Origin of the sequence: Arthrobacter sp. YC-RL1 (assembly GCF_001454985.1) — a bacterium.
Classification (GTDB): domain Bacteria; phylum Actinomycetota; class Actinomycetes; order Actinomycetales; family Micrococcaceae; genus Glutamicibacter; species Glutamicibacter soli.
In genome coordinates, this window is sequence record NZ_CP013297.1 from 1 (window position 1) to 56973 (window position 56973).

Consider the following 56973-nt stretch of genomic DNA (forward strand, 5'->3'; position numbering starts at 1 on the left):
GTGAAGTACGGCGTTCCTGGTGCCGGTCTGAGGTCTTTGTCCCAGTACTCACCAGCCTTTCTCTTTGAATTGCAGGACTTGCAGGAGACCACGAGCCGTTCGATCGGCGTCGGGTCGGAATTGTCCAAGTCCTTCGGGTCGAGGTGGTCAATCTCCCGGCCCGGATGACTTACGGTCATTGTTGAATGTGACCAGGCGGCCACACCAGCGGCATTCGGCGCCATCGCGCTTGATGATGGCGCCCTTCTTGGCCATGTCGTAGGTATCCGCGCGACGGTTCTTCTCGCGGTCCTTGTCCGACTTGAGGATCATGTGGAAGAGATCTTCATCCTCCACGAGCTTGAGTACCCGGCGCATACTGCCGTTCTCCTCAATCTCCTTCTCTTCCAGAATCCCGCAGTAGAGCGCCGCCCCGAGCAGGTCCTTGTACCTGCTCAGGCCGGCGAGCTGCTTGGCCGTGCCGATCTCCACGATGTAGTCCCGGTCAAACGCCGCCGATTGCGTGGCGCAGCGGTTGGCCCAGCCGTACATCTCAATTCAGGAGACGATCATCAACCTCATCCAGCTCCAAACACGCAGCACCAACGGGTGATTCGCCGATACGTCCGACTGCTTCAACCACGACATGCAATGTGTTCCTGTTCGTATCTCTCGCACGCGGCAGCTTGCGGGCCTGAGCCCTGGCCACGGCGAGCGCTGGTGGGTGGTGTTTGGTGTCGGCGATGGTCTGCCCATGCTGGATGGTGTGCCATCGTCCGGTGTACTGGTTCTTGCAGACGCGGATCTTGTCGTCCGTGGCGGTGAGTGCCCGCGTGAGCAGGCTGTCCGCGCGGTCATGGTGTGGCCTCGATGCGGATGATCTGCTCGGGGTGGGCTTTGGTTTCCATCTGCTCGCCGCCCAGCGGAGTGCTATCTTGCTGGACAGCTCGCTGTGCAGAGCGAAGACGATCTGCCCGTAGATCATCTTGTTTCCTGGCAGCGGGATGCGGGCGTGGAGCCCGCGGTGGAAATAGTTGATCTCGCCGATGCGGATCTCTTCCATGTCCCGAACCGGGTTGAGCATCTGCGGCGGGCCCTGGTGCTCCTGGGTCTCGGTCATCTGGTTTCGGTCTCCTGTCTGAGCTGTGCGGCGCGGATTCGTATCCAATCGGATTTCAGTCGCAGCGGATCGTGCACGCTTGCGTCGGCGTCCATTGCGTCTGCCGCTTCTTCGAGTGCTTCGGCGCGTACGTTGGCCAGTACCCTGTCGAACTCCGCTGGGTCTAGGCGCACCTGCCCGCCCACTCGAAGTGTGTACGGAGCGTTGAAACTGTCCACCGACCGCTGGGGGACCCCGGCAGAGAGCAGCAGCGAAGTACCCGCCGACGAGCTCTGCAACCTTGTCGATGTACTCGGCGCGAATTCGAGGGTGCAGGTGCTCCCACTCAGCACCCCAGTTACCCTTCCCGTACTGGTCGTAGAGATTCTTCGCCGTGACTTCGACCGCGACCGGGTCGAGCTGGGACTGGCTGATCATCTCGTGCTCCTGTCGTGCGTGATGTTGTTCTTTAGCCACTTGGCCAAGAGTGCTGCAGTGAACGGTGCCTGGAATACCCAGAGCCCAACGCCCAGCACCAGCCACGACCAGGCGCTCACTGCCCGGCCTCCGGCGAGCGCTTGCCGGTGATGGTGATTTTTTGGCTGGGTCGGAGCGTGTAGCTGTGTGCTCCAACGGTGGCGGTGACGATTTTTTGCTCGTAGACGTTGTACTTGTCGCAGAGTTTCGTTTCGTCGGTGACTACGGTGGTGTGTCCCACCTGGTTCAGCACGCCGGTGATGCCGCTGAATTCGACGGTTTTGCCGATGTCGGTGCCGTTGAGGCGGCGAGCTTCGATGATGGTGCTCATGCTGACACCAGGTATCCGTGGAATCCTGCGTGGTCGTCGCAGACGTCGGCGGCTGCGTACAGGAGCGAGCGTTCCCATGGGTTGCCGTTTTCGTCGAGGTTGCCCCATGCCCACCAGTGGTTCTCGTGGAAGGTGAATTCCACGAGGTCGTCGGCGTCGAGCAGGGCTTCGATGGTTTCGCCGGTGACGTTTTCGACGTGCTGGCGGATTGCCTCGTCTGCGCTGTGTGCGTCGGTGGTGCCGGTGACCAGCCACTGGTCGCCGTCTTCGCCGATGTCTCTTACGGTGATGGTCTCGTTCATGGCTGTACCTTCGCTTTCAGTGCTTCGATCTTGTCGGGACGGAAGCCGAACCATACGTCGCCGTCTTCGGTGGTCGGGTCGTAGATGTCCACGCAGGGGAAGCCGCCGGCAACGCCGAGCAGCTCGGCTCTGTCCTTCAGCTCGTCGCGGAGGGTCTCGTGAGCCTCGGGCACCACGATCTGGTAGGTGATGCCTTCCTTCGAGCTTCCGGAAGGTGTTCGTGCACGCGGTGCAGGAGATGTCCGGGGTGTAGACGGTGACGCGGACCTGCTCGGTGGCTTGGCTGGCTTCGGTCGGGTCCTGGTGGCAGTCGCACAGGCAGGCGCCGAGCTCGTCGAGTGCGTCGTCCCATGCCTTGCCGTAGCAGATGGTGTGCTTGCCGGCCCGGCAGTCCGGGTCGATCTGGGTGATGGCCATGCGTTCCTTTCACAAAGGTTTTTGGTTGTTTTTTGTGAAACAAGGTTTCACGGTGGCTGGTCAGCTGACGATGGCCAGGTGCATGGGCACGTGGGCAATCCATGACCGCTTGGTGGCCTTGAAGTCCTTGCTCGCGGAATCGTCGAGCTCCAGCTTCACGACGTGCATCAGGCCGATGAACAGCGATCCGACCATGACCAAGATTTGGCCGCCGCCAGCCGACGCGAGCGTGCAGCCGTCCCCGTAGACGGTCTCGGCTGCTTTGAACGCCGCCAGGCGCTTGGAATCGAATTCGACCGGCGGTAGCTTCGACGAGCTCGACTGCACGTAATGCGCCAGCGTGTTCCACGTTCTCTGCAGATCCTTGCGTTCCTGCACCGGCGTGGAGACGCGGTATGAGTCGCCGCCGAAAAGCTGGCCCAGGCGACGAATGTTGATCGTTGCCACGCGGATGTCTTTCCTCGGGCTGGCGCTCCACCGTGAAAGTCACGATGACTTCCAGCTGTACGTCCCAGTCCGTTTTCGACGGCGTAAACGCTGCAATGATCGTTGAAGCTATGTCCGGTGTCAGGCTGAACTCTCCGAGCTCTCCATCCCACTCGTCCTGATCCACCGAGACCCGGGCCATGCCCATGGTCAGACCGTTCTCTGCGAACAAGCAAGTCGCCGTTGTCGCGGAGCGATAAGGTCAGCGAATGGCCAAGTGTGTCTTTCTTGTCCTTGGACGCGTGCGTCTTGACGGATGCCAACGCGGCCCGGAAATAGTGCATATCAACTACGAACTGCATGGCTTCTTCCCCTTCGGTTTGGTTTGGCGTGGTCTTCTCTGGCGCCGGACCTGGTTGATGCGTTCCTTGGCGGTCATGCCGCCCAGGTGCCGTGCTGGATATTCGCCGTGAATGCGTAGTCCCTGCAGGTGAGCAATACCGGGCAGGTTCCGCAGATGCGCTGGCCGTCCACCGCAGCGGTCGGGGGCCTCGCTGGTCGGGAACCACGGGTCAGGCTCGCCCTTCTCGAACTTGTAGTCCTTGCAAGCAGCCATGTCGCGCCAGTCGATCACCTCCGAGTGCGTGGCTGGCTGGTGGCGGACGGTGCTCGCGCTACTCCTGGTCAGCACATCGGCTCCTGCTCCGGCGGGGTTCCCGCCAGGCGGAGCCGACCGCGTTTTGACCAACGCAACTCCTTCACCCGCTGCTCGGCGACCTTGATCACCTGGTCTCGGTCATGCCCGCTGAATGCGAGTAGCTTCCCAGCGTGGTCGCGTGCCGGCAGGCCGGGCGCGTCCCAGATCTTGGCGCCCCATACCTGCTCGCCCGCGGCCAAGCCCGGGCTAGAGCGGACCACGGCGCGCGGCCACTCCACCGTCTCGGGGTCCTCGTGCTCGAACGGGTCGTACATGCGGCCGCGGTCGATCACGCGCGGTGCAGGTGCGGCCGCGGCAGGGTGCACCGAGCTGCTCTTGTTGCGGTCCACGTCGGCCAGGGTGATCGAGCGGTTGCGACGCAGGGACGCGGCGCCACCGGCCGGCGGAACCGCCAGCTCGTCAGAAACCTGATTCCACGGCATTAGTCGTCCTCGCCTTCAGCCGCGGCGCAGCCGGTGCAGATCGTCGCACCGGTCGGCTCGAACGGCTCCGTACCGCAGGACTGGCACGCATCATCTGGCACCTCGACCAAATCCAGTTCTCGGTTGCGCTGAGGCTCCTTGGCGGCGGAGTACTGCATTGCTTCGACCTCGTCCAGGTCCAGCTCGTACCCAAGCTGCTCCATCAAGAACAGGTAGTACTCGCTGGTGCGAATCCACGCACCCCGGAAGTTCTTGCCTTCGTACTGCGATCGTTCGAAGCCCTTGAGCTTGCCGAGGGCTTCTTCGGCTCTGATCAGGCTGCTGAACGCGAGCATGCGGCCAAGGTTGGCCAGAGTGAAGCGGCTCAGATGGTTCGTGACACGCCCCGACCACTGCTCACGCGCTTCCACCGATCCGGGGTTCTCGGCATCAACCTCTGGAACCGGCAAGCCGATGATTTCGCCGAGTACCTCACGGCCATCCTCGTCGTAGCGGATGTTTTCAAAGATCTGCTCGGCAATGGCTTGCTTGGCAAATGCCTCGTCCGCCTTGGTGCTTTGGAATGCTTCGGTAATGAACGCGCGGCGGGTGCGGGACACGATGGACAGCATGCTGTTGAGCTTCGCCTGGGTCTGCTTTTCCAGCTTCTCGGCTTCGGACAGCTCAGGCTTGACCTTCTTCTCCTTGGCGTACCAGGTCGGCTCCGCGTCTCGGTAGGCGAAGTAGTAACGGTGTCCAGCTTTCACATGCTCCTGGTCGGACATCTCGTCCTCGACCTTGGCCCACGCGTTGCCGTAAGTCATCTCGTAGTTGCCCTCGATGGCCTCGGCCGCTTCAAGCTCCGCCTTGCGCTCGTCTCGACGGATCGAGGCTTCGGTTTCAGCGATGACACGCTCGACGGTTTCGACGCTGGCGCCGTTCGGCATATCTTCGATGCGTTCCAGCGAACGCTCGTAGAGGCCAGCGACACCGGACTGGTCTTCGAGGTCCTGCAGGCGCTGCACGGCGTCCAGGCCCAACCGACCGGAGGTGTAGGCCTTGGACAGCCCGTCATTGCGTTGGGCCACCTTGGCACGGGTCAGAACTTCCTTGCGTGACATCTTGGCCTTCTTGCCGATGGTCGTCACGTCCTGCCCAAGGTCGAAGTACCGCTGGATGCCGTGCGAGACTTCGGCATCGCTGGTGCGCTTGTGAGTCCGCCCAGTGGTCATGGCCATGTCCACGTCCGCGACCTGATCGCGGTCGGTGGCCGGCTTCACGATGCACGGGACTTCCGTGATCTGGGCCTTGAGCGAAGCAAGGTAGCGGCGGTTGCCGTCACGCACGATGTAGTCGTCCTCGATCTGCGGATGCGGGTAAACCGTCAGCGGCTGCTGCACGCCGAACTGCTTGATCTGCTCGGCCAAGAACTCAAGGTCACCCATGTCCTCGCGGATGTTGTCCTCGTTCTCGTGCAACGAGCTGATAGGCAAGACTTCGAGTCTGCCGACGAATTTAGGCAAAGAAATACACCCCTAGGTGAGAAGAAAGAATGATTGGTTGGCCGGAGCCTCCGGCCGGGGCTGGCTAGTGGCCAGCGGCGGCGCGCAATGCCTGGTGTGCCCGCAGCTCGGTACTGGCCCAGTCCACAACGGCACCGAAACAGGTGGCCGTGAATAACAACATGGTCAGCAATCCAAGCCCGTTCGGCAGCGGAAGGACGAAGTACAGTGCAAGAACCAGGACGGCGATGGCCGGGAGCCATGCGCCCCACATGCGACGCGAGTTGGCGCGGTAGATCTGCTCGGCGCTCATTAGAGTCCACCCCCAAATAGGGACTCTGCCGGCACCGGCGCAGGGATGGCCACGGCCGAGAAGTCGGCGACCTCCATGCCGTTCACGTGGATGTGCCCGGCGCCCGGCTCTCCCGCATCCGTCAGCGATCCAGCCTCCACGAACACGTTGCATCCGCGGTACTTGTTCTTCGCCCAGACCGTCACCGCGGCCACGGCCTGCTTGGTGCGGTCCGACTTCGGGTAGTCCAGCCAGGACACGTGCAGCGTCGCAGACGGCCTGCCGGAACCCTTCGGATTGATGACCACACGGCCCTCGATTCTCGGCACTGGAATCCCCTTAGCTAGTTGGACGGATCGGGCAGTTCGGGTTCGTGCAGTTAGCCGCATGATCTTCGGCTGCCTGGGCGAACACCGTCTGGAAAGGATCGCCGGAAGCGAGCTTGCGGCCGATCTCGTTGGCCGAACGCGCCATGGCCTCCATGGCCTCGACCTGAGCCTCGGCAGCCTTCGCCGTGGCGAGGTTCCGGCGGCGCAGGCCGCGGACCAAGGTGATGCCCTCGATGGCCAGCCAGTTCGCGGTGAATGCCAGCGGCACTGCTGCACCGTCGAGCACGGCGGTGATGATGTCGCTCATGCTGCTACCGCCTGGGTGGCTTCGCGCTGGAGTGCGTATTCGGCGATGGTTCGGCCGGCTGCTGCGAGGCAGGACTCCATGGTGTGGCGGGTGGTTGGCTGGGTGGTCGTGAAGTTATTTTGTGGGTTCGATACACTAGGCATTGAAATCACACCTTTCTTACTGGTTTGTTTTGGTTTCGTCGCCCTCAGCAGTCGCACCTGCTGGGGGCTTTTCGTTTTCTGCAGCTTCCTCCGTGCGGATGATTTCTCCGCCGAGGCTCACGCTTTCCTCCCATTCCTGGAATGCCAAGCCGTACGCTGCCGAGGCCTGGGCGAACGCGATCTGCGCTTCGTCCGCCTTCTCTTTCGCCGCTTTGTAGACAGCTAGGTCAAGCGGGTCATACCGGTTATCGCGGACCAGTCGGTCGGCGACGTCTCGTGCAGCCAGATCAGCAACTCCCCTAGCCTCGATCGCGTTATGACGTGCCGTCGCCACGGCTACTCGCGCCTGGTCGCACTTCAGCCCAAGGTCGTTGCTCATTACCGGCCACCAACCTTCGCCTCGAAGTCGGCGAACCACACTTCGATGTCGTCTACGTACTTCAGCACCCGCTCCACGTACTCGCGGGAGACGGTTACCTGATCGGCGAGCGCCTGGGAGTTGAGCTGGGCTTGCAGGTCTGCCTTGGCTTCGCTGACACTCATGCCACCCTCAGCTTTCCGGCCCGCCTCGCGGGTGCACTTTTAGTTGGTTCATTTTGCACTACTTCAATGGAAACTCCGGGCATAAAAATAGTTCCCCTCGGCGCTCCCAGGACATCCTCGATCGCCTCCGCCAATTTGGGAGTGCACCCCTTTCTCCGGTCATTCGGGTTCAAAAGTGCGCTGATGAACTGCCGCTCACAGCCAACGTACGTTGCGAGCTTCGACTGGTTCATATCTGGCTTGGCGCTGATGAAGGCTTTGAGAATCGCCGGATCACGCAGTTTCATCCACTTCCCCTTTGCTAGCGCTCGACGCTTATGCGTTGCCATCATCATTCATCACTCACCTTTTAGTTGTCAACCTTGATAGGAATTACTGTACATAGTTGGTAGACACAATGTCAACCAAACGATTCGCTAACTTCCCTTAGATTGCTCGCTATATCTCACTTGCGCGATTCCATTTGGTTGACATTGGCAAGGGTGAACTATCTTTAACGTGGTAGACACTGCCCGTCTACCCTCGATGGACACAATGCTTGCTCGCGACCGAAGGTGGAGACATGCACGAGTTAGGGCGCTACCTACAGCGCAAGTTAGACGACCACGGATGGACGGTTTCCGAACTGATCCGCCGCACAGGACTCTCACGCCAGACCGTGTACAACCTCATCAATGACACCCGCGAACACATGGACCAAACGCCTCAACGAAAGACCGTGAACGGACTTGCCAAGGCGCTTGGAGTCAGCCCCATCGAAATCCTGACCGTCAGCGCCCAGGCTTTGGGTGTTCCCGTGGAGGCCCTACCTCCCGAGAACAGCCTCAGCACGGCATCGGATCAGCAGATTCTCATGGAGCTCGCAGCGCGGTTGTCTCGGTCGAAAGGTCAAGGCAGTGACGAAGCAAGTAACTATCCAGACACAGGCGCTCCATCCAGCAGCGGTGCAGCGCGCCACCTCCGAGCGGTGGCGCCCGCGAGTGACGCTGGCCCTGGACAGAAGACCGGGCCGGACGACAGTATCATCGAATTCCACGGCGCCGAAGCCGAGAAATACCCAGCCCCGCCGATAGAGCAGCTGGCAGCGCATCCGAAGGTGAAGACCAGGCGCGAACAGCTCGACGAGCAAACCGGCGAGCGTGACAACACCGAATAGCACCGATCGCTAGTAGCTGTTTCAAATCGTCAAAAGACACTAAACCGCCACTAACCGTGCCACACTAGTCGTGAGTACGGGAGGAGGTGAAAGAAGAGACATGAGTTTCCCGGAAGACATCACTAGCGCCCTAACTGGCGTTACGCCGTACCAGCTTGCTGCTTGGCGGACGCGCGGAATCCTCCTGCCGGAGATTAGTCGGAATCCGATTCGATATTCGTTCCGTGACGTTATTGCGCTTCGGGCTTTCGCATTCCTGCGGTCTAAGGTTTCACTTCAGAAGCTACGTCGCGCACTGGATAGCCTCGACGAGTTCAAGTTATTCGACCATCCGTCTGCTTACCACTTTGGGTCAGATGGTAAAACCATCGTTGTTGACGACGGTAACGAAGTCATCGACTTGGTTAGGCGCAAGGGGCAGCGTGAAGCATTTACGATGGCTCAGATTTTCGAACCATTCAGGAATTTCAACGGAACTGACGTAGTAGATTTCAGGCGGCCTCGTCCCAATCTTGAGATCAATCCTCGGCGCATGGGTGGCTGGCCAACTGTTGTTGGAACTAGAGTGCCATTCGATGCGATCTCAGACCTCCTTGATGGAGGTTTTTACAGCCCTGAACATATCGTGCATTTCTACCCCTCCGTCACGGTCGACGGAGCTCGTGATGCCCTCGATTTCTCGGCCTACGTCGCACAGCAGAAGCGGGGTGCCTAATGCGTTTTCTGCTCGATGAGAACGAAACACCTATGCTTCTCCCGCCCCTGCGAGCGCTTTATCCCATGCATACCTTTGACTGGTCAGGCCAGGTATTCAGTGAAGGCATGGAAGATATCCCTTTGATCCATGCAATGGCTCGCCACTCCTACGACTGCCTTATTACCAAGGATGGCGCGCAGCTCACCAACGACAAAGAGCGGCAAGCGTTGTACGAGAATAGGATCCACTGGTTGGGCCACAAAAACGCCAAGATCAAAGGCCCAGCGATGCTCGGCCAGCTGGTATCCACATATTCTCTCGCCCTGCCTCACGTTTTCAAGATTCTGGATTCGACCAATGACACTATGGCTATCCATCTTTATCACCACAACAGACAGCCCAAGGATTGGATCAAGCCCCATAGGATCGATCCACTGAAAAGGCATTTCGCATAGCAGCAGGTCCCGACAGTTTGAGTTCTGCGGAGTCACATTAACTTCACACATTAGTTCGAACATATGTTCTATTCATGCAGAATGTTTGGAACATGCTGTGCACGCTCGCGCAGGTAGTAATTATTTGGAATCGACCTCACCCAGATTTGGTGGCCGCGACGGACGGTCGACGCATCTGGTTGGACCCAGCACTCACCACAGCGGAGCGGCGCTGCTTCCTCGCCCATGAGGCCTTCCACATCAAGCACGGCCACCAGGGATGCCAGCCGCCGGCTATTGAACGGCAAATCTGTCTGGAGGCTGCGCGGTTCCTGATCAGCTTCGAAGACCTTCAGCGCGTGGCCGGCTGGGCTCGCTGCCCGGAGGACATGGCTGAGGAGCTGGACGTGTTGCCCGAGGTCGTGATCGACCGCCTGCAGACGCTGGACGGCGACCAGATCCAGCAACTCTGGCCCGTGTCTGAGCACGTCGCTTAGCGGCTTATCCACATCTCGCAAGTACTTCTTTCCCAGCATTGTCGCGCCCGGAGACTAGAAGATATGAGCGATATACACAGGAGTTTCCACAATGAACCCGAAGATAAAACCGAGGGCGATCCTTTACCTTCGCCAGTCTGTGGCCCGCGAGGACTCCATCAGTCTGGAGCTGCAGGAGGACGCGGGGCGCCGGTACGCCGCCCAGCAGGGCTACGAGGTGATCGGCGTCGAGGCAGACCCGGGCATCTCCGGACGAACCTGGAACCGGCCAGCCGTGCAGCGTGTCCTGGCGATGATCGAGAACCGGGACGCTGATGTCATCGTGCTGTGGAAGTGGTCTCGCCTGTCCCGCTCGCGCAAGGACTGGGCCATCGCCGTGGACAAGGTCGAGGTGGCCGGCGGCCGCATCGAGTCCGCAACCGAGCAGGTGGACGTCACGACCTCCACCGGACGCTTCGCGCGCGGCATGCTGGCCGAGTTCGCGGCCTTCGAGTCGGAACGCATCGGCGACACCTGGAAGGAAGCACAGGCGCGACGCGTGGCCAGAGGACTACCCGCCAACGGGCTGCCCAGGTTCGGCTACGAATACGACCGAGCCACCGGCTACATCCCACACCCCGTGAACGGGCCGATCCTGCGCGAGTGCTACCTGCGGTTCATCCGTGGGGAATCCTTCCACCAGATCACCTTGTACCTGCGAGGCGTGGCCGAGGTGCCGCACAAGCACCGGAGCCGCACCGGCATCTGGCAACGCACCTCCGTGATCTACCTGATGGACTCACCCTTCGCGGCCGGGTTCATCCGCTACCACGACGAGCTGCACCAGGGCATCCACCAGCCGCTGATCAGCTTGGAAGAATGGGAGACCTACCAAACGCTGCGCAATCAGCGGAGGCGGGCAGGCGTGCGGCAGTCCAGCAAGAGCACCTCGGCTTTCTCCGCCCACTGCATCTGCCAAGTTTGCGGGTACACCTTCCACATCACCGGCCGCACCCAAAGCGGAGGCCTGAACCTCAAATGCTCCGGCGTCAACGGGCTGGGCCTGCACCGCGGCGGGTCCATCATTGAAGCCAAAGTCGAAGCCGCCTTCATGGAATGGCTGAAAGAGTACATCCCCAAGATCAACGCCCTGGCCGCCGAGCACAAGCACAACGCCGCGGCCGCACCCACCACCGACGCCCAAGCCACCCTCCGGCGAGCGCTGATGAAAGCCAATGACCGGCTGGACTCGCTGGGGCGGAAGTTCATGGATGACCTGATCCCGGAGGAATCGTATCGGCGCCTGCGGGACGAGCAGCTGGCCGTCGTGGACCGGCTGAATGCGCAGCTGGAGGACGAGAAGCTGCGGTTCAGGCAGGCTCCCGTGACGGTGGATCCGGTGCTGCTGGAGCTGTGGTCGGAGATGCCGACGGCGACACGGCAGCAGGTGGTGCGTGACTTGGTGTCGCGGATCGAGATCTCGGGGCCGGAGGGGCGTACGGCGCACGGGGTTCAACGCAAGATTCGGGTTGTGCCAAAATGGGCTGTAGATGACTCGACTTCGCCGGAAAGTAGCGGGTAATGAGCGATTGGGGTTTATGCCAAACGACTAACGTCTACATCCCGCTTTTTGCGGTGCGCGAACTGGATTTCTCGCTGGTTGCAGGCGGCCTCACCGCCGCAGTGGCCGGAGTGGTGGGCGTCAGCGCCCGCGTGGGCTGGGGCAGGATGATGTCCCGCGGCGTTCCCGCGCCGAAGCTGCTGCTCCTGCTCGCAGTGCTCGCCACCGCCGGAGGCCTCGGCTTCCTGATGGCCCAGCAGGCTCATTCGGCCGTGCTTCTGTGGCTTGCCGTGGTGCTTCACGGCGCGTCGGCGCTGGGCGTCTCGGTGGTGTTGATGGCCGCCCTGCTGCGCGCCATTCCAATCAGCCGGATGGGCAGCGCCAGCGGCATCGTCTCGGCAGGGCAGTTCGGCGGATTCACCATTGGCCCGCTGGCCATGGGCCTGCTGATCAGCTCCCCGGGCGGCTTCACCGCTGGCTGGATCGCCGTGGTCTGCATCTACCTCAGCTGCACCCTGCTCGGCCTGTTCCTGGTGTTCCGGCGCCGCAGGAGCTCCTAGCCCATGGATGCCAAGATGCTGAAAACGCTGGCCCACCTGCGCCGGGCACGGGATTTGATGGACCGGCACTATGCAGAGCCGCTGGACGTGCCCGCCATGGCTCAGCGCGCGCTCATGTCCCCGGCGCACTTCTCGCGCGAGTTCAAACGGGCCTACGGCGAAACTCCGCACTCCTACCTGCTGACCCGGCGCATCGAACGGGCCATGCACCTGCTGCGTGCCGGGGTGGGAGTCACGGATGCCTGCATGCAGGTGGGATGGACGTCGTTGGGCTCCTTCAGCACCCGCTTCACCGAAGTCGTCGGGGAGTCCCCCTCGGCCTACCGGGAACGCGAGCATTCGCAGACCGAACAGATCCCGTCATGCATTGCCAAGGTCCTTCTGCGGCCCGAAAGATTCTGAGCAGTTTTGGAGAAGCGTCGCGGCAGCAGGCTCCCCTAGCCTGAAACCATGACAAACATTTCAGTGCAATACATCCCGGTCACCGTGCTGGACGTGGACGAAGCCCTCGGCTTCTACCGTGACGGTTTGGGGCTGGACGTGGTCTCCGACGTATCCAACGCAGGGTTCCGCTGGGTCTCGCTGTCCGTCCCTGCCCAAGGCGGCCTGAATCTGGTGCTCTCGACGCCTGGCGCGGGCCGCTCCGACGAGGACGCGCAAGCGCTCGGTGAGCTGGTCGCCAAGGGCGCCATGGGAGGGCTGGTGCTCACCGTGCCGGATCTCGATTCGCTGTTCGACTCCTTGTCGTCAGGCGGGGCCGAAGTGCTGCAGGAACCCATGCAGCAGCCTTGGGGACCACGCGACTGCGCATTCCGGGATCCGTCGGGCAACATGATCCGCATCAATCAGGCAGCTTAGGAGCAAACATCATGACCACCACCGATCAGGAAGGCTTCAGCGCCGCGGAGAAAGCGGCCATGAAAGAACGCGCGGCGGAGGTCCGCGCCCCGAAGAAGCGCATGACCAAAGCCGAAAAAGCGGCCCAAGCCCGCCAGGACGTTGAAGTCAAGATCGCCTCCTACAGCGGAAGCGACAAGGAAATCGCCCAACGGCTGCACCACATCATCACCACAACCGCGCCACAGCTCGAGCCCAGGACCTGGTACGGGATGCCCGCTTACGCGTTGGACAGACAGATCCTGTGCTTCATCCAGGACGCGGAGAAGTTCGGGGCCCGCTACCTGACCCTCGGGTTCAACGACGCGGCCCAGCTTGATGAGGGAAGCATGTGGCCGACCGCCTACGCCATCACCTCGCTGGACGAACGGCTCGAGGCGCAGGTCGCCGCGCTGGTCGGCAAGGCCGTCGGAAACTAGCCCAGGGCCTCCAGCCGCGCCGCGGGCAGGATGCCGCTCAGTACCGCGGCCGCGGCGCTGAAACCCGCTAGCAGCGCGAGCAAGCTGAATCCGATCACGTTCGCGCCCTGGTCTTCGGCTCCGGGGATGCTGGCAGCCAGCATCATCCCCAGGCCCAAGGCCAGGACCGCGTAGCCGGCAGCCAGGAAACACACGACGATCGCTTTGGGTCCGGCATACCAGTGCCCCAGCGATGTGAAGTCGTTGCAAGTCCAAATCCCGATGCCGAACGCAGCCGCAGCGATCGCGGCAACCACCCCCAGCACCAGGGGCGTCGAGCCGTAGCCTGCCCCCTCCGGCCCGAGGTGGCGGACCAGCTGGGCTGGAAGACCCGCACGCAATAGCAGATAGAACCCTGCGTAGAGCAGCAACGCTGCGCCGGGCCCGATCAGCAATATGGAATATTTGCGAGCTGCAGACATATTCCGAGCCTACCGGCCAGCAGGCCGGTTGCCCAAGGAATGATAAAGCCCGCAGGGCGCGGACTTGGATTGCTCCAGGTCCGCGCCCCGCGGGTTGTTTCGTGCTTGCCCTAGCTTTCCAGCGCTGCCGGTGCCGGCTCGCCTTCAAGTTCACCGGGGCCGCCTTCGGCGTGGAAGACGAACTTCCGCTGCTCGTCCTCGCCTTCGACGTCCACGGTGACCTTCTGGCCGGTGACGATCTGGCCGAACAAGATCTTCTCGGAGAGCTGGTCCTCGATGTCGCGCTGGATCGTGCGGCGCAGCGGGCGGGCGCCCATGGCCGGGTCGTAGCCTCGCTGTGCCAGCAGGGTGCGGGCGGCGGCGGTCAGCTCAATGGTGATGCCGCGCTCGTCCAGACGCTTGCGCAGTCGCCCGATGAACAGGTCGACGATCTCCTCGATCTCTTCCTGGCTCAGCTGCGGGAAGACCACGATGTCGTCAACGCGGTTCAGGAACTCAGGTCGGAAGTGCTGGCGCAGCTCCTCCTGGACCTTGGCCTGCATGCGCTCGTAGCCGGTGCGGGTATCGCCCGAAGCCTGGAAACCGGTCATGACACCCTTGGAGATGTCTCGGGTACCCAGGTTCGTGGTCATGATGATGATGGTGTTCTTGAAGTCCACCACCCGGCCCTGCGAGTCGGTCAAGCGGCCGTCTTCCAGGATCTGCAGCAGCGAGTTGAACAGGTCCGCGTGGGCCTTTTCCACCTCGTCGAACAGCACCACGGAGAACGGACGACGGCGGACCTTCTCGGTCAGCTGACCGCCTTCTTCGTAGCCGACGTAGCCCGGAGGGGCACCGAACAGACGGGAAACGGTGTGCTTCTCCGAGTACTCGGACATGTCCAGGGTGATCAGCGCGTCTTCTTCACCGAAGAGGAACTCCGCCAGCGCCTTGGCCAGCTCGGTCTTGCCCACGCCGGTCGGGCCGGCGAAGATGAACGAGCCGCCCGGGCGGTTCGGGTCCTTCAGGCCTGCACGGGTGCGGCGGATTGCCTGGGAGATGGCCTTGATGGCCGAATCCTGGCCGATGACGCGCTTGTGCAGCTCGTCTTCCATGTTCAGCAGGCGTGTGGACTCTTCCTCGGTCAGCTTCACGACAGGGATGCCGGTCGAGTTCGCCAGAACCTCGGCGATCAGATCCTCGGTGACCTCGGAAATTTCGTCAAGGTCGCCGTTGCGCCAGGCCTTTTCCTTCTCGTTGCGGGCCTCGATGAGCTTGGACTCCTTGTCGCGCAGCGATGCAGCGCCCTCGAAGTCCTGCGCGTCGATGGCAGCTTCCTTCTCGAGGCGGACGGTGGCGATCTCCTCGTCCATCTCCTTCAGGGCTGGAGGAGCAGTCATGCGCTGGATGCGCAGCCGCGCGCCGGCCTCGTCGATCAGGTCCACCGCCTTGTCCGGCAGGAAGCGATCCGAGATGTAGCGGTGCGCCAGCTGGGCCGCTGCCTGCAGCGCGCCGTCGGTGATGGTCACGCGGTGGTGCGCCTCGTAGCGGTCGCGCAGTCCGCGCAGGATCTGCGTGGTCAGCTCGACGGACGGTTCCTTGACCTGGATCGGCTGGAAGCGGCGCTCGAGGGCCGCGTCCTTCTCGATGTTCTTGCGGTACTCGTCCAAGGTGGTGGCACCGATGGTCTGCAGCTCGCCACGGGCCAGCATCGGCTTGAGGATGGACGCCGCGTCGATGGCACCCTCGGCGGCACCGGCACCGACCAGGGTGTGGATCTCGTCGATGAACAGGATGATGTCGCCGCGGGTGCGGATCTCCTTCAAGACCTTCTTCAGACGTTCCTCGAAGTCGCCGCGGTAGCGGGAGCCTGCCACCAGCGAACCGAGGTCCAGGGTGTACAGCTGCTTGTCCTTGATGGTCTCGGGCACGTCGCCGCGCACGATCGACTGGGCCAGGCCCTCGACGACTGCGGTCTTGCCGACGCCCGGCTCACCGATCAGGACCGGGTTGTTCTTGGTGCGGCGGGAGAGAACCTGCATGACGCGTTCCATCTCGTGCTCGCGGCCGATAACCGGGTCGAGCTTGCCCTCGCGGGCTGCCGCGGTCAGGTTGCGGCCGAACTGGTCCAGCACTGCCGAGCCTGCCGGCACGCCTTCCTGCTGGCCGCCCGAGCTGACGCCGGCCGAGGCGGTTTCCTTGCCGCCCTGGTATCCGGAGAGCAGCTGGATGACCTGCTGGCGCACACGACCGAGGTCGGCACCGAGCTTGACCAGCACCTGGGCTGCGACGCCCTCGCCTTCGCGAATCAGCCCGAGCAGGATGTGCTCGGTACCGATGTAGTTGTGGCCCAGCTGCAGCGCTTCGCGCAGCGAGAGCTCCAAAACCTTCTTGGCGCGAGGAGTGAACGGGATGTGACCGGAAGGAGCCTGCTGGCCCTTGCCGATAATCTCCTGAACCTGCTCACGGACGGCACCCAGCGAAATATTCAGCGACTCGAGAGCCTTCGCGGCCACCCCGTCGCCTTCGTGGATTAGACCGAGCAGCAGGTGCTCGGTGCCGATGTAGTTGTGGTTGAGCATGCGCGCCTCTTCCTGGGCGAGCACGACAACTCGACGGGCACGGTCGGTAAATCTCTCAAACATCTTCGGCACACTCCTTGCTTACCAATAGTTCGATGCTACGCACCCGGGGCCAGCAATTCTCCCTTGTTCGCCACGGGGATAACCGATGCGGCCGCTTCGCGTTCGCTTCGGTTCGAGAAGATAACCGCAAGTAGATAGAAATTCATTTATTAGTACACCAAGTAAATAGCGAGAGAAATTTTCTTCAGCAAGTGATTAAAGCAGGAAGCCCGCACTTAAAAAGTACGGGCTTCCTAAAATAGAGGCTTATTCCTAGCGCTCGCATTACTTGGCGCGGTTGCGGCCACCCTTGCGCATTGCTGCATTGTAGGCGTCGACAACATCGGCATTCAGGCGCCCACGGGCGTTTACCTTGATGTTGTTTTCCTTGGCCCAGGCACGAATTGCCGGGGCTTCACTCGCTGCGGTCTGCTTCGAGGAGCGCGCTGCCTCAATATAAGGCTCCAAGGCCGCATGGAATTGCGCAGCGTGCTCATCGTTCAAATCGATCTCAAAATGCTGACCAGCGATGCTGAAGGCAATGGATTCGGTTGCTTCACTGCCATCAATATCATCAATCAGCGCAATTTGAACCTGACGTGCCATTTGAGAATTCCCTCCGGCTCTAATGTCGTTGAGTAGTGCTTGCAAGCGTTACTCCAATTTCGTAGCTCAAGTATAGACATTAATACGAAACATTTCGAATTAGAAGATCAATTCACAAGGAATTATCAGGAATAGCTTATTCGCGCGTTGAACGAGTATCCGATTCAGTTCGGTTCTCAATTAGCGCATCCGCTTCTGATTCCGCCTGCCGCTCTTTACGGTCTGCATTGGTAAGTGCTTTCATTACGTACCAAAAAAGCAATCCAAGCGCGATGCTGGGAACGAACGCCTCTACAAATGGCATGGTAATTACGCCTCCGGCTTGAGAAGTGGGAACAAGATTGTCTCGCGAATACCTACATCGGTAAACAGCATGACCAGACGGTCGATGCCCAGGCCGATGCCGCCCATTGGAGGGGCGCCGTATTCAAGTGCGCGCAGGAAGTCCTCATCCAGCTGCATGGCTTCCGGATCCCCGCCGGCGGCCATCAGCGACTGCTCGGTCAGGCGCTCGCGCTGGATGACCGGGTCGATCAGCTCGGAGAAGGCGGTGCCGCGCTCCATGCCGCCGATGATCAGGTCCCAGGCTTCGATGACACCCGGCTTGGAACGGTGCGGGCGTGCCAGCGGCTGGGCCAGCGGCGGGTAGTCGCAGACGAAGGTCGGGTCGATCAGGGTCGGCTCGACGATCTCGCCGAACAGCTCGATGACCAGCTTCTGGGCACCCCAGGCCGGGTCGAACTTCACTTCGTGCTTTTCGGCGATCTCGCGCAGCACCGAGGCCTCGGTCTCCGGGGTAATCTGAACGCCAACAGCTTCCGACAGGCCCGGGTAGACACTCAGCCAGCGCCATTCGCCGTCGAGGTTGACGGTGCCCTTGGAGGTCTCGATGGTGCGGCCGGCACCGATGGCGTCCGCCGCGTTGAGGATGATCTCCTTGATGCGGTCGGCCATGACGTACTGGTCGGCGTAGGCCTCGTAGCACTCCAGGGTGGTGAACTCCGGCGAGTGGGTCGAGTCGACGCCTTCGTTGCGGAAGATGCGTCCCACTTCGAAGACGCGGTCCACGCCGCCCACGACGCAGCGCTTGAGGTACAGCTCGGTCGCGATGCGCAGGGTCATTTCCTGGTCGAACGCGTTCAGGTGGGTCTTGAACGGGCGGGCCGAGGCGCCGCCGTGCACCAGCTGCAGCATCGGGGTTTCGACCTCGACGTATTCGTGGTTCTCCAGGGTGTTGCGCACGGCGCGGACAATGGCGGCGCGCTTGTAGACCATCTCGCGGGCTTCGTTGCGAACGATCAGGTCGGCGTAGCGCTGGCGGACGCGGGTTTCCTCATTCAGGTCGGCGTGCAGCACCGGCAGCGGGCGCAGCGCCTTGGACGCCATCTGGAAGGAGTCGGCCATGATGGACAACTCGCCGCGGCGCGATGAGATGACCTTGCCGGAAACGAAAACATGGTCGCCCAGGTCGACGAGCGACTTCCACTGGGCCAGGCGCTCTTTGCCGACGTTCGCCATCGAGAGCATGACCTGCAGGCGGACTCCGACGCCCTGCGGGCCGCCCTCCTGAAGGGTGGCGAAGCACAGCTTGCCGGTGTTGCGCATGAAGACGATGCGGCCGGCAATGCCGACGACGTCCTCGGTCTCTTGGCCCGCTTCCAGGTGCGCGTACTTTTCGCGGACCTCCTGCAGGGAATGGGTGCGGGCAACGCCAACTGGGTAGGCTTCCTCACCAAGTGCCTGCAGCTGGTTGCGCTTATCGGTGCGGACCTGACGCTGGTCGTTCGGATCAGGGGCCTGTGCGGAATTAATTTCGGAAGTCACAGTATCCCATTCTACGTGTGATTCCGGGGGTGTTGGCCTGATCATGACCAGACTTACACCTCACAGCGCGGTTAACGCGCCGGGCGCGGAAGGCCTGTGCCTTCCGCGCCCGGCAATCGGTCTACCAGATCACTACACGATCCTCCGGATCAAGCCACATGCCGTCCCCCGGCTTGGTCTCGAAGGCCTTGTGGAATGCGTCCAGGTTCTTCGGCACCTGGTTGCAGCGGAACTCCCCGGGCGCATGCGGATCGGTGGTCACCCGGATGACCGCGGTCTCCGGGCGGATCAGCGTGCGCCAGCACTCGGCCCACGAATAGAAGAAGCGCTGGTCGCCGGTGACGCCGTCGATGACCTCGTCCTCGACGATGCCGTTGGCGGCGAGCTCGAGCTTGTAGGCCTTGTAGGCGATGCCCAGCCCGCCCAGGTCGCCGATGTTCTCGCCCAGCGTCAGCGCGCCGTTGACCTGGTGGTCCGGGGCCTCGGTCGGGCTCAGCGCGTTGTACTGGTCAACCAGCTTGCCGGTGAGCTTCTCGAAGGCTGCACGGTCCTCGTCGGTCCACCAGTTGGTCAGCTGGCCGCTGCCGTCGTACTGCGAGCCCTGGTCGTCGAAGCCGTGCCCGATCTCGTGGCCGATCACCGCGCCGATGGCGCCGAAGTTGGAGGCGATGTCGCGGTCGACGTCGAAGAACGGCAGGCGCAGGATCGCGGCCGGGAAGGCGATCTCGTTCAGCAGCGGGTGGTAGTAGGCGTTGACGGTCTGCGGGTACATGAACCACAGCTCACGGTCCACCCCGTCGTCGATCTTCTTCAGCTCGCGCTTGAACTCGAATTCGTTGGCGGCTGCACGGTTGGCGATCACGTCCAGCTCGTCGGTCTGAATCGACGAGTAGTCGATCCACTGGTCCGGGTAGCCGATCTTCGGGCGGAACTTGGAGAGCTTGTCCAAAGCCTTCTGCACGGTGTCCGCGCCCATCCACGGCAGGTTGCTGATGGAGATCCGGTAGGCCTCGATCAGGCGCTGCACCAGCGCGTCCATGGCGGTCTTGGCCTCCGGCGGGAAGTTCCGGGCCACGTAGAGCTGGCCAAGGTCCTCGCCGACGGCGCCCTCGGTGAAGGCAACCCCGCGCTTCCAGCGGTCCTTGAGCTTCTCCACGCCGCCCAGCTTGGCCGAGTAGAAGGCGAAGTTCTCATTCACGAATGCGCTGGACAGGTACGGCGCGAACGAGCGCAGCACCTGCACGGTCAGCCAGTTCTTCCAGGCCTGAAGCGGCTGCTCCGCCAGCAGCCCCGAGAGCGCCTCGATGTAGCTCGGCTGCCAGACCACCACTTCGCCGAAGTACTTCTGATCGATGCCGGCGCCATCCAGCCAGGCGCGCAGGCCCGGCATGAGGCCGAACAGGTCTTCGCCGGTCAGCAGGTTGTAGCGGGCCTGCGCGTCGCGCACCTTGACCCGGTCCCAGTGGTGGGAGGCGATGGCGGTTTCCAGCTGCACCACGGATTCCGCGGCGGATTCGGCGTTCTCGATGCCTCCCAGGCCCAACAGGCGCGCAAGGTGCTCGCGGTAGTCCGCGACGGTCTGCGCGAACTGCTCCTCGCGGTAGTAGGACTCGTCCGGCAGGCCAAGCCCCGCCTGCAGGAAGGTCAGCAGGTTGCGGTCCGGGTCTCCGGCGTCGCTCATCGCGCCGATGTCGACGAAGCCGCTGATGCCCTTGCGGTAGAACGAGCCGGAGAGCTCGAGCAGTCCCTGGACGTCCTGGACCTGGGTGATGGCTTCCAGGTAGCTGGCCACCGGGGCCGCGCCGCGCTCCTCGATGATCTGCTCGTTCATGAAGGACCCGTAGAGGTGGGCGATGCGCCGGGTTGCGCCGTCGATCTCGGCACCGGACTGGTGCGCGGCGACCGCGTCTTCGATGATGGCGTGCACAGCGGCCTCGGCCTCGTCGCGCAGTTCCATGAAGGAGCCGTAAATGCCCTGGTCGCTGGGGATGGTCGCCGTCTCGAACCATTTGCCGTTGCTATGGCGGTACAGGTCGTCCTGCGGGCGAATGGCGTCGTCGCGGTACTTCAGGACATCAGGCAATTCGGTAGTCAAGGAGCTGCTCCTTCGTAGAAGATCGGGCTAAACCTATTACACACTGTAACCAGTTCTTCTGAAATAGGGTTCGGCTCCGGGAGTCCTCCACCCACGGCTTAAACAGCTGCTGCCCCGAACACCATGGTGTTCGGGGCAGCAGATACATGGGAAAGCCTGAAATCCGCAACAGTTCGCTGCGGTCAGCAGGCTTCGCGTGCCTAGAATCAGCTCCAGATATCATCGCCGCGCAGCGAGGCATCCGCGCCGCCGTCGATGTAGATGGTCTGGCCGGTGACGTGGGTGTTTTCCTCGCTGGTCAGCCAGAGCAGCAGCTTGGCGATGACAACCGCTTCCGAGTGGTAGTTCAGCGGCATTGGCACGTGGGCGTCAACGCCGGCACGGCCCTCTTCGGTCGAAAGCATCTCGCGCGTCATGTTGGTGATCACGGTGCCTGGCGCCACGGCGTTCAGCGGGATGCCGGCGCCGGCCCAGGCGGGGGTGATGCATTCGCGGCGGACCCAGCGGCTGAGGGCACGCTTGGACGACGGGTAGTTCAGGTAGCCAGTCCTCGGGCCCTGCTCTTCCAGGGACTTGCCGATGGCCAGTGCAGCGTCTTCGTCGCCCGACAGCAGGGCGTCGACAAGCTCGACCGAGTTCGGCTGCAGCGACGCCATCGAGGACACCACGGCAACGCGTGGGGCCTCGGACTGAGACAGTGCCGGCAGCAGTCCCTCGAGGTACTGGGTGACGCCGAAGAAGTTGACGGCAACGGTCAGCGCCTTGGGAGCGGAAATGCCAGCAGCTGCGATCACTGCGTCGATCTTGCCCTCGCTCAAGCGCAGCGTCTCTTCAATGGCAGCCTTGCGTCCCTCGGGGGTAGAGAGATCTGCGGTGATTTCAGCACCGCGAAGGTCCACGCCGATCACCTTCTGGCCGCGTTCGCGCAGAAGTTCTGCGGTTGCCATGCCGATTCCGGATCCTGCTCCAGTTACGATGTAAGTTCTCAAAACCTGAGTCCTCGATTCATCTCGATGTCTGTCGCTGAACCGCGGAAATGAGTTCGCGGTGAGCGCTTAAGAACAGGTTAGCGACAAAAAGGCGTTTAGCAGGAAATCAATCTTGGTCCGGAACTCCATTGTCTAAGTCAATTATCGGCCCGGAATCGGGGTTTTAAATAGCGGGAGGCCCCGACACATGACGTGTCAGGGCCTCCCGTTAACCACGTGCGGCCCCGGACTGACAAGTCCAGGACCACACGCACCAAGTTAAGTCCGGCGGTGACCTACTCTCCCACACCCTCACGAGTGCAGTACCATCGGCGCAATGGGCCTTAGCTTCCGGGTTCGGTATGGGACCGGGCGTTTCCCCCACGCTATGACCGCCGTAACAATCACGAAGCACACAAACCACTGGTAATCCGGTGGATTCGTCCTTGCAAAGTCTCTTACTTTTTGTGGTTCGAGGTTGTTGTCTCGTAACCGCATAGTGAACGCGAACAATCAGAAAAACGTATTTTGTTGACACACTGTTTTGATAGTGTGTTGTAAGCCATCGGCCTATTAGTACAGGTCAGCTACACAAGTCTTTGGTCCTTGCTTCCACATCCTGCCTATCAACCCAGTAATCTAGCTGGGGGCCTCACCCACACAAAGTGGATGGAAATCTCATCTCGAAGCAGGCTTCCCGCTTAGATGCTTTCAGCGGTTATCCCTTCCAAACGTAGCTAATCAGCGATGCACTTGGCAGTACAACTGACACACCAGAGGTTCGTCCGTCCCGGTCCTCTCGTACTAAGGACAGCCCTTCTCAAATTTCCAACGCGCGCAGCGGATAGGGACCGAACTGTCTCACGACGTTCTAAACCCAGCTCGCGTACCGCTTTAATGGGCGAACAGCCCAACCCTTGGGACCTACTCCAGCCCCAGGATGCGACGAGCCGACATCGAGGTGCCAAACCATGCCGTCGATATGGACTCTTGGGCAAGATCAGCCTGTTATCCCCGAGGTACCTTTTATCCGTTGAGCGACGGCCCTTCCACGAGGTGCCGCCGGATCACTAGTCCCGACTTTCGTCCCTGCTCGAGCTGTCACTCTCACAGTCAAGCTCCCTTGTGCACTTACACTCAACACCTGATTGCCAACCAGGCTGAGGGAACCTTTGGGCGCCTCCGTTACATTTTAGGAGGCAACCGCCCCAGTTAAACTACCCATCAGGCACTGTCCCTGAACCAGATCATGGTCCGAAGTTAGGTGACCGGTACAGCCAGAGTGGTATTTCAACGATGACTCCACCCGAACTAGCGTCCGAGCTTCACAGTCTCCCACCTATCCTACACAAGCTGCACCGAACACCAATACCAAACTATAGTAAAGGTCTCGGGGTCTTTCCGTCCTGCTGCGCGTAACGAGCATCTTTACTCGTACTGCAATTTCGCCGAGTTCATGGTTGAGACAGCGGGGAAGTCGTTACTCCATTCGTGCAGGTCGGAACTTACCCGACAAGGAATTTCGCTACCTTAGGATGGTTATAGTTACCACCGCCGTTTACTGGGGCTTAAATTCTCAGCTTCGCACACAAGTGTGCTAACCGGTCCTCTTAACCTTCCAGCACCGGGCAGGAGTCAGTCCGTATACATCGTCTTGCGACTTCGCACGGACCTGTGTTTTTAGTAAACAGTCGCTTCCCCCTGGTCTCTGCGGCCCACACCCGCATCCGGAGAGCAAGTCTCCATCACGGGGCAGGCCCCCCTTCTTCCGAAGTTACGGGGGCATTTTGCCGAGTTCCTTAACCATGATTCTCTCGATCGCCTTAGTATTCTCTACCTGATCACCTGTGTCGGTTTAGGGTACGGGCGGACTGGGACCTCGCGCCGATGCTTTTCTAGGCAGCATAGGATCACCGAATCACCCCACAAACGGGGCGCCTATCAGGTCTCAGAAACAATGAACAGCGGATTTGCCTACCGTTCTTCCTACACCCTTGGACCAGGTCAATTCCATTGCCTGGCTCGGCTACCTTCCTGCGTCACACCTGTTAATACGCTGACCTCACAACATCGGTTCCCACCACACCAACCAACAAGACACCTAAAAGGCATCAACGCTGGAATCCGTCATGGTTAGCATCCATTGCTCAGTATGGGCGGTCCTTCGCCGGTACGGGAATATCAACCCGTTGTCCATCGACTACGCCTGTCGGCCTCGCCTTAGGTCCCGACTAACCCAGGGCAGATTAGCTTGACCCTGGAACCCTTGATCATTCGGCGGACGGGTTTCTCACCCGTCATTCGCTACTCATGCCTGCATTCTCACTCGTGTGGCCTCCACCGCTGGTTTCCACCGCGACTTCACCGTCCACACGACGCTCCCCTACCCATCCAAACCACTGGACCACAAAGGCCAATGACATGTTTGAATGACGCAACTTCGGCGGTGTGCTTGAGCCCCGCTACATTATCGGCGCGGAATCACTTGACCAGTGAGCTATTACGCACTCTTTCAAGGGTGGCTGCTTCTAAGCCAACCTCCTGGTTGTCACAGCAACTCCACATCCTTTCCCACTTAGCACACGCTTAGGGGCCTTAGTTGGCGTTCTGGGCTGTTTCCCTCTCGACTATGAAGCTTATCCCCCACAGTCTCACTGCTGCGCTCTGACTTACCGGCATTCGGAGTTTGGCTAAGGTCAGTAACCTTGTAGGGCCCATCGCCTATCCAGTAGCTCTACCTCCAGCAAGAAACACGCAACGCTGCACCTAAATGCATTTCGGGGAGAACCAGCTATCACGAAGTTTGATTGGCCTTTCACCCCTACCCACAGCTCATCCCCTCCATTTTCAACTGAAGTGGGTTCGGTCCTCCACACGCTCTTACACGCGCTTCAACCTGGCCATGGGTAGATCACTTCGCTTCGGGTCTAGATCACGCCACTCACTCGCCCTATTCAGACTCGCTTTCGCTACGGCTTCCCCCCACGGGTTAACCTCGCGACGTAACACTAACTCGCAGGCTCATTCTTCAAAAGGCACGCCATCACAACCACAAGTGGCTGCTCTAACGGATTGTAAGCGCACGGTTTCAGGTACTATTTCACTCCCCTCCCGGGGTACTTTTCACCATTCCCTCACGGTACTGATTCACTATCGGTCATCAAGTAGTATTCAGGCTTACCAGGTGGTCCTGGCAGATTCACACAAGGTTTCACGGGCCCCGTGCTACTCGGGCATCCACACAAGAACGGCAGACACGCATTACACCTACGGGACTATCACCCTCTCTGGTCCGGCATTCCAACCGATTCACCTATACGCCTGCACCTCATCCCACCAGCGTAGATAGAACTGGTACATGTGGACCCCACAACCCCGATGATGCAACGCCTATCCGCTATCACACACCAACCGGTTTAGCCCCATCCGCGTTCGCTCGCCACTACTAACGGAATCACTATTGTTTTCTCTTCCTGCGGGTACTGAGATGTTTCACTTCCCCGCGTTCCCTCCACACAGCCTATACATTCAGCTGCAGGTCACACCACATAACATGGTGCGGGGTTCCCCCATTCGGAAATCCTGGCCTCAACGTCCGGTTATCGACTCCACCAGGCTTATCGCAGATTCCCACGTCCTTCATCGGCTCTTGATGCCAAGGCATCCACCGTGCGCCCTTAAAAACTTCAACACAAAACAAAGTTCTCAAAAATTGAGCTATAAAACAATCAACAAAATCACTACAAACAAGACTCAAACACCACACACACCCAGGACAGGCACGCACAGCTCATCTTGTCTGCAAGATGCTCGCGTTCACTATACAGTTCCCAAACAACAACCCCGCACCCCCAACCACAGCACCCCACACACCAGCCCCAAAAGGACCAGCCAGGACACCATGCCAGCAGACACAGGACAAACACCGAAACACCAAGCACCCAACCCACCAAACCCCACAAAGGGACCAGGCGGCCAGGAGGCTTGTTGCCTCAAAACCCAACAGTGCACCAAACATTATCTATCGCATCACACGACCCATGCGCCCTTCCAACACCACCAACCCCACAAGAGGGCCGGCACTGCGTACTAAACCACACACGCCACACAACACAAACCATGCCAACACCCGAACCCCCGAAAACAACCACACGATCGCCCTCGAAAACCCGTTTCCCGGTGTTGAGTTCATTGACATTCCACCCTCGAGCAACCCACCTGCACCACACTCGGGCACAGACATGGGCAACCAAAACTGGTTAGCTCCTTAGAAAGGAGGTGATCCAGCCGCACCTTCCGGTACGGCTACCTTGTTACGACTTAGTCCCAATCGCCAGTCCCACCTTCGACGACTCCCCCCACACAAGGTGGTTAGGCCATCGGCTTCGGGTGTTACCAACTTTCGTGACTTGACGGGCGGTGTGTACAAGGCCCGGGAACGTATTCACCGCAGCGTTGCTGATCTGCGATTACTAGCGACTCCGACTTCATGGGGTCGAGTTGCAGACCCCAATCCGAACTGAGACCGGCTTTTAGGGATTAGCTCCACCTCACAGTATCGCAACCCATTGTACCGGCCATTGTAGCATGCGTGAAGCCCAAGACATAAGGGGCATGATGATTTGACGTCATCCCCACCTTCCTCCGAGTTGACCCCGGCAGTCTCCCATGAGTCCCCGGCATAACCCGCTGGCAACATGGAACGAGGGTTGCGCTCGTTGCGGGACTTAACCCAACATCTCACGACACGAGCTGACGACAACCATGCACCACCTGTGAACCAGCCCCGAAGGGAAACCCCATCTCTGAGGCGATCTGGAACATGTCAAGCCTTGGTAAGGTTCTTCGCGTTGCATCGAATTAATCCGCATGCTCCGCCGCTTGTGCGGGCCCCCGTCAATTCCTTTGAGTTTTAGCCTTGCGGCCGTACTCCCCAGGCGGGGCACTTAATGCGTTAGCTACGGCGCGGAAAACGTGGAATGTCCCCCACACCTAGTGCCCAACGTTTACGGCATGGACTACCAGGGTATCTAATCCTGTTCGCTCCCCATGCTTTCGCTCCTCAGCGTCAGTAAATGCCCAGAGACCTGCCTTCGCCATCGGTGTTCCTCCTGATATCTGCGCATTTCACCGCTACACCAGGAATTCCAGTCTCCCCTACATCACTCTAGTCTGCCCGTACCCACCGCAGATCCGAGGTTGAGCCTCGGACTTTCACGATAGACGCGACAAACCGCCTACGAGCTCTTTACGCCCAATAAATCCGGATAACGCTTGCACCCTACGTATTACCGCGGCTGCTGGCACGTAGTTAGCCGGCGCTTCTTCTGCAGGTACCGTCACTTTCGCTTCTTCCCTACTGAAAGAGGTTTACAACCCGAAGGCCGTCATCCCTCACGCGGCGTCGCTGCATCAGGCTTGCGCCCATTGTGCAATATTCCCCACTGCTGCCTCCCGTAGGAGTCTGGGCCGTGTCTCAGTCCCAGTGTGGCCGGTCACCCTCTCAGGCCGGCTACCCGTCGTCGCCTTGGTGAGCCATTACCTCACCAACAAGCTGATAGGCCGCGAGTCCATCCCCAACCGATAAATCTTTCCACCCTCAACCATGCGGTCAAAAGTCATATCCGGTATTAGACCCAGTTTCCCGGGCTTATCCCAGAGTCAGGGGCAGGTTACTCACGTGTTACTCACCCGTTCGCCACTAATCCACCCAGCAAGCTGGGCTTCATCGTTCGACTTGCATGTGTTAAGCACGCCGCCAGCGTTCATCCTGAGCCAGGATCAAACTCTCCATAAAAAACAAAAAGCCACCACAACCCCACCGGAAAAAGACGGAGCCACACGTGGTGATGAAATCCTGGCGAATAAAAACACTCGGAACAACACACGGGGGTGCATCATCCCAAGCAAAATGTTTCGTATTCACCAAACAAAAAATAATTTGGTATCAACAAACTTGGCACACTATTGAGTTCTCAAACAACAAACACTTACCGGTTCTCCGCCACCCCTATTCCAGGAGGCGATATCGTCCAGCGTTATATTCATATTCTATAATCATTGAATTCTGAAAGTCAAATCGATTCTTTGTGATTTGAACCAGTATTCTTTGATTCCCATTCAATTCCAGCTTATCCACACATGGTGTGGAAAACCTTGATTTTCCGGGGTTTTCGCCGCCTCGTCCTGGTCGGTTGGTGTTCCGTCCGGCTCGTGGCGACAAGGAAAAACTATACACGGGTTGTCGGGGGTCTGCAAATCGGCGGGGTGCTGCGGGGCGGTGAGCGTGGACACATAAAAACGAGGCCATTTCTGGATCCCGATAATCGATGTTTTTTGTATGCCCATAGGCGCAGGAAGCAATAACGAGCCCAGTCGACTGATGGGCAGCAATCTACAGTGTGGATTCCGCCCGACCCCGGGCCGGCCCTTTCACGCTCCTGGAATCACCTTCCGGAAACTTGCGAAACGTCCTTGCCGGCGAAGGCCCATAAGACTCCCACCCCGTGCACGACAGCCTGCTGCATCTGGGGAGCCTGTATTAAGATCCCTGCTTCCAATGATTTTGATGGGGCACTCTTAGGCAGTCTCAATATTGCACCAGTACTTCGCCGCGCTCTGCCCAAACTTCAGTCACGGTGCAGAGCTCATGATCGTTCTTCCAAACGACCTTGCCAATTCTGCGCAGTTGCAATATCTCGTAGTACATCGGTTCTGCTGGCACCGGCATTCTGGCAACCCGCCAACACCTGTGAGCGCCCGGCAGCATCTATTGATCGGGTTGCTTCCGCCGCGGTTCGAAGTCAAGAGCCTCCGGTTGCCGGAGCTGCAGTTACCCGCAGGGAACCACGACTGGCTCACTCGAACGTACTTTCGATCCGTCTACTTGCAAAGGTATGGTTGGCAAGACGGAGTATGGCATGTGGCTGGAAGCGAAGCGTGCGGGCCTGCTGTGCTTCCGATAGCCGGCGCTGCCCATCGGGGCGAAAGGCTTCTAGAACCTCTGTTGCCCGTTCAGCGCCAGCTTCAGACCAAGGCGCGTAAATTAGTCTCGGCCCTACCATAGGTAGAACGCCGTGGCCTTCTGGGCAACATGCTGGACGATTTCCCCTGCAGTTTGCAGATATTCACACCGATAAGAGGTCTTTGACCGTTGCCTGCCCTCAGGCCAGCAGATCTGCCGTGATGCGGGTTCGATAGTAATGCATGAGCGAAAGAGTGTGCTAGCTCGGCGAAGGCAACGTATGGCGTGAACCTGGATTCCCGGCCAACAACAGGTGTGCATGCAAACTAGTGTTCGCCAACGCTCGATCATTCAGTTTTGTGGACACCACTCGTCCAAGGAACGCCAGTATGGGGCGAGCAACCGTTCCGCCTTCGCGCCACAGCAGGATCAACGATGAAACTGGCTACCTCTGCCCAAGACTGCTCGTTTGGCTACGAACGAGCCAAGAGAACTAGCGCCCGAAGAAGATTTCCCGAGAATAGCACCGAGCATGTAACGACTGATGCTTCAGCTGACTGCTAGCCGGCGAAAACGCAGCTCCCTTTGTGTCCCGCGTAGAGGAGATCCACTGAAAGGAAGCGCGCTCAGGTCGATGCTGTTCGCTGCCCTCAGGGCCAGCTAGTTTGCGGAAGCTGCGGCTTTATCGGTCAGGCCGAGTACCCGCGCAAACTCTTCCCAGTGCTTACGGCGGAGGTTCTTTGTCTTGCCCGCAACCGTGAGGGCCAATGTATCGTCGCCATAGATTAAAGTGCACGGAACATCGTAAATTGGTGCAATCGCGAAGCGTCCGTCTTGGCCAGCCAGCATGGATACGTTCTTTCCATGTAAGTCACCGTTGCCACTGAGCCATGCGAAGAGAAACTGAATGTAGAGGTTCCTCTTGGCAAGGAGTCGAGCGTGCCAATTCCGAGCCAGGGCTTCGGATACTTCCTCGGAGGTTACCAAGTACTTCGCGCTCGGTGGAGGGTTCAGCACCTGCGTAGCGTCATCCAATGCCAACTTCTTCGATCCAGATACACCAGCTCTGTACACTCTGCCGAAACGTTCAACCAGCAGTCCTCCAAGTTGATGCGCGTCATGGACCAGCTTGCTCTTCACGACAGGGAGTTTCAGAAACCTTGCTGCAGCGAGAGGTGCTGCTTCATTTACGATGAGATGTGGATGATCGCGTGGATCCAATTTGAGCATGTATGCATTCCCAGCCAATGACATCGGCGTAGTAAGCATCGTGGCGCTGATCTTTTCCTGAACCCCAGGAATTGAGTGCAGATCAAGCGACTTCGCCAAGGCTGTGAAGTCCAGTTCAGAAGGTTTCAAAAATTCTGCAAGTGCCGGCGGTTGCGTCAGCGCTGTTCCGGCAGGGACGATGCTGACGTTGCCCGGTGTATCCGCCCCTACGATCATGAGCAGTGTCAGCTCGTCTGACATGCTCGTCTTAGCCGCATGCTTCAGCACTGTGAGCCTGTGACCCTCAGGAAGCATCCCTGAGAAGAAGGAGGGAAGGGCACCCCGTGCGCCGGTATACGGCCCTTCGCGGGTCGGCAAAGAGGATGCAATGCGCGGTGCACCCGAAGCCAAATATGAGTCGGAGTAGGAGAACACCACGCTGCCGTCTTGACGTCGAACTAGCTTCCCGGCAATACATCCTCGTAGTAGACATCCGCCTCTTGTACTTGTTTGAGATCCTGAAGTTCGTAGGTCACTTCTCCACCATGAGCTTTATTCCCAATACGGATGCAGTTGAAACAACGGCGCTAAAAGATGGGTTGCCCTGCCCACTTTCCATCGATCTCAATGTTCGTTCAGAGATTCCCGCCAGGTCGGCAAGCTGTTCCTGAGTAAGGCCGTTCTCCTTACGCACTGATTGAATCACTGCGCCGATCTCCGACAATGAACTCATGAGAATCTCCAGACCGGCAGAATATCGCCGTAAGTAGCAGTCTAATCATCATAGCCTCAAGAGGTAAACAATTCGGTAGAATACTGCCGAATTAGCATCGCCAACTCAAGGTTCATAGATTTCGACTAGCTAATCAGCAGAATACTGCCAACATAAGCTCCGCAGCTTGAGGGGCCGAGTCCCGGTATTGGACAACTCGACACAGAGCACTAAAAGTTAACCTTGCAGCTGAACTCCGCTTAAACAGGAAAACGGGGGAACTTCTGCTCCCCCACTACCAAACTGCCTTGCCCCACGCCATCCCCACGGGGCCGGCCGCAGGACAGCACCCCAAACCGCCCAGAAGGCACCGCGCCGCCACCGAAAACCCCCGCTTAAACAACAAAACGGGGGAGCCACCGCTCCCCCACCGCACCAGCCACCCAGCCAGGCCGTCCCGGCCAGGTGGATCCACCGGTTAAACAGCAGAAGGCCCCAACACTGTTGGAGCCTCCCACCACAAGTTAAGTCCGGCGGTGACCTACTCTCCCACACCCTCACGAGTGCAGTACCATCGGCGCAATGGGCCTTAGCTTCCGGGTTCGGTATGGGACCGGGCGTTTCCCCCACGCTATGACCGCCGTAACAATCACGAAGCACACAAACCACTGGTAATCCGGTGGATTCGTCCTTGCAAAGTCTCTTACTTTTTGTGGTTCGAGGTTGTTGTCTCGTAACCGCATAGTGAACGCGAACAATCAGAAAAACGTATTTTGTTGACACACTGTTTTGATAGTGTGTTGTAAGCCATCGGCCTATTAGTACAGGTCAGCTACACAAGTCTTTGGTCCTTGCTTCCACATCCTGCCTATCAACCCAGTAATCTAGCTGGGGGCCTCACCCACACAAAGTGGATGGAAATCTCATCTCGAAGCAGGCTTCCCGCTTAGATGCTTTCAGCGGTTATCCCTTCCAAACGTAGCTAATCAGCGATGCACTTGGCAGTACAACTGACACACCAGAGGTTCGTCCGTCCCGGTCCTCTCGTACTAAGGACAGCCCTTCTCAAATTTCCAACGCGCGCAGCGGATAGGGACCGAACTGTCTCACGACGTTCTAAACCCAGCTCGCGTACCGCTTTAATGGGCGAACAGCCCAACCCTTGGGACCTACTCCAGCCCCAGGATGCGACGAGCCGACATCGAGGTGCCAAACCATGCCGTCGATATGGACTCTTGGGCAAGATCAGCCTGTTATCCCCGAGGTACCTTTTATCCGTTGAGCGACGGCCCTTCCACGAGGTGCCGCCGGATCACTAGTCCCGACTTTCGTCCCTGCTCGAGCTGTCACTCTCACAGTCAAGCTCCCTTGTGCACTTACACTCAACACCTGATTGCCAACCAGGCTGAGGGAACCTTTGGGCGCCTCCGTTACATTTTAGGAGGCAACCGCCCCAGTTAAACTACCCATCAGGCACTGTCCCTGAACCAGATCATGGTCCGAAGTTAGGTGACCGGTACAGCCAGAGTGGTATTTCAACGATGACTCCACCCGAACTAGCGTCCGAGCTTCACAGTCTCCCACCTATCCTACACAAGCTGCACCGAACACCAATACCAAACTATAGTAAAGGTCTCGGGGTCTTTCCGTCCTGCTGCGCGTAACGAGCATCTTTACTCGTACTGCAATTTCGCCGAGTTCATGGTTGAGACAGCGGGGAAGTCGTTACTCCATTCGTGCAGGTCGGAACTTACCCGACAAGGAATTTCGCTACCTTAGGATGGTTATAGTTACCACCGCCGTTTACTGGGGCTTAAATTCTCAGCTTCGCACACAAGTGTGCTAACCGGTCCTCTTAACCTTCCAGCACCGGGCAGGAGTCAGTCCGTATACATCGTCTTGCGACTTCGCACGGACCTGTGTTTTTAGTAAACAGTCGCTTCCCCCTGGTCTCTGCGGCCCACACCCGCATCCGGAGAGCAAGTCTCCATCACGGGGCAGGCCCCCCTTCTTCCGAAGTTACGGGGGCATTTTGCCGAGTTCCTTAACCATGATTCTCTCGATCGCCTTAGTATTCTCTACCTGATCACCTGTGTCGGTTTAGGGTACGGGCGGACTGGGACCTCGCGCCGATGCTTTTCTAGGCAGCATAGGATCACCGAATCACCCCACAAACGGGGCGCCTATCAGGTCTCAGAAACAATGAACAGCGGATTTGCCTACCGTTCTTCCTACACCCTTGGACCAGGTCAATTCCATTGCCTGGCTCGGCTACCTTCCTGCGTCACACCTGTTAATACGCTGACCTCACAACATCGGTTCCCACCACACCAACCAACAAGACACCTAAAAGGCATCAACGCTGGAATCCGTCATGGTTAGCATCCATTGCTCAGTATGGGCGGTCCTTCGCCGGTACGGGAATATCAACCCGTTGTCCATCGACTACGCCTGTCGGCCTCGCCTTAGGTCCCGACTAACCCAGGGCAGATTAGCTTGACCCTGGAACCCTTGATCATTCGGCGGACGGGTTTCTCACCCGTCATTCGCTACTCATGCCTGCATTCTCACTCGTGTGGCCTCCACCGCTGGTTTCCACCGCGACTTCACCGTCCACACGACGCTCCCCTACCCATCCAAACCACTGGACCACAAAGGCCAATGACATGTTTGAATGACGCAACTTCGGCGGTGTGCTTGAGCCCCGCTACATTATCGGCGCGGAATCACTTGACCAGTGAGCTATTACGCACTCTTTCAAGGGTGGCTGCTTCTAAGCCAACCTCCTGGTTGTCACAGCAACTCCACATCCTTTCCCACTTAGCACACGCTTAGGGGCCTTAGTTGGCGTTCTGGGCTGTTTCCCTCTCGACTATGAAGCTTATCCCCCACAGTCTCACTGCTGCGCTCTGACTTACCGGCATTCGGAGTTTGGCTAAGGTCAGTAACCTTGTAGGGCCCATCGCCTATCCAGTAGCTCTACCTCCAGCAAGAAACACGCAACGCTGCACCTAAATGCATTTCGGGGAGAACCAGCTATCACGAAGTTTGATTGGCCTTTCACCCCTACCCACAGCTCATCCCCTCCATTTTCAACTGAAGTGGGTTCGGTCCTCCACACGCTCTTACACGCGCTTCAACCTGGCCATGGGTAGATCACTTCGCTTCGGGTCTAGATCACGCCACTCACTCGCCCTATTCAGACTCGCTTTCGCTACGGCTTCCCCCCACGGGTTAACCTCGCGACGTAACACTAACTCGCAGGCTCATTCTTCAAAAGGCACGCCATCACAACCACAAGTGGCTGCTCTAACGGATTGTAAGCGCACGGTTTCAGGTACTATTTCACTCCCCTCCCGGGGTACTTTTCACCATTCCCTCACGGTACTGATTCACTATCGGTCATCAAGTAGTATTCAGGCTTACCAGGTGGTCCTGGCAGATTCACACAAGGTTTCACGGGCCCCGTGCTACTCGGGCATCCACACAAGAACGGCAGACACGCATTACACCTACGGGACTATCACCCTCTCTGGTCCGGCATTCCAACCGATTCACCTATACGCCTGCACCTCATCCCACCAGCGTAGATAGAACTGGTACATGTGGACCCCACAACCCCGATGATGCAACGCCTATCCGCTATCACACACCAACCGGTTTAGCCCCATCCGCGTTCGCTCGCCACTACTAACGGAATCACTATTGTTTTCTCTTCCTGCGGGTACTGAGATGTTTCACTTCCCCGCGTTCCCTCCACACAGCCTATACATTCAGCTGCAGGTCACACCACATAACATGGTGCGGGGTTCCCCCATTCGGAAATCCTGGCCTCAACGTCCGGTTATCGACTCCACCAGGCTTATCGCAGATTCCCACGTCCTTCATCGGCTCTTGATGCCAAGGCATCCACCGTGCGCCCTTAAAAACTTCAACACAAAACAAAGTTCTCAAAAATTGAGCTATAAAACAATCAACAAAATCACTACAAACAAGACTCAAACACCACACACACCCAGGACAGGCACGCACAGCTCATCTTGTCTGCAAGATGCTCGCGTTCACTATACAGTTCCCAAACAACAACCCCGCACCCCCAACCACAGCACCCCACACACCAGCCCCAAAAGGACCAGCCAGGACACCATGCCAGCAGACACAGGACAAACACCGAAACACCAAGCACCCAACCCACCAAACCCCACAAAGGGACCAGGCGGCCAGGAGGCTTGTTGCCTCAAAACCCAACAGTGCACCAAACATTATCTATCGCATCACACGACCCATGCGCCCTTCCAACACCACCAACCCCACAAGAGGGCCGGCACTGCGTACTAAACCACACACGCCACACAACACAAACCATGCCAACACCCGAACCCCCGAAAACAACCACACGATCGCCCTCGAAAACCCGTTTCCCGGTGTTGAGTTCATTGACATTCCACCCTCGAGCAACCCACCTGCACCACACTCGGGCACAGACATGGGCAACCAAAACTGGTTAGCTCCTTAGAAAGGAGGTGATCCAGCCGCACCTTCCGGTACGGCTACCTTGTTACGACTTAGTCCCAATCGCCAGTCCCACCTTCGACGACTCCCCCCACACAAGGTGGTTAGGCCATCGGCTTCGGGTGTTACCAACTTTCGTGACTTGACGGGCGGTGTGTACAAGGCCCGGGAACGTATTCACCGCAGCGTTGCTGATCTGCGATTACTAGCGACTCCGACTTCATGGGGTCGAGTTGCAGACCCCAATCCGAACTGAGACCGGCTTTTAGGGATTAGCTCCACCTCACAGTATCGCAACCCATTGTACCGGCCATTGTAGCATGCGTGAAGCCCAAGACATAAGGGGCATGATGATTTGACGTCATCCCCACCTTCCTCCGAGTTGACCCCGGCAGTCTCCCATGAGTCCCCGGCATAACCCGCTGGCAACATGGAACGAGGGTTGCGCTCGTTGCGGGACTTAACCCAACATCTCACGACACGAGCTGACGACAACCATGCACCACCTGTGAACCAGCCCCGAAGGGAAACCCCATCTCTGAGGCGATCTGGAACATGTCAAGCCTTGGTAAGGTTCTTCGCGTTGCATCGAATTAATCCGCATGCTCCGCCGCTTGTGCGGGCCCCCGTCAATTCCTTTGAGTTTTAGCCTTGCGGCCGTACTCCCCAGGCGGGGCACTTAATGCGTTAGCTACGGCGCGGAAAACGTGGAATGTCCCCCACACCTAGTGCCCAACGTTTACGGCATGGACTACCAGGGTATCTAATCCTGTTCGCTCCCCATGCTTTCGCTCCTCAGCGTCAGTAAATGCCCAGAGACCTGCCTTCGCCATCGGTGTTCCTCCTGATATCTGCGCATTTCACCGCTACACCAGGAATTCCAGTCTCCCCTACATCACTCTAGTCTGCCCGTACCCACCGCAGATCCGAGGTTGAGCCTCGGACTTTCACGATAGACGCGACAAACCGCCTACGAGCTCTTTACGCCCAATAAATCCGGATAACGCTTGCACCCTACGTATTACCGCGGCTGCTGGCACGTAGTTAGCCGGCGCTTCTTCTGCAGGTACCGTCACTTTCGCTTCTTCCCTACTGAAAGAGGTTTACAACCCGAAGGCCGTCATCCCTCACGCGGCGTCGCTGCATCAGGCTTGCGCCCATTGTGCAATATTCCCCACTGCTGCCTCCCGTAGGAGTCTGGGCCGTGTCTCAGTCCCAGTGTGGCCGGTCACCCTCTCAGGCCGGCTACCCGTCGTCGCCTTGGTGAGCCATTACCTCACCAACAAGCTGATAGGCCGCGAGTCCATCCCCAACCGATAAATCTTTCCACCCTCAACCATGCGGTCAAAAGTCATATCCGGTATTAGACCCAGTTTCCCGGGCTTATCCCAGAGTCAGGGGCAGGTTACTCACGTGTTACTCACCCGTTCGCCACTAATCCACCCAGCAAGCTGGGCTTCATCGTTCGACTTGCATGTGTTAAGCACGCCGCCAGCGTTCATCCTGAGCCAGGATCAAACTCTCCATAAAAAACAAAAAGCCACCACAACCCCACCGGAAAAAGACGGAGCCACACGTGGTGATGAAATCCTGGCGAATAAAAACACTCGGAACAACACACGGGGGTGCATCATCCCAAGCAAAATGTTTCGTATTCACCAAACAAAAAATAATTTGGTATCAACAAACTTGGCACACTATTGAGTTCTCAAACAACAAACACTCTCGACACCGCATCCCGAACCCGAAGGGTTCGAGCTGCTTCGCTCCGGAGCAACTTTTCAAGCTTACCAGACTTCGTGAGCCGATCAAAATCGATCGAAATCTTCAAGTGAAAAGTGATTGGCCACCGCGTGAACAGCTCGTGTATTTCGGGCTGTTTCCCTTGCGGCAACAGATAAAAACTATACAGGTCATTTTCGGATGTTTCAAATCGGCGGGCCGCGTTCTAGGTCACATTCATGGTGCTGATCTAGTCTGGGCGTATGAGCGACCTGCAGAAACTTCTTGGATACCGTGAACCAATCTTCAATGCTTCCATGGCAGGAGCCGCAGGTGGTGCCATGGCCGCTGCCGTCAGCGCGGCCGGCGGGGTCGGGATGATCGGGGTCTCCCCGGCGCCCACTGCCGAGTGGATCAAGGCCCAGGCATCCCACGTGTCGGAGATCGACACTCCCTGGGGTGTCGGCTTCATGGGTTGGGCGCTGGAGGCGGACCTGTCACCGCTTGAATCGTTTCTCGAGTACGGCCCCTCGCTGGTTTCAATCAGCTTCGGCGATGTCACCCGCGCCGCGGCCTTGGCCCACGAAGCGGGCGTGCTGACAGCCATGCAGGTTGGCAACGCCGCAGACCTGGAACGTGCACTGCAGGACGACATCGACATCGTCATCGCCCGGGGCGGCGAAGGCGGCGGACACGGCCGCAATAAATCCGGGACGCTGCCGCTGCTGCAACTGGCCTGCGCCCAGACGCAGAAGCCGGTGATTGCGGCTGGCGGCATCGGAACCGCTGCGGGGATCGCCGCAGTGCTTGCCGCCGGCGCCGAAGCGGCCTGGATCGGAACCCGGTTCCTGTCCACCAAGGAAGCCAGCGGACACGAGAACCTGAAAGCAGCGGTGCGCGCTTCGGGGCTGGATGACACCGTCTACACCCGGGCCTTCGACATAGCCCAGCAGCTGCCGTGGGCCCCTGAGTTCGGCGGCCGCGCCTTGGCCAATGACTTCAGCAACCGCTACGCCGATGACCTCGTGTCCCTGGAAGCCACCGAGGAACTGCGCGAACGCATGGTCCGCGCCCGCGCCGAAGCGGACGTGGCGTTGGCCCCCGTCTATGCGGGCCAAGCCGTGGAATTCGTCCAGCGCGAGGAAACCTGCGCCGAGGTGCTGGCCGAGCTGGGAGGCTTCCGCAGGATCCTGTCGGACGCCGCCCAGCGCTTCGCCTAGATCGGCTGGTTGTCGATCAGCCGCACGCCGCCCACGGTGGCGGCGACAAGGATCAGCCCCTCCCCGGTGAAGGGGGTGTCCTGGCAGTTGAACGCCAGTTCCTGCAGGTTGGCCGGATCGACCACCACGAAGTAGTCGAGCTCCACCAGCGGCTCCATCTGGAACATGCCGATGGCGTCCTCCAGGTTCAGCGGCTCGTGGCGGGCTGCCCGGCCGGCGATCAGCGATATCGCCCGGTGCAGCACCAGGGCGGCCTGCAGCTGTTCCTCGTTGAGCAGCGCATTGCGGCTGGACAGAGCCAAGCCTTTTTCGCTGCGCACGATCGGCACCGAACGCAGCTGCACCGCGTAGTCAAGGTCGGCGACCATACGCTGGATCAGCACGACCTGCTGGGCGTCCTTCTGCCCGAAGTAGGCGCGGTATTCGCCCTGGCGCGGGTCGGCCAGGTGCAGCAGCTTGGCCACCACGGCCAGCATCCCGTCGAAATGCCCCGGGCGGGAGGCGCCCTCGTACATCTCGCCCAGTGCACCGGAATTCAGCCGGATCAGCGGCAGCCCCGCATGGTAGATTTCCTGCGCCTCGGGCGCGAACACGATGTCGACGCCGGCGCCGGCGGCCAGCTGGACGTCGGAGTCCAGGGTGCGCGGGTACTTGGAGTAGTCGGCGGCGTCGTTGAACTGCAGCTCGTTCACGAAGACCGAGATGACAACGAGCTCGTTTTCCTCGCGGGCCGCCTTGAACAGCGACGCGTGCCCGTCGTGCAGGGCGCCCATGGTCGGGACAAAGCCCAGGGACCCCGGGTTTGCTTCGGCAATGGCTGCCTTCAATTCGCTGCGGGTCTTGACGATTTTTGGGGTTTTCACCCTCTTATTCTAGAACTCGCAGCAGTTCCTCAAGCGTCGGCTGGGATATCAGGCCCCGGGCGGCCGCCCGCAGCGCGGTGGCGCGCGAGAGGCTGCGGTAGCTGTCGTTGGTTTCCGCCGGATCGGATTCCAGCGCGGACAGGTGCGCCTGCACCGTTCCGACGTCCCCGCGGGACACCGGGCCGGTCAGCGCACCGGCTCCCGAGCGCAGCGCGTTGTCCAGGCTCGCGTACATCAGCGCGCGCAGCGTATTCGACGGCTCTTCGACACCGATGCGGCGCAGCATGTCCGCGGACTGCGCGGTGATGGTGTTCAGGTGGTTGGCGGCGTGGGCCAGCGCCGCGTGGTAGCTGACGCGGTCCTGCTCGGCGATGACCACCGGCTCCCCGCGCATCTCCACCACCAGCGCCTGGGCCACCGGCAGCATGATCTCGTCGGCAGTCACCGCGAAGACGCAGTCGGTCAACCGCTGCAGGTCCATGCTCATGCCGGTGAAGGTCATGGCCGGGTGGATGGCCAGCCCAAAGGCGCCGGTATCCAGCGCCGGCTGCAGGATCCCGGTGCCGTAGCGTCCGGCGGTGTGGGCAATCAGCTGCCCGCTGGTGAAGTGCCCTGCGGCGGCAAGCCCCGCCACCAGTTCGCCGAGCACGTCGTCGGGCACGGCGAACAGCACCAGTTCGCTGCGCCGCAGGATCTCTGCCGGGTCCAGGATCTCGACCCCGGGCAGCAGCGCGTCCGCGCGGTCCTTCGAATCCTGCGAGACCGCATGGATTCCGGTGATCCGGTGGCCGCTGGCGGCCAGGGCGGCGCCGAGCACCGTGCCGACCTTGCCGGCGGAGATGATGCCGATTCCCAAGCGTGGTGCGTCCACGTCCTACCTTCCGCGACGAAAAATTACCTGCCGGCGATGCGGCGGGATTGTTCCTCAAAGAACTTACCAGCGATTTGGGCATCCACCTGCTGTATGTAGCCGGTGACAGTGCCGCCGGCGCTGTAGATGCGCAGCCCCGCCAGCTGCCGGCGGCGCTCCAGCGGGCCCTGGCGCAGCATCAGGCCCTGCACCCGGTTGTGCGCGGTGAAGGCGGTGACCCGGGCGAGCCAGCCGTAGCGGGTAATCACTGTGGTGTCGGTGGCCAGGAACCCCTGGTTTTTCCACGCCCCCGGTGACAGCGGCCTGGCCCGCTGCGGGGACAGCGTGAATCCGTGCTCCTCGCCTCCGGAGTTGATCGCGGTGAACAGCACCTTGCGCTGGTTCTCCACCCCGAAGTCCGGCAACAGGATGCCCATGACCCGGGCAACCGCGTCGAAGTCCCCGACCGGCAGCACCAGCAGGTTCTGGGCCTCCTCCTGCGAGCCGACGCCCAGCGCGTTGACCTCGACGCGGTACCAGCCCAGCAGCCGCCACAGGGCCGGGGAAGTGACTTGGATGGATTGGACGCGGCCTGCGGGGATGGACTGCTGGCGGGTGTCGGCCAGGCCGCGGCTGACGCGCAGCCCGGTGTCCGTGGCCGCGGCGCTGAAGTTCCAGGAGTTGTTCAGCTCCTTGTAGAACCAGCCGCCAAAGGCCAGCAGCGCCGGGATCAAGCCGGCCACCATGCCGCCGATGCCGCTGAGCGTCATGATGCCCAGGGCCAGCGCGCTGAGCAGGCCGATGACGGTGGGCATGCGCAGGAACAGGGAGGCGAGCAGCCTGCCGTGGGGCACCTTGGCCATCAGCACACCGGTCTCCGGCGCGGCACCGGCCGGTGCGACGTCGTGGGGAGCTTGTTCCGTTTCCGGCACGTCCGGCTGCGCCTGGCCTCCCCGGGCTGCGTGCGCCCGGTCCAGGATCAGCGCGCGCAGCTGCTGCGCGTCGGCCTTGCGCAGGAAGGACAGCCGCAGCATGGATTGGCTGCCGTCGGCCACGTCGAAGTGCAGTTCGGCCAGGCCCAGGAGCCGGGCCACCAGCGGCTGCGCCACCTCGATTCCCTGCACCCTGTCGATGCGCGCCTGCTTCTGGCTGCGGAAGATCATCCCGGAGTTCACGTACACGTGGCTCGGGGTGATCATGTAGCGGGTGAAATACCAGGACAGGGCGTAGAACACGAGCACCACCAGCAGCGCTCCCGCACCGATGACCACGGTCCAGCGCAGCCTTTCGCCGCTGAGCCGCTCGGCCAGCGTCAGGTCATTGGTGTTCTGCCAGTAGATGTAGGCCAGGCCCACGATGGCCACCCAGCCGCGCACAAACGGGCTGGCCGGATGGACCCGCTGCCACTGGTCGGTCATAACATCTTCGCTTCGCCCGCGGCGCTCAGCCGTTCGCGCAGGTCTTCGCCGGTGCGCTGCCCAAGGCCGGGGATCACTGCGGTGGCGGAGCCGGAGGCGGTGTTCAAGGTGAGCTTGCACAGCCCGTACTTGCGTTCCAGCGGACCACTGGTGACTTCCACGTACTGCATGCGCCCGTAGGGGATGACCAGCTGCTTGCGCCACATCACCCCGGAGCGCACCACGAGATCCTCCTCGCGCTCCAGGTAGCCCAGCGCCCGCACTCGGCGGCGCAGCAGGCGTAGCACCAGCAGGGCGACGAGCAGCACCGCCAGCGGCGGCGCGATGGCCAGCCAGTTCGGGGTCTGCACGCCGAACAGCCGCAGGATCAGCGGCACCAGCGCGATCAGCAGGTACAGGGCGGTGTTCAGCGCCCAGCCGATCAGCTTGACGGTGAAGTATTCGGGAGCGACCGGCCGGAAGTCATTCGGTGACCGTTCCATCGGCGATTCCATCGGTATTGTCCTCCGGATCTTCGGGTGGAAGTTTGCAAAGGTGCTGCACGACATACCCGATGACCACCATGAACAGGCCGGCTCCGGCCAGCACGATGGCGCGGGTCAGGCTCGGCGAGGCGCCGGCGTTCACCCACAGGTTGACCAGCGCCGGCAGATGCCAGCCGGTGATCAGCGCGCCGGCGTAGGCCGCCGCCTGGGCCAGCACCAGGGTGCGGGCCGCGGCGATCGCGTCGAAGTGGGCCTTGCCCAGGGTCGAGCGCTTGACCCGGATGCCCAGGAACAGCACCACCGCGCACACCGCGCCGAGCGAATACAGCGCCGTGTAGTCCAGCACCGGGGTTGAATGCCCCGCCGCGACGAACAGGCGCAGCGCCACCCAGCCCAGGACCGCCCCGAGCAGGGTGCACCACACCAGCGAGAGAACCTTCAGCCGGGTCATAGCCGGATGATGTCCTTGGTGTCCGCCGCCTGCTGCGCGAGCCGGGAGACCAGCTGGCCGCCGAGCACGGCGTCCGGGTCCATCCAGCTCCACGGGGCCAGCACGAAGCCACGGATGGCGGCGCGCGGATGCGGCAGCGTCAGCCTCGGGTCCTCGAGCACCAGGTGGTCGTAGGTGATCAGGTCCAGATCCAGCGTGCGCGCCTCCCAGCGCACCTCGCGGGTGCGGTGGTGCGCGGCCTCGATGCGCTGGCACAGATCCAGCAGCTCATGCGGGGAGCGCTGCGTGCGCACCTCGATGACCTGGTTGGTGTAGTCCGGCTGGTCCGGCGGGCCGCCCACGGGCTTGGTGACAGCCAGCGGGGAGACCTTCAGGATCTGGACTTCCTCGCCGAGCTCGGCCACGGCGGCGGCCAGCGTGGCCTGCGGGTCGCCCAGGTTGGCGCCCAGCGCGATGACCGCGGTGTGCAGCGTCTGGTGGCGGACCAGGCAAATGCTCACGTCGCTGAACGGCACCGGGATCGGCGCCTGCGGCTTGTGCACCACGACCTCCACGGTGGCCACGGTCGGGTAGGCGGCCAGGATCGCCTCGGCGATCTCGCTGCCGAGCTTCTCGATCAGGTCCCAGGGACCGGCCTGGATCTGGGCGACCACCAGCTCGCTGACCTCGCCGTAGTGCACGGTGTCGGCGACGTTGTCGCTGGCCGCCGCGCGGGAGATGTCCACGTGCAGCACCACGTCGACGACGAAGCTCTGCCCGTCGCGCTTTTCGAAGTCGAAAACGCCGTGGTAGCCGATCGCGGAAATCCCGGAAATGCTAATTCGGTCCATGGGCCTTCACGACTTTCAGGGCGTCGCGCGATCCCTGCACGTCATGCACGCGCACCGCCCAGGCGCCGTCGGCGGCCGCGAGCACGGTGGTGGCCAGGGTCGCCGCGTCGCGGCCCAGCGGTTCGCGCGCAGCGCCGCCCTCGGCCAGCAGCTCGCCCAGGAAGCGCTTGCGGCTGGTGCCGACCAGCACGCGGTGGCCCAGGTCCTCGAAGGCCTGCAGGCTCTTGAGCAGCGCCCAGTTGTGCGCGGCGTCCTTGGCGAAGCCAAGCCCCGGATCCAGGATGATCTGCTCGGGCTTCACGCCGCGGGCCACGAAGTCGTCGCGCAGCGCGCGCAGCTCGGCCAGCACCTCGGCTGCCACATCCTGGTAGTTGGCCTGGGTGACCATGTTCTGCGCGGTGCCGCGGCGGTGCATCAGCACGTAGGGAACACCGGTGAGCGCGATCAGCTCCGGCATGCCTGGCTCGTAGGTCAGCCCGGAGACGTCGTTGATCAGGTGCGCGCCGGCGGCGATGGCCGCTCGGGCGGTGTCCACGTGCATGGTGTCCACGGAGACCACCGCACCGGCCTTGACCAGCGCCTCGATGACCGGCAGGATGCGCTCCTGCTCGATCTCCGGGTCCACCGCGGCGGCGCCGGGGCGGGTGGATTCCCCGCCCACGTCGATGATGTCGGCGCCGGCGTAGAGCAGCTTCAGGCCCTGCGCGATGGCTGCCTCGCGCTGCAGGTAGGCGCCTCCGTCGGAGAAGGAGTCCTCGGTGACGTTCAGGATGCCCATGACCAGGGTGCGGTCGGTCGGCAGGTCGGCAAAGGTTTTCTGCTTGATCTTGCGGATCACGGTCAACGGGCTGGTGGCCGGACCGGTGCCCGGGATTGCTCCAAGAGACATAGGGGGTTACCTTCCGAGAATCAGGCTCATTGCTTCGGCGCGGGTGGCGGTTTCCCGCAGCTGGCCGCGGACCGCGCTGGTCACGGTCTTCGCGCCCGGCTTCTGCACGCCGCGCATCGACATGCACATGTGTTCGCATTCGACGACGACGATCGCGCCGGAGGGGTTCAGGTGCTCGACCAGGGCGTCCACGATCTGCGTGGTCAGCCGTTCCTGCACCTGCGGGCGGCGGGCGAAGACCTCCACCAGCCGGGCCAGCTTGGACAGGCCGGTGACCTTGCCGCCCTTGCCCGGGATGTACCCGATGTGGGCGCGGCCGTAGAACGGCACGAGGTGGTGCTCGCAGGTCGAGTAGAACGCGATGTCCTTCACCAGCACCATCTCGTCGTGCTCGATGTCGAAGGTGGTGGACAGGTGCTCTTCGGGACGCTGGTGCAGCCCGGCGAAGAATTCCGCGTAGGCCTTGGCCACCCGCTTGGGGGTGTCCTGCAGGCCGTCGCGGTCCGGGTCCTCGCCGATGGCCAACAGGATTTCGCGCACGGCTGCCGCGATGCGCGGCTGGTCGATCAGATTTTCTTCAGTCACGCTTCGATCCTAGTCGGTCGACTGCGCTGCGCGCTCCTTGGGGCTTAACACCGGGCCTTCGGGGTGCACCGGGCGCTCGTCGTTGGATAGCCACACCACACGCTTGTCGATCTTCACCAGGTCCGAGAAGATCTCCGCGATCTCCTTCTGGTTCAGCGTCTCGCGTTCCAGCAGGGCCAGGGCCAGGCGGTCGAGCACGTGGCGGTTGGTGGTCAGCGCCCAGTAGGCGTCGTTGTGCGCGCCCTCGATGAGCTGGCGCACCTCTTCGTCGACCAGGTGGGCCATCTCGTCGGAGTACTCGCGCGCCCCGGTGCCCATCTGCTGCTCGGCGGCGGAACTGGCCAGGCGCACCGCACCGACCTTCTCGCTCATGCCGTATTCGGTGACCATCTTGCGCGCGGTGGCGGTGGCCTTCTCGATGTCGTTGCTGGCTCCGGTGGACGGGTCGTGGAACACGATCTCCTCCGCGACGCGCCCGCCCATGGCGTAGGCCATCTGGTCCAGCAGCTCGTTGCGGGTCACCGAGTACTTGTCCGACTCCGGCACGACCATCGTGTAGCCCAGGGCGCGGCCGCGCGGCAGGATGGTGATCTTGGTGACCGGCGCGGTCTGGTTCATCGCCGCGGCGACCAGCGCGTGGCCGCCCTCGTGGTAGGCGGTGACCTTGCGCTCGTGCTCGTCCATCAGGCGGGTGCGCTTCTGCGGGCCGGCCATCACGCGGTCGATGGCCTCGTCCAGCGCGCGGTCGTCGATCAGGTTGGCGTTCGAGCGGGCGGTTAGCAGCGCGGCCTCGTTGAGCACGTTGGCCAAGTCGGCGCCGGTGTAGCCCGGGGTCTTCTTGGCCACCGCGTTCAAATCCACCGTGGCATCCATCGGCTTGCCCTTGACGTGCACCTTCAGGATGTCTTCGCGGCCCTTCAGATCCGGCGCCTCCACCGGGATCTGGCGGTCGAAGCGGCCCGGGCGCAGCAGCGCCGGATCCAGCACGTCCGGACGGTTGGTCGCGGCGATCAGGATGACGTTGGTGGTGGCGTCGAAGCCGTCCATTTCCACCAGCAGCTGGTTCAGCGTCTGCTCGCGCTCGTCGTTGCCGCCGCCGATGCCGGCGCCGCGGTGGCGGCCCACCGCGTCGATCTCGTCGACGAAGATGATGGCCGGGGAGTTGTTCTTGGCCTGCTCGAACAAATCGCGAACGCGCGAGGCGCCCACTCCGACGAACATCTCGACGAAGTCCGAGCCGGAGATCGAGTAGAACGGCACCTGGGCCTCGCCGGCCACTGCCTTGGCCAGCAGGGTCTTGCCGGTGCCCGGAGGGCCGTAGAGCAGCACGCCCTTGGGGATCTTGGCGCCCACGGCCTGGAACTTCGCAGGTTCCTGCAGGAACTCCTTGATTTCGTGGAGCTCCTCCACTGCCTCGTCGGCGCCGGCGACGTCCTTGAAGGTCACCTGCGGCATGTCCTTGGTGATCAGCTTCGCCTTGGACTTGCCGAACTGCATGACCTTGGAGCCGCCGCCCTGGGAGCGGGCGAGGATGAACCAGAAGATGCCGGCGATCAGCAGGAACGGCACGATCACGCCGAGCATCGACAGCAGCCAGTTGCTTTCCACCGGCTGGTCGGTGAACTTGTCCAGCTTCGCGTCGTTGATCGCGTCGACCACCTGCACGGCGCGGGCCGAGGAGTAGAAGAAGCTGACGCTGGTGCCCTTTTCGACGCCGTCGACGGTCAGGGCGTTGCGCAGCGTCAGGTCCACGCGCTGGTCTCCGTCGAAGATCTTCGCCTGGGTCACATTGCCGCTGGACAGCTCATGCAGGCCCTGCGAAGTGTCGATCTTCGCCGTGTTGTTGCCGAAAACCATCGGCAGGAACAGGACGACTGCAACGACGCCCACGAGAACCCAAATGATCCAGCTGTTAAATAGCTTCTTTGTTTTCATTGATCCGCCGGGTCCCGCGCCCTACGCATCTCCCTCACCCGCTGTCATGGCGTCCGGGGCACGCCACCTTCGATTCTTCTCAACGCCCGGCCGGCGCGAAAAGTTCCCTACTCGTAGATGTGCGGGGCAAGGGTGCCCACGCAGTCAAGGTTGCGGTACTTCTCCGCGTAGTCCAGACCGTACCCGACGACGAATTCGTTGGGAATATCCATGCCGACGTACTTCACGTCGATCTCGACCTTGGCGGCTGCGGGCTTGCGCAGCAGCGCGCAGATCTCGACGCTGGCCGGGCCGCGCGACTCCAGGTTCGCCTTGAGCCAGGACAGGGTCAGGCCCGAATCGATGATGTCCTCGACGATGAGCACGTGCTTGCCCATGAGGTCCGAGTCCAAGTCCTTCAGGATGCGTACCACGCCGGAGGACTGGGTGCCGGAACCGTAGGAGGACACGGCCATCCAGTCCATGCTCACGTGGGAATCAAGTGCGCGCACCAGGTCGGCCATGATCATGACCGCGCCCTTCAGCACGCCGACGACGAGGATGTCGCGACCCTGGTAGTCCTTGTCGATCTGCGCTGCCAGTTCTTCGACGCGGGCCTGGATTTCTTCCTTGGTGTACAGAACGTGTGTCAGATCGGCCTTGACGGCATTGGAATCCACGAGGGTTCTCCTGATTCTAGAGGTGTGGTACCTACCTAGAGTGCCACATTTCACCGGTGGTTGCTTAGCGCGAGTCGGTGAAAACAATCACCGGGCTCCGGCGGTAGGCGCTGATTTTCCCCTCCAACTGCACTGGCCCGGCTGATTTGGACTTTTCGGTGCCGACCCCGGCCAAAGCGCACAGGGCCGCTGTTCGCTCCCGGCCGAGGTTCCTGGCGCCTGCATCGGCGGCCGCCAGGCGCAGCACCCGGGAGGCCACGGCCGGGGGCAGGGCCGCCAGCGACTTCAGGTTGGTCCCGTGCTCGGCCCAGGCCCGGCCGGCCCACTGGTCCAGCGCGTCGGCGTCCGCCGCGGCAAGCTGCGCGGTGCGCGCCAGCGCCTGCGGGATGTGTTCGCCCAGCTGTCCGCGCAGGTAGGGAAGGATCTCGCTGCGCACCAGGTTGCGGCGGTAGGAGGTGTCCGTATTGCTGGGATCCTCCCAGTACTCCAGCCCGGCGCCGGCGCAGATCTGCTCGGTGTCCTGCCTGCTCAGGTCGAGCAGCGGGCGCGCGTAGGCCCCGCGCACCGCCGGCATGCCGGCCAGCGACCGCGTGCCGGAGCCGCGCAGCAGCCCCAGCAGCACCTGTTCGGCCTGGTCGTCCCGGGTATGCCCGAGCAGGATGCGCTGCGCTCCGGTGGATTGAAGCGCCCGGTCGAAGGCTTCGTAGCGGGCGGTGCGGGCCGAGGCCTCGTCGGGGCGGGTGTCCACCCGCAGCACCAGCACCGGCTCCAGCCCGAGTTCGCGGCACTGCCCTGCCGCCCGGACCGCGACCTGGGCGCTGCCGGCCTGCAGCCCGTGGTCCACGATGACCGCCCCGAAGTCCCCGGGCAGCTGGCTGGCGGCGACCGCCAGGGCCAGCGAATCCGCCCCGCCGGAAACCGCGGCCAAGCTCAGTCCGGTGGGCGCCGCCGCGGCGACCGCGTGGCGCGCCCGGTCAATGGCGCGGCTCATCGGGTGCGGGCCAGCCAGCGTTCGGGGTGGTCCAGCTCCTTGGCGCTGGGAAACAGCTCGCGTTCGCTGAAGATCGTGTTGAAGCCTTCGTAGCCCATCTCGTCGACCAGGTGGCGCACGAACTTCGCCCCGCGCTTGTACTGCAGCGCCTTGGCCTCCATGCCCAGCAGCTTGCCAACCAGGGTGGCCAGCGCCGAACGGTTCTCCCCGCGCGCCTCGAAGCGGCGGCGGATGGTCTTGATGGTGCCGATGGACTTCACGTCGTTCATCACCACCATGGCGTGACCCTCCAGCACCGACATGATGCTGGTCAGCTCGCTGACCTCCGACTTCATGGCCTTGAGCTTGGAACCGAGGTCGTTGATCGAATGCGTGGTGCCGCGCAGCGGCTCGAACACCTCGGCCAGGGTCTGCTTCATGACCCCGGGAATCCACGGCGCATGCTCGAACTGCAGTCGGTGGGTCTGCTCATGGGTGGCGATCCACAGGTAGAAGTCCTTGGCGTTCAGGTTCAGTTCGCCGCGCAGCTGGGTGATGGTCGGGGCGTTGAGCAGCAGCCGGGGGCCGACGAACGGGTCGAACTGGCCCAGTACACGGGTGCCGAGCACCGCGAGCACCGCGCCGAGCTCGGCGCCGGCGACCAGCGGCACCGCGCCCGGGGCGTCGATACCCTCCGGGAGCATCGCCGCGAAGTTCTGGCTGACCGCCTTGGCCCAGCCGGCGCGGTCCACCACGAGGGTCTGGGATGGCGCGGTAGAGCTCAGCAGGGAGATCTTCTCCGCTTCGACCAGGCCCTGGCCGCCGGCGATGCGCAGCTCCTCGATAATCCGCGCCGCCTGCCGTCCGTCGATGGCCGGGCCGGCCGGCATCAGGGTCTTGGCGGTTCCGACAGCGACGTCCCAGTCAATGAATTGCTTCATGCGTGCTCCTGACTATGTCCGGCAGCCGCAGCCGCGGATGGCGGTGACTGCCTGGTCGATGATTGGCTTGTGCGGTGCGAGCGTTCCGTCCGGCTGGTTGGCGAAGATGGAGAAGGCCAGCAGCCTGCCGTCCTTAGTCGGCGTCATGCCGGTCAGCGTGGCCACCCCGGTCAGCGAACCGGTTTTAGCGCGGACCATTCCCAGGGTCGCGTCGCCGCCCAGCCGCTGCCTCAGCGTGCCGTTGTATCCGGCCACCGGCAGCGAGTAGACCAGCTCGCGCAGTCCAGCCTTGCCGCTGGTGGCCGCCGAGCGCAGCACCGTGGTCAACGCCGCGGGCGAAATCTGGTTGGCAGCGGCCAGCCCGCTGGCGTCGGACAGCGCCAGGCCCTGGGCGCCGTGCTCCCCTGCGGCCTTGGCTACCGCGGGCCCTGCCTGTTCCGGAGGGAGCCCCTCGGCCAGGGCCACCAGCCGGCCCAGGGTCTCGGCGATGTAGTTGTCCGAGACCAGCAGCATGTGCTTGACGACGTCGCGCAGCGGGGCCGAGCGCACCTCGGCGACCTGCTCGCCGCCCTCGTAGGCACCGCGCCCGCCCTGCGCCACCGTGACCGAGGAACCCAGCGCGGCGGCGAATACCTGGCGCGCCTGTTGCGCCGAATCCTGCTGATACGGGGAGGCGAGGTTCTCGCTCGAACGGCCCGCATAGTGCGCCAGCGGGTAGACCGGCGCGATGTTGTTCGAGGTGAACAGGGACTTGTCCCAGTCCGGGTTGGACTGCGCGGTGCCGAACAGCGAGTCGTCCAGCCACAGCTTCACGGAGTCCACACCGCGCTTTTCCAGCTCGGCGGCCGTCTTTTCGGCCAGCGTTGCGAGTCCCGCGTAGCCCTTGGTGGAGGACGGATCCGAGGCGCCGTCGCCCAGCAGCACATCTCCCCCGCCGCGCAGCACCAGGGTGTCCCCGTCCAGCCAAACACTGGTGGCCAGCTGGGTGTCGGCGCCCAGCACATCCACGGCCGCCAGGGCGGTGACCACCTTCAGGCTGGAGGCAGGGGTGCCGTTGGCGGTCGAGTTCTTGTCATAAAGCACTGTGCCGGTCGCGACATCCACCACCTGGGCGGTGAACTTCGTTCCATCACCTTGGTCCGCCAGGATCGCGTCCAGCTGGGCGGTGAACACGGCGGTGTCCGGCATGACCGCATCCGGGTTCAGGTCCTGCACGGTGACTGGGGCGTTTTCCGCAATCTGCGCGCTGGCTGGGGTGTAGAAGGCTTCAGGTTCACCGGTGAAAAAACGCGGTGCGAACAGCATGGCCAGCACCATGCCCACCACCGCAACCACGGCCGCGCCCAGTGTGATCACGCGACGGGCGGCGGTGTTCATGCGGTGACATTCCTTTCGCGGGTTTATCAAGGCAGCGCCCGGGGGCGATACGCTTAAGGGCGGATAACCCTAAGACTAGTTTAGGAGTGTGCTTTTCATGAGCCACGACGTGACCATCGAGATCCCTACCGGATCGCGCGTCAAGTACGAGATCGACCACGAGACCCACCGTCTGCGTTTGGACCGCGTGCTGTTCACCTCGATGCAGTACCCAACCCACTACGGCTACTTCGACGACACCCTGGGCGAAGACGGCGATCCGCTGGACGCCATGGTGTACATCCCGGGCGTCGACCTGATCCCGGGTGTTGTGGTTGAGGCCCGCCCGATCGGCGTGTTCAACATGACCGACGACGGCGGCGGAGATGCCAAGCTGCTGTGCGTTCCTTCGGACAAGCGCTTTGACCACATCAAGGAGCTCGAGGACATCGACGAGTGGCTGATCAAGGAGATCGAGCACTTCTTCACCCGCTACAAGGACCTGGAGCCAGGCAAGTGGGTTAAGGCTGAGGGCTGGGAGGGCCGCGAGGCCGCCGAAGCCGAGCTGGCTCGCTCCATCGAGCGCTTCAAGGCCTAAGTGCTACGAATGGCGGCAACCACTTGGTTGCCGCCATTCTTTTTCCCGATTTCTCATGCTCCCGTACTCTTAAGTTGGGCGAATCAACTTGTACATGGCCACGCCCCAACAAGACACCGAAAACTGTCATCGCCGCATGAGTCCTTGCAAGGATTTTCATAGGCGACGACACCCGGGATCAAACCCCTCGACTTCCATTGCTTCAGGCCCCTCCTCAGCAGTGTTCGAATCTGTCAAGCATGATGCGATGCCACTGAAGTTCTTACATGGGTCATTAGCAACCTAAATGCATGGCCAAACGATGGATTTCCGGAACGCCCGCTTCTATGGAACCCGATGGCATCAGGTCATGAATTGTCGCGCTAGTGACGGGCTCGGTTTCATCTTTCCGCCTTATGCGATCGTTGAAACTTTGACGTATTCCGCCACATGCCACACTGCCGGCCAGACGTCCTAGTTAGTCAAAAGTATGATTGCGCAATGCTCAACTTGAACCGTACTGTGAAAGTGATGCTAACAGATAGTATCTAATCTTCTTGTATGTATATCCCCTTGCCGAGAGGATCTTTCATAATGACTAAATTTTCATCCTGGCTTGGCTTGTCCGGCGAATCATCTCAAGATACTTTGCCGCTCTGGCACGGAGTAAGCGAGCGGACGAAATGGGGCTCGTTCCTCATCTGCTTCATCGTCTCCGTTGCAGTCTTCGCGTTATTCACTTGGTTACTCTCGCCCCTTTCCGGGTTTGCTGCCTACATTCCAGCGTTGTGCGGCTTCGGATCGCTGCTCGTGAGCACTTTGATCGCCGAGCGCATCCATGTGCGAAGTAGCCCGCCGAATAATGGCAGCAACAGGTAGACCGCCACCTCATCGAGTTTGGGCTCAAGTCAGAAAATGCACAACTGATCTTGCGGTTACACGTTATTCAAATATTACGCCTCTGTTTCTAGCATTTTAATCAATCATACTTTTATATGATTGGTTTCGAGTAGTTTTAGTATTATTCGCAAATAGATTAAGTTAATCGGTTCTAGCCGTTGCGTTGAATCAAACTCTCGTCACGCCAACCTACATCACTCTGCGCAGCCACTTCTTGAATCAAAGGAAACAGTCGAAGTGTTCAAAAAGAGTGTAACGATGCTCAGTTCAACCGCACTTGCTGCAACACTATTAGTCACTGCGCCGACTGCAAGTTTCGGCGTCGAGAAGACTGCTGAGTCGACAGACGTCACTTCCGCGCCGGTGCACGCAATTGAGGCTCCCAATACCTTCTTGTCGTGTGAAACTGTTGGAACGTCGGCGCCAGCATCAATCTCCCTGGGTAGTAACTTAGGGCCCGGAATCAGTGAATCCATTGATCCCTCTACGCTCAAAATTATCAACCATTCACGCGAAACAGCAGGTAAACAAAAGCTCCCCACCAGCGTCGCCGCCATGCGTTATATGGATAGCGGAGAAATCTTGACCCTCGACAAGAGAGGTCGAGTCATCGAAAAGCTTGCATCCGGTGCAGATGCTCCGGTCGTGGGCATCTCTGGCATAGGCGTTGCCCAACCTGCTGCTCTTCTTCACCCCGAGGTAAAAAGAATCATTGGCGCGTGCCTTGGATTCGGAGGTGCAGGAGGAATGGGTTTCGAAGCTCTTGTTCGATACCTCACCACTCCGGCAAACACCATCAAATTCGTTATCCGACGCATCGGCATCGCCGGGGCGATCAGTTGCGTCGGTGGCGTGATATGGCTGTATATCTGAGAACTGAGAACAGCCTGTTCAGGTGATTTCGTCACCCCGTGCCAACCGTTGAAATCCGCGGGCGGCTTTGCACAGAGACCGTCGTGCATTCGACTCGCAGGTCAGCAAATACAGGTAGCGCACTGGCGAATGACACCAAATAGGTTGACGAATAGCGAGCATCTTTTGCAAGGCTTTTAGCGCCATTCTGGGCGACGACTCGTGGCATTTTACCAGGCGAGATTCTTCTACACAGCTACCGGGTGGTCACTGGGGGGAACACCGCCTGCGCGACCCTCCTAGTTTTGAATCATCACGGGGTACCTCGTCAAAACTCTCGACGAATACGTATGACGTTGGCGTTCCATCATCCACGGTCGATCCCGATGTATGAAACCGTACTAAATTCCAGGCATTATTCCTGGCAAAGTCGTAGGTTCAACGTTGACTGACTCCACGTCCCGCAAGGTCCGCTCCACGGCGCGGGTTCGGGTTCCGGCGGCCTGCACGGTGTTCTGCGCGGCCGAAAGCTGCTTGCCCAGCTTGTCCCAGACATCCCCGTACTTGCGGAATTCGTCTTTCGCGGCGGCCAGTACTTGCCAGACCTCGCTGCTGCGCTTTTCGATGGCCAATGTCCGGAAGCCCATCTGCAGCGAGTTGAGCAGGCTCATCAGCGTGGTCGGACCGGTGACCAGCACGCGGTGCTCGGTCTGCAGCTTGCTGGCCAGTCCCGGACGGCGCACCACCTCGGCGAACAGGCCTTCAGTGGGAAGGTACATGATGGCGAAGTCGGTGCTGTGCGGCGGGGCGATGTACTTGCCGGAAATCAGCTTGGCCTGCTCGATGATGGCCTTGTCCAGCGCCCGGCTGGCCTGCTCGACGGCCGCCTTGTCGCCCGATTCCTGGGCGTCGAGCAGCCGCTCGTAGTCCTCCTGCGGCAACTTGGAGTCGATGGGCAGGTAGATGGTGCCATCCTCGCGCCCGGGCAGGATGACCGCGAATTCGACGGCCTCTCGGCTTCCGGGCACGATCGCGACGTTCTGCTCGTACTGGTCCCGGGTGAGGATGTCCTCCAGCTGGCGCTCGAGCTGGACCTCGCCCCAGGTGCCGCGGCTTTTGACGTTGGTCAGCACGCGCTTGAGCCCGCCGACGTCCTGCGCGAGGGACTGCATTTCGCCCAGCCCCTGCTGCACCATTTCCAGCCGCTTGCTCACCAGCTCGAAGCTCTCCCCGAGCCGCTTCTCCAGCGTGCCCTGCAGCTTCTCGTCCACGGTCTCGCGCATCTGCTCCAGCTTGGCTTCGTTGCCGGCGCGCAGCTTGTCCATCTGCTCCTGCATCAGCGTCTGCAATTGCAGGTGGCGCCGCGCGTTGCCGTCGGCCATCGCGCCGAGCTTCGCGTCGATCTCCGTGCGCACCTGCCCGAGGGTCTGGCGCAGTTCGCTGCGCTGGGCGCTCAGATCCTGCCGCAGCTCGCCGTGGGTGGACCGCACGGCCTCCCGAATCACCTGGTCATCCACGCCGCCGGTACGCCGGATCAGCAGCAGCGCAATGCATACCGTCGCAAGAATATTTAGTATGACTAGGATGAAAACGGCAATCATCATGAAAACGGACCTTCCCTGAACCGGCTGGAGAGCAACTCAATCTCTACCAGCCGCCACCGACAGTTCGGCATAATGGGTGCCATGCACATTCTGGTGACCGGATTCGAGCCCTTCGGAAACGATGATTTCAACGCCAGCGGCGCGGTGGTGTCGGCGCTTCCGACCAGCATTGCCGGGCGCCGGCTGACCACCGCGATCCTGCCTGTTTCCTTCGACCGCTCGGGCAAGGCGCTCTCCGCGCTGCTTGCCGAGCACCGACCCGATGCGCTGCTCTGCGTGGGCGAAGCCGGCGGACGTGCCGCAGTGACGCCCGAGGCCAGGGCCGCCAACGAAGACGATGCGCGGATCCCGGACAACGACGGGGCCCGGCCCCGCGCTGCAGCGATCATCTCGGACGGCCCATTGTCGCTGCCATCGAGCCTCGATGCCCAGCGCATCACCGCGTTGTTGGCCGCAGCCGGGTTCGCCGCGCAGGTTTCCCGGAATGCCGGACGTTTCGTCTGCAACCACGTCGCCTATCTGGCCTACGCGCAACCGGTCCCGGCGCTGTTCATCCACGTCCCCGCGCTGCGTCCGGGCGGAACGGAAGCGGGCGTGGGGCGGGAAACCGATCTGCGGGCGGCCTCCACCGCCGCGCCGGCCTCCGCATGGGATATGGAACAGCTGCTCGCAGCGGTTGAACTCGTGGCGGCAAGCCTGTAGCTACACGGCCACTTGCTCCCAGGCCGCGGCGATGGCGGGCAGCGCTGCTTCCAGCTGGGCGCGGTCCTGAGCGAAGGGCAGGCGCTGGTAATGCTCCAGCCCGTGGCCTTCGACCGCGAAGGTGGATCCGGGCGCCAGCAGCACCGCCTTGAGCCGTCGGGCCAGCGCAGTGGAGCGCGGCTGCGGCAGGTGGCACCACAGGCTCAGCCCGCCGGCCGGGCGGTTCGGCTCCCAGTCCGGCAGGAGGCGGCCCAGTTCCCCGATCATCCAGTCCCGGTTTTCGCGCAGCGCGGTGCGGGTGGCTTCGGACAACGTCTGCCCCGAGAAGATCAGGTTGGCCAGCACCAGCTGCTCGAGCACCGGGGCGCCCAAATCCATGCTCATCCGGGCGCGGGCCAACGCAGCGGCCAGGTGGCGCGGGGCACGCAACCAGCCCAGGCGCAGCCCTCCCCAGTGCGATTTGCTGGCGCTGCCCACGGTGACCAGGTTCGGGGAGAACGCCGCCATCGGCAGCACCTGCGGGCGGTCATCCAGCCACAGCTCGGCACAGGTCTCATCGATGATGCCCACGGCGCCTGCCCGGTCCAGCTCGGCGGCCCATCGCTGACGCCCCGCGTTATCCAGCAGCGTGCCCACCGGGTTGTGGAAATCAGGCAGGCACAGCATGGCCGCGGGCCGCACCTCGCCCAGCGCGGCGGCGATCTGCTCCAGGTCCGAGCCCTGCGGCCCGATGGGCACCGCGGCGGTCCGGGCCCCGTGGGCCTTCAACGCCAGCAGCGAGTTCGGGTAGGTCGGGGTTTCGGCCAGCACGCCCTGGCCGCGCCCGAGCACCGCGCGTCCGGCGGCGGCCACGGCGGACAGCGCCCCGGAGGTCACGATGATCTGCTCCGGTCCGGTCGGCAGCCCGCGCCGGGTGTAGTACTCCGCCAGCGCCGCGCGCAGCGGCTCGATGCCCAGCGGGTAGTAGCCCATGCCCGCTGCGTAGCGCGGAAGCTCGTGCAGCGCTGCCTCGAACTGCTCCAGCATGCCGGCCGGCGCGTTGGGTGCCGCGCAGGTCAGGTCCACGGCCTGGCTTCCGAGCAACGGGCCGAAGCCGCCCAGCGGCAGCGGTTCGGCGCCTCCGGCCACCGGCCCGCCGGGAAGCTGGGCCACGGTGCCCGAGCCGCGGCGGGATCTGGCGTACCCGCAGTCGCGCAGCTCGGCATAGGCGCGGGAGACCGTGGTGCGGCTCAGCCCCAGGGCAGCCACGGCGTCGCGTTCGCTGGGCAGCGCGGTCCCGTGCAGGATCCTGCCGTTGGCGATGAGCGAGCGCAGCGCGAGGAAGAGCCAGCGGTACGCGGACATCGAGGAGTCCGGGTCCCCCAGCATGCGGGCCAGCGCCGAGGCTGTGATGCGTCCCATGGATCCACCAGTTCAAAATTGGCTATTTTTTCCATGGCCAATTTACCGGAAGCTTGTCTACATGACCATCACGAACCTGACTCCCCGCCAGCAGCTGAGCGCCGGACGCCTCCCGCTGCGCCTGGCCAACCTCTTTGCCGGGCTCACGCTCTACGCACTGGCCATGGCGATGCTGATCCGCGCCCAGCTGGGTGTCGATCCGTGGGACGTGCTGCATCTGGGCCTGGCGAACCACGTGCCGCTGTCGCTGGGTGCCATCGTGATCCTGGTCGGGGCGCTGGTGCTGCTGGCATGGATTCCACTCAAGCAGTGGCCCGGCCTTGGCACCATCGCCAATACGCTG

The 56973-nt window shown here is 61.4% G+C and carries 55 protein-coding genes and 6 rRNA genes (1 of these 61 only partly in view); 15 read left to right on the plus strand and 46 right to left on the minus strand.

Annotation, left to right across the window (positions count from 1 at the left end; translation table 11 throughout):
• Positions 1-147 precede the first annotated feature (147 nt).
• The 16 genes from ATC04_RS00005 to ATC04_RS00075 form a co-directional block, all read right to left on the minus strand.
• The gene (locus tag ATC04_RS00005) at positions 148-531 is read right to left on the minus strand and encodes a hypothetical protein (protein WP_060616974.1); all 384 of its coding nucleotides are present in this window, start codon (positions 529-531) and stop codon (positions 148-150) included.
• A gap of 1 nt (position 532) precedes the next feature.
• Complete coding sequence (locus ATC04_RS00010; protein WP_060616975.1) at positions 533-1099, minus strand: hypothetical protein; 567 nt, start codon at positions 1097-1099, stop codon at positions 533-535.
• Positions 1100-1631: 532 nt separating this feature from the next.
• The gene (locus tag ATC04_RS00020; protein WP_060616977.1) at positions 1632-1886 is read right to left on the minus strand and encodes a hypothetical protein; all 255 of its coding nucleotides are present in this window, start codon (positions 1884-1886) and stop codon (positions 1632-1634) included.
• A complete protein-coding gene (locus ATC04_RS00025) occupies positions 1883-2188 on the minus strand; it encodes a hypothetical protein (protein ID WP_047117724.1) in 306 nt (101 codons plus the stop codon). Before ATC04_RS00025 ends, ATC04_RS00020 begins: the two co-directional genes overlap by 4 nt.
• Positions 2185-2361, minus strand: a complete 177-nt coding sequence (locus tag ATC04_RS00030; protein ID WP_157359265.1) for a hypothetical protein — start codon at positions 2359-2361, stop codon at positions 2185-2187. Before ATC04_RS00030 ends, ATC04_RS00025 begins: the two co-directional genes overlap by 4 nt.
• 304 nt (positions 2362-2665) lie before the next feature.
• Positions 2666-3052 (minus strand): hypothetical protein, encoded by a 387-nt coding sequence (locus tag ATC04_RS00035; protein WP_060616979.1) that lies wholly within the window; start codon positions 3050-3052, stop codon positions 2666-2668.
• A gap of 414 nt (positions 3053-3466) precedes the next feature.
• Positions 3467-3565, minus strand: coding sequence for a WhiB family transcriptional regulator (locus tag ATC04_RS20085; protein WP_197413497.1), 99 nt, complete (start codon positions 3563-3565; stop codon positions 3467-3469).
• A 150-nt stretch (positions 3566-3715) separates the two neighbouring features.
• A complete protein-coding gene (locus tag ATC04_RS00045) occupies positions 3716-4171 on the minus strand; it encodes a hypothetical protein (RefSeq protein WP_047117721.1) in 456 nt (151 codons plus the stop codon).
• On the minus strand, positions 4171-5643 hold the full coding sequence (locus ATC04_RS00050) for a ParB N-terminal domain-containing protein (RefSeq protein ID WP_160309060.1): 1473 nt from the start codon (positions 5641-5643) through the stop codon (positions 4171-4173). The genes ATC04_RS00045 and ATC04_RS00050 overlap by 1 nt, the downstream gene beginning before the upstream one ends.
• A gap of 94 nt (positions 5644-5737) precedes the next feature.
• Positions 5738-5965 carry a hypothetical protein gene (locus ATC04_RS00055; RefSeq protein WP_047117719.1) on the minus strand — a complete coding sequence of 76 codons (228 nt, stop codon included), beginning with the start codon at positions 5963-5965 and terminating at the stop codon, positions 5738-5740.
• Positions 5965-6273, minus strand: coding sequence for a hypothetical protein (locus ATC04_RS00060; RefSeq protein ID WP_152666720.1), 309 nt, complete (start codon positions 6271-6273; stop codon positions 5965-5967). Before ATC04_RS00060 ends, ATC04_RS00055 begins: the two co-directional genes overlap by 1 nt.
• 10 nt (positions 6274-6283) lie before the next feature.
• A complete protein-coding gene (locus ATC04_RS00065; RefSeq protein WP_047117717.1) occupies positions 6284-6580 on the minus strand; it encodes a hypothetical protein in 297 nt (98 codons plus the stop codon).
• A complete protein-coding gene (locus tag ATC04_RS19105) occupies positions 6577-6723 on the minus strand; it encodes a hypothetical protein (protein ID WP_157359266.1) in 147 nt (48 codons plus the stop codon). The genes ATC04_RS00065 and ATC04_RS19105 overlap by 4 nt, the downstream gene beginning before the upstream one ends.
• A gap of 16 nt (positions 6724-6739) precedes the next feature.
• A complete protein-coding gene (locus ATC04_RS00070) occupies positions 6740-7102 on the minus strand; it encodes a hypothetical protein (RefSeq protein WP_047117716.1) in 363 nt (120 codons plus the stop codon).
• Entirely contained in the window at positions 7102-7266 is a 165-nt protein-coding gene (locus tag ATC04_RS19110) for a hypothetical protein (RefSeq protein WP_157359267.1), read from the minus strand. The genes ATC04_RS00070 and ATC04_RS19110 overlap by 1 nt, the downstream gene beginning before the upstream one ends.
• On the minus strand, positions 7263-7553 hold the full coding sequence (locus tag ATC04_RS00075) for an XRE family transcriptional regulator (RefSeq protein WP_152666719.1): 291 nt from the start codon (positions 7551-7553) through the stop codon (positions 7263-7265). Before ATC04_RS00075 ends, ATC04_RS19110 begins: the two co-directional genes overlap by 4 nt.
• A 251-nt stretch (positions 7554-7804) precedes the next feature.
• Between ATC04_RS00075 and ATC04_RS00080 the strand changes: the two genes are divergently transcribed.
• The 9 genes from ATC04_RS00080 (at position 7805) to ATC04_RS00120 (ending at position 13466) form a co-directional block, all read left to right on the plus strand.
• Positions 7805-8422: a helix-turn-helix transcriptional regulator gene (locus tag ATC04_RS00080; RefSeq protein WP_152666718.1), complete on the plus strand. Its 618-nt coding sequence runs from the start codon at positions 7805-7807 to the stop codon at positions 8420-8422.
• Between the two features lie 100 nt (positions 8423-8522).
• The gene (locus tag ATC04_RS00085) at positions 8523-9137 is read left to right on the plus strand and encodes a DUF433 domain-containing protein (protein ID WP_047117714.1); all 615 of its coding nucleotides are present in this window, start codon (positions 8523-8525) and stop codon (positions 9135-9137) included.
• On the plus strand, positions 9137-9574 hold the full coding sequence (locus ATC04_RS00090) for a hypothetical protein (RefSeq protein WP_152666717.1): 438 nt from the start codon (positions 9137-9139) through the stop codon (positions 9572-9574). Before ATC04_RS00085 ends, ATC04_RS00090 begins: the two co-directional genes overlap by 1 nt.
• 92 nt (positions 9575-9666) lie before the next feature.
• Positions 9667-10050 carry an ImmA/IrrE family metallo-endopeptidase gene (locus tag ATC04_RS00095; protein ID WP_052772156.1) on the plus strand — a complete coding sequence of 128 codons (384 nt, stop codon included), beginning with the start codon at positions 9667-9669 and terminating at the stop codon, positions 10048-10050.
• A gap of 91 nt (positions 10051-10141) precedes the next feature.
• Positions 10142-11611, plus strand: a complete 1470-nt coding sequence (locus ATC04_RS00100) for a recombinase family protein (RefSeq protein WP_082123730.1) — start codon at positions 10142-10144, stop codon at positions 11609-11611.
• Positions 11611-12150 carry a hypothetical protein gene (locus tag ATC04_RS00105; protein ID WP_197413498.1) on the plus strand — a complete coding sequence of 180 codons (540 nt, stop codon included), beginning with the start codon at positions 11611-11613 and terminating at the stop codon, positions 12148-12150. Before ATC04_RS00100 ends, ATC04_RS00105 begins: the two co-directional genes overlap by 1 nt.
• Positions 12151-12153: 3 nt before the next feature.
• Complete coding sequence (locus tag ATC04_RS00110; protein ID WP_047117710.1) at positions 12154-12552, plus strand: AraC family transcriptional regulator; 399 nt, start codon at positions 12154-12156, stop codon at positions 12550-12552.
• 48 nt (positions 12553-12600) lie between these two features.
• Positions 12601-13008: a VOC family protein gene (locus tag ATC04_RS00115; protein WP_047117709.1), complete on the plus strand. Its 408-nt coding sequence runs from the start codon at positions 12601-12603 to the stop codon at positions 13006-13008.
• Between the two features lie 11 nt (positions 13009-13019).
• The gene (locus ATC04_RS00120) at positions 13020-13466 is read left to right on the plus strand and encodes a DUF1801 domain-containing protein (RefSeq protein WP_047117708.1); all 447 of its coding nucleotides are present in this window, start codon (positions 13020-13022) and stop codon (positions 13464-13466) included.
• Here the strand turns inward: ATC04_RS00120 and ATC04_RS00125 are convergent.
• The 15 genes from ATC04_RS00125 to ATC04_RS00190 all read right to left on the minus strand — a co-directional run bounded on the left by ATC04_RS00125 (position 13463) and on the right by ATC04_RS00190 (position 36950).
• Positions 13463-13927, minus strand: coding sequence for a hypothetical protein (locus tag ATC04_RS00125; protein ID WP_152666716.1), 465 nt, complete (start codon positions 13925-13927; stop codon positions 13463-13465). The genes ATC04_RS00120 and ATC04_RS00125 overlap by 4 nt on opposite strands.
• A 110-nt stretch (positions 13928-14037) precedes the next feature.
• Positions 14038-16551 carry an ATP-dependent Clp protease ATP-binding subunit gene (locus ATC04_RS00130; protein ID WP_047117706.1) on the minus strand — a complete coding sequence of 838 codons (2514 nt, stop codon included), beginning with the start codon at positions 16549-16551 and terminating at the stop codon, positions 14038-14040.
• Between the two features lie 264 nt (positions 16552-16815).
• The gene (locus tag ATC04_RS00135) at positions 16816-17136 is read right to left on the minus strand and encodes an Lsr2 family protein (RefSeq protein WP_047117705.1); all 321 of its coding nucleotides are present in this window, start codon (positions 17134-17136) and stop codon (positions 16816-16818) included.
• Between the two features lie 136 nt (positions 17137-17272).
• Positions 17273-17440, minus strand: a complete 168-nt coding sequence (locus ATC04_RS19675) for a hypothetical protein (protein ID WP_181728182.1) — start codon at positions 17438-17440, stop codon at positions 17273-17275.
• Positions 17441-17445: 5 nt separating this feature from the next.
• Complete coding sequence (gene lysS / locus ATC04_RS00140; protein ID WP_047117704.1) at positions 17446-19005, minus strand: lysine--tRNA ligase; 1560 nt, start codon at positions 19003-19005, stop codon at positions 17446-17448.
• Positions 19006-19081: 76 nt separating this feature from the next.
• The gene (locus ATC04_RS00145) at positions 19082-21055 is read right to left on the minus strand and encodes a M13-type metalloendopeptidase (RefSeq protein WP_082123729.1); all 1974 of its coding nucleotides are present in this window, start codon (positions 21053-21055) and stop codon (positions 19082-19084) included.
• A gap of 206 nt (positions 21056-21261) precedes the next feature.
• Positions 21262-22044: an SDR family oxidoreductase gene (locus tag ATC04_RS00150; RefSeq protein WP_082123728.1), complete on the minus strand. Its 783-nt coding sequence runs from the start codon at positions 22042-22044 to the stop codon at positions 21262-21264.
• Between the two features lie 262 nt (positions 22045-22306).
• Positions 22307-22423 (minus strand): 5S ribosomal RNA (rrf, locus tag ATC04_RS00155).
• Between the two features lie 152 nt (positions 22424-22575).
• Positions 22576-25714, minus strand: a 23S ribosomal RNA gene (locus ATC04_RS00160).
• A 580-nt stretch (positions 25715-26294) separates the two neighbouring features.
• Positions 26295-27820 (minus strand): 16S ribosomal RNA (locus ATC04_RS00165).
• Together the 16S, 23S and 5S rRNA genes form the textbook arrangement of a ribosomal RNA operon.
• A 1827-nt stretch (positions 27821-29647) precedes the next feature.
• Positions 29648-30634, minus strand: coding sequence for a HipA domain-containing protein (locus ATC04_RS00170; RefSeq protein WP_353611640.1), 987 nt, complete (start codon positions 30632-30634; stop codon positions 29648-29650).
• Between the two features lie 94 nt (positions 30635-30728).
• On the minus strand, positions 30729-30929 hold the full coding sequence (locus tag ATC04_RS00175; protein WP_047117849.1) for a helix-turn-helix domain-containing protein: 201 nt from the start codon (positions 30927-30929) through the stop codon (positions 30729-30731).
• A 507-nt stretch (positions 30930-31436) separates the two neighbouring features.
• A 5S ribosomal RNA gene (gene rrf, locus ATC04_RS00180) occupies positions 31437-31553 on the minus strand.
• Positions 31554-31705: 152 nt separating this feature from the next.
• Positions 31706-34844 (minus strand): 23S ribosomal RNA (locus ATC04_RS00185).
• Between the two features lie 580 nt (positions 34845-35424).
• A 16S ribosomal RNA gene (locus tag ATC04_RS00190) occupies positions 35425-36950 on the minus strand.
• A gap of 455 nt (positions 36951-37405) precedes the next feature.
• Here ATC04_RS00190 and ATC04_RS00195 point away from each other — a divergent pair.
• Positions 37406-38362, plus strand: coding sequence for a nitronate monooxygenase (locus ATC04_RS00195; protein WP_047119043.1), 957 nt, complete (start codon positions 37406-37408; stop codon positions 38360-38362).
• On the opposite strand, the gene panC is transcribed toward ATC04_RS00195, so the two are convergent.
• From panC to dacB, 13 genes are all read right to left on the minus strand, one after another.
• Positions 38359-39225, minus strand: a complete 867-nt coding sequence (gene panC, locus ATC04_RS00200) for a pantoate--beta-alanine ligase (RefSeq protein ID WP_047119042.1) — start codon at positions 39223-39225, stop codon at positions 38359-38361. The genes ATC04_RS00195 and panC overlap by 4 nt on opposite strands.
• Before the next feature lie 4 nt (positions 39226-39229).
• On the minus strand, positions 39230-40096 hold the full coding sequence (locus ATC04_RS00205) for a DUF2520 domain-containing protein (RefSeq protein WP_047119041.1): 867 nt from the start codon (positions 40094-40096) through the stop codon (positions 39230-39232).
• 23 nt (positions 40097-40119) lie between these two features.
• Positions 40120-41493, minus strand: coding sequence for a PH domain-containing protein (locus ATC04_RS00210; protein WP_047119040.1), 1374 nt, complete (start codon positions 41491-41493; stop codon positions 40120-40122).
• On the minus strand, positions 41490-41975 hold the full coding sequence (locus ATC04_RS00215; RefSeq protein ID WP_231735865.1) for a PH domain-containing protein: 486 nt from the start codon (positions 41973-41975) through the stop codon (positions 41490-41492). Before ATC04_RS00215 ends, ATC04_RS00210 begins: the two co-directional genes overlap by 4 nt.
• Positions 41956-42429 (minus strand): DUF3180 domain-containing protein, encoded by a 474-nt coding sequence (locus ATC04_RS00220; protein WP_047119038.1) that lies wholly within the window; start codon positions 42427-42429, stop codon positions 41956-41958. Before ATC04_RS00220 ends, ATC04_RS00215 begins: the two co-directional genes overlap by 20 nt.
• Positions 42426-43259, minus strand: a complete 834-nt coding sequence (gene folK / locus ATC04_RS00225; protein ID WP_047119037.1) for a 2-amino-4-hydroxy-6-hydroxymethyldihydropteridine diphosphokinase — start codon at positions 43257-43259, stop codon at positions 42426-42428. The genes ATC04_RS00220 and folK overlap by 4 nt, the downstream gene beginning before the upstream one ends.
• Positions 43246-44148, minus strand: coding sequence for a dihydropteroate synthase (folP, locus tag ATC04_RS00230; protein WP_047119036.1), 903 nt, complete (start codon positions 44146-44148; stop codon positions 43246-43248). The genes folK and folP overlap by 14 nt, the downstream gene beginning before the upstream one ends.
• Before the next feature lie 6 nt (positions 44149-44154).
• Positions 44155-44733 carry a GTP cyclohydrolase I FolE gene (folE, locus tag ATC04_RS00235; RefSeq protein WP_047119035.1) on the minus strand — a complete coding sequence of 193 codons (579 nt, stop codon included), beginning with the start codon at positions 44731-44733 and terminating at the stop codon, positions 44155-44157.
• A gap of 9 nt (positions 44734-44742) precedes the next feature.
• The gene (ftsH, locus tag ATC04_RS00240) at positions 44743-46668 is read right to left on the minus strand and encodes an ATP-dependent zinc metalloprotease FtsH (RefSeq protein WP_047119034.1); all 1926 of its coding nucleotides are present in this window, start codon (positions 46666-46668) and stop codon (positions 44743-44745) included.
• 107 nt (positions 46669-46775) lie between these two features.
• The gene (gene hpt / locus ATC04_RS00245) at positions 46776-47327 is read right to left on the minus strand and encodes a hypoxanthine phosphoribosyltransferase (protein WP_047119033.1); all 552 of its coding nucleotides are present in this window, start codon (positions 47325-47327) and stop codon (positions 46776-46778) included.
• 64 nt (positions 47328-47391) lie between these two features.
• Complete coding sequence (tilS, locus tag ATC04_RS00250) at positions 47392-48318, minus strand: tRNA lysidine(34) synthetase TilS (protein ID WP_047119032.1); 927 nt, start codon at positions 48316-48318, stop codon at positions 47392-47394.
• A complete protein-coding gene (locus tag ATC04_RS00255) occupies positions 48315-49238 on the minus strand; it encodes a zinc-dependent metalloprotease (RefSeq protein WP_047119031.1) in 924 nt (307 codons plus the stop codon). The genes tilS and ATC04_RS00255 overlap by 4 nt, the downstream gene beginning before the upstream one ends.
• A 12-nt stretch (positions 49239-49250) precedes the next feature.
• The gene (gene dacB / locus ATC04_RS00260) at positions 49251-50615 is read right to left on the minus strand and encodes a D-alanyl-D-alanine carboxypeptidase/D-alanyl-D-alanine-endopeptidase (protein ID WP_052772355.1); all 1365 of its coding nucleotides are present in this window, start codon (positions 50613-50615) and stop codon (positions 49251-49253) included.
• Between the two features lie 97 nt (positions 50616-50712).
• On the opposite strand from dacB, the gene ATC04_RS00265 reads away from it, so the two are divergent.
• The 3 genes from ATC04_RS00265 (at position 50713) to ATC04_RS19120 (ending at position 52944) form a co-directional block, all read left to right on the plus strand.
• Positions 50713-51192 carry an inorganic diphosphatase gene (locus tag ATC04_RS00265; protein WP_047119029.1) on the plus strand — a complete coding sequence of 160 codons (480 nt, stop codon included), beginning with the start codon at positions 50713-50715 and terminating at the stop codon, positions 51190-51192.
• A 573-nt stretch (positions 51193-51765) separates the two neighbouring features.
• Entirely contained in the window at positions 51766-52050 is a 285-nt protein-coding gene (locus ATC04_RS19115) for a hypothetical protein (protein WP_146956204.1), read from the plus strand.
• A gap of 258 nt (positions 52051-52308) precedes the next feature.
• Positions 52309-52944 carry a hypothetical protein gene (locus ATC04_RS19120; protein ID WP_152666839.1) on the plus strand — a complete coding sequence of 212 codons (636 nt, stop codon included), beginning with the start codon at positions 52309-52311 and terminating at the stop codon, positions 52942-52944.
• A 380-nt stretch (positions 52945-53324) separates the two neighbouring features.
• Here ATC04_RS19120 and rmuC read toward each other — a convergent pair whose 3' ends face one another.
• Entirely contained in the window at positions 53325-54527 is a 1203-nt protein-coding gene (gene rmuC, locus ATC04_RS00275; protein ID WP_047119027.1) for a DNA recombination protein RmuC, read from the minus strand.
• 81 nt (positions 54528-54608) lie between these two features.
• On the opposite strand from rmuC, the gene ATC04_RS00280 reads away from it, so the two are divergent.
• Complete coding sequence (locus ATC04_RS00280; protein ID WP_047120719.1) at positions 54609-55229, plus strand: hypothetical protein; 621 nt, start codon at positions 54609-54611, stop codon at positions 55227-55229.
• Here the strand turns inward: ATC04_RS00280 and ATC04_RS00285 are convergent, their stop codons facing one another.
• On the minus strand, positions 55230-56630 hold the full coding sequence (locus ATC04_RS00285; protein WP_047119026.1) for a PLP-dependent aminotransferase family protein: 1401 nt from the start codon (positions 56628-56630) through the stop codon (positions 55230-55232).
• A 61-nt stretch (positions 56631-56691) separates the two neighbouring features.
• On the opposite strand from ATC04_RS00285, the gene ATC04_RS00290 reads away from it, so the two are divergent.
• Positions 56692-56973, plus strand: the 5' end (the start) of a protein-coding gene (locus ATC04_RS00290; RefSeq protein WP_047119025.1) for a membrane protein. 354 nt of this gene lie beyond the right edge of the window; the window shows 282 of its 636 coding nt (coding positions 1-282); it begins with the start codon at positions 56692-56694; its stop codon lies off the right edge, out of view.

Excerpts from the sequence above, each read along its gene's own strand:
- ATC04_RS19110 (WP_157359267.1), bottom strand. The coding sequence starts at position 7,266 with ATGAGTGTCAGCGAAGCCAAGGCAGACCTGCAAGCCCAGCTCAACTCC.
- ATC04_RS00175 (WP_047117849.1), bottom strand. The coding sequence starts at position 30,929 with ATGAGTTCATTGTCGGAGATCGGCGCAGTGATTCAATCAGTGCGTAAG.
- ATC04_RS00100 (WP_082123730.1), top strand. The coding sequence starts at position 10,142 with ATGAACCCGAAGATAAAACCGAGGGCGATCCTTTACCTTCGCCAGTCT.
- ATC04_RS19115 (WP_146956204.1), top strand. The coding sequence starts at position 51,766 with ATGACTAAATTTTCATCCTGGCTTGGCTTGTCCGGCGAATCATCTCAA.
- tilS (WP_047119032.1), bottom strand. The coding sequence starts at position 48,318 with ATGAGCCGCGCCATTGACCGGGCGCGCCACGCGGTCGCCGCGGCGGCG.
- ftsH (WP_047119034.1), bottom strand. The coding sequence starts at position 46,668 with ATGAAAACAAAGAAGCTATTTAACAGCTGGATCATTTGGGTTCTCGTG.
- ATC04_RS00065 (WP_047117717.1), bottom strand. The coding sequence starts at position 6,580 with ATGAGCGACATCATCACCGCCGTGCTCGACGGTGCAGCAGTGCCGCTG.
- ATC04_RS00255 (WP_047119031.1), bottom strand. The coding sequence starts at position 49,238 with ATGAAGCAATTCATTGACTGGGACGTCGCTGTCGGAACCGCCAAGACC.
- ATC04_RS00115 (WP_047117709.1), top strand. The coding sequence starts at position 12,601 with ATGACAAACATTTCAGTGCAATACATCCCGGTCACCGTGCTGGACGTG.
- lysS (WP_047117704.1), bottom strand. The coding sequence starts at position 19,005 with ATGATCAGGCCAACACCCCCGGAATCACACGTAGAATGGGATACTGTG.
- ATC04_RS00055 (WP_047117719.1), bottom strand. The coding sequence starts at position 5,965 with ATGAGCGCCGAGCAGATCTACCGCGCCAACTCGCGTCGCATGTGGGGC.
- ATC04_RS00125 (WP_152666716.1), bottom strand. The coding sequence starts at position 13,927 with ATGTCTGCAGCTCGCAAATATTCCATATTGCTGATCGGGCCCGGCGCA.
- ATC04_RS00075 (WP_152666719.1), bottom strand. The coding sequence starts at position 7,553 with ATGAAACTGCGTGATCCGGCGATTCTCAAAGCCTTCATCAGCGCCAAG.
- ATC04_RS00025 (WP_047117724.1), bottom strand. The coding sequence starts at position 2,188 with ATGAACGAGACCATCACCGTAAGAGACATCGGCGAAGACGGCGACCAG.
- ATC04_RS00010 (WP_060616975.1), bottom strand. The coding sequence starts at position 1,099 with ATGACCGAGACCCAGGAGCACCAGGGCCCGCCGCAGATGCTCAACCCG.
- ATC04_RS00220 (WP_047119038.1), bottom strand. The coding sequence starts at position 42,429 with ATGACCCGGCTGAAGGTTCTCTCGCTGGTGTGGTGCACCCTGCTCGGG.
- rmuC (WP_047119027.1), bottom strand. The coding sequence starts at position 54,527 with ATGATGATTGCCGTTTTCATCCTAGTCATACTAAATATTCTTGCGACG.
- folP (WP_047119036.1), bottom strand. The coding sequence starts at position 44,148 with ATGTCTCTTGGAGCAATCCCGGGCACCGGTCCGGCCACCAGCCCGTTG.
- ATC04_RS00215 (WP_231735865.1), bottom strand. The coding sequence starts at position 41,975 with ATGGAACGGTCACCGAATGACTTCCGGCCGGTCGCTCCCGAATACTTC.
- ATC04_RS00020 (WP_060616977.1), bottom strand. The coding sequence starts at position 1,886 with ATGAGCACCATCATCGAAGCTCGCCGCCTCAACGGCACCGACATCGGC.
- folK (WP_047119037.1), bottom strand. The coding sequence starts at position 43,259 with ATGGACCGAATTAGCATTTCCGGGATTTCCGCGATCGGCTACCACGGC.
- ATC04_RS00105 (WP_197413498.1), top strand. The coding sequence starts at position 11,611 with ATGAGCGATTGGGGTTTATGCCAAACGACTAACGTCTACATCCCGCTT.
- ATC04_RS00210 (WP_047119040.1), bottom strand. The coding sequence starts at position 41,493 with ATGACCGACCAGTGGCAGCGGGTCCATCCGGCCAGCCCGTTTGTGCGC.
- ATC04_RS00005 (WP_060616974.1), bottom strand. The coding sequence starts at position 531 with ATGTACGGCTGGGCCAACCGCTGCGCCACGCAATCGGCGGCGTTTGAC.
- ATC04_RS00195 (WP_047119043.1), top strand. The coding sequence starts at position 37,406 with ATGAGCGACCTGCAGAAACTTCTTGGATACCGTGAACCAATCTTCAAT.
- dacB (WP_052772355.1), bottom strand. The coding sequence starts at position 50,615 with ATGAACACCGCCGCCCGTCGCGTGATCACACTGGGCGCGGCCGTGGTT.
- ATC04_RS00280 (WP_047120719.1), top strand. The coding sequence starts at position 54,609 with ATGCACATTCTGGTGACCGGATTCGAGCCCTTCGGAAACGATGATTTC.
- ATC04_RS00130 (WP_047117706.1), bottom strand. The coding sequence starts at position 16,551 with ATGTTTGAGAGATTTACCGACCGTGCCCGTCGAGTTGTCGTGCTCGCC.
- ATC04_RS00090 (WP_152666717.1), top strand. The coding sequence starts at position 9,137 with ATGCGTTTTCTGCTCGATGAGAACGAAACACCTATGCTTCTCCCGCCC.
- ATC04_RS00120 (WP_047117708.1), top strand. The coding sequence starts at position 13,020 with ATGACCACCACCGATCAGGAAGGCTTCAGCGCCGCGGAGAAAGCGGCC.
- ATC04_RS00135 (WP_047117705.1), bottom strand. The coding sequence starts at position 17,136 with ATGGCACGTCAGGTTCAAATTGCGCTGATTGATGATATTGATGGCAGT.
- ATC04_RS19105 (WP_157359266.1), bottom strand. The coding sequence starts at position 6,723 with ATGCCTAGTGTATCGAACCCACAAAATAACTTCACGACCACCCAGCCA.
- ATC04_RS00265 (WP_047119029.1), top strand. The coding sequence starts at position 50,713 with ATGAGCCACGACGTGACCATCGAGATCCCTACCGGATCGCGCGTCAAG.
- ATC04_RS00110 (WP_047117710.1), top strand. The coding sequence starts at position 12,154 with ATGGATGCCAAGATGCTGAAAACGCTGGCCCACCTGCGCCGGGCACGG.
- ATC04_RS19675 (WP_181728182.1), bottom strand. The coding sequence starts at position 17,440 with ATGCCATTTGTAGAGGCGTTCGTTCCCAGCATCGCGCTTGGATTGCTT.
- ATC04_RS00085 (WP_047117714.1), top strand. The coding sequence starts at position 8,523 with ATGAGTTTCCCGGAAGACATCACTAGCGCCCTAACTGGCGTTACGCCG.
- ATC04_RS00285 (WP_047119026.1), bottom strand. The coding sequence starts at position 56,630 with ATGGGACGCATCACAGCCTCGGCGCTGGCCCGCATGCTGGGGGACCCG.
- ATC04_RS00070 (WP_047117716.1), bottom strand. The coding sequence starts at position 7,102 with ATGAGCAACGACCTTGGGCTGAAGTGCGACCAGGCGCGAGTAGCCGTG.
- ATC04_RS00095 (WP_052772156.1), top strand. The coding sequence starts at position 9,667 with ATGCTGTGCACGCTCGCGCAGGTAGTAATTATTTGGAATCGACCTCAC.
- ATC04_RS00045 (WP_047117721.1), bottom strand. The coding sequence starts at position 4,171 with ATGCCGTGGAATCAGGTTTCTGACGAGCTGGCGGTTCCGCCGGCCGGT.